The organism is Salmonella sp. NW1250 (assembly GCF_051812965.1).
GTDB lineage: Bacteria > Pseudomonadota > Gammaproteobacteria > Enterobacterales > Enterobacteriaceae > Salmonella > Salmonella enterica.
Genome location: NZ_JAMNDD010000012.1, coordinates 1 through 57671, shown reverse-complemented (window position 1 = coordinate 57671; position 57671 = coordinate 1). Strand labels below are relative to the sequence as shown.

The window sequence follows — 57671 nt, the reverse complement described above, 5'->3', positions numbered from 1 at the left end:
GTATCATTTCAGGCTCATCGGCCTGCGCATTGAACAGTGGAGCGAATGTTACGGCCAGGCATAAACTGATTGCCGACAGACAACGACCACACATCTTGTTAAGCAACATCCCTTGCCCCCTGTTTTCGTTATCATACTCCGCATGACTGTGCTGCCCGCAGCGCGGGTCAACCGCAACCAATGCTTTTGTTTAGTATGACGAGTCAGCCTGCTCACTCGTCAGGCTTAACTCCAGTATATAAAGTTCGTTACGTTTTTGCCTAACCTAATGTAAAGAAGTTTAAAGAAAATGCACTACCCGGAGAGATTTTTCAGATAAAGAAAAAGGCGGCTTTCGCCGCCCCAGGCTAATGATAAAACAGAACTTGTTGTACCGGATGGCGGCGTAACCGATTTATCCGGCCTTGCCTGATAAGCGAGGCGCCATCGGGCACTTCATCATTTCTGCCGTGTTTAACTCGCTTCTGAAGGCGTATCTTCCGTCTGCGTACCGGGAAGCGTTTCCGGAAGCTGCGGCGCAAAGCCACGCAGCCCAACAACATGAACATGCTCAGTATTCTGAAACACTTTACGCACCAGTTTATACGTCGTGCCCTTCTCCGGACTGATGTTTTCCGGCGCAGCGATGATGAGCTGCATCTGCAAACGTTCGCATAGTTCAAACAGCGTGGCGATAGAGCGCGCATCCAGACGCGCCGCTTCATCGAGGAACAGCAGGCGACATGGCGAAATATCTTTCCCGCGCAGTCTGCGCGCTTCGTCTTCCCAGCTTTGCACCACCATCACCAGAATTGACATCCCGGTCCCGATAGCTTCCCCCGTTGATAGCGCGCCGGATTCCGCACGCAGCCAGCCGTCGGACCCACGGTTAACTTCAACTTCCATTTCCAGATAGTTACGGTAGTCCAGCAGCTCCTCGCCGATGGTCTGCGGCGTGCGTTGCCCCATATCGATCTGCGGATTCAGACGCTGGTACAGTTTCGCCAGCGCTTCGGAGAAGGTCAGACGATTGCTGTTAAACAGATCCTGGTGCTGCTCCTGCTGTTCTGAAAGCACATCCAGCAAGGTGGCATGCGTTTCACGCACGTTGACGTTTAACCGCACGCTATTCACCTGGCCAAACGAGACGCTTTGCAACCCCTGGTTCAGCATACGGATACGGTTCTGCTCACGCTGGATAGTCTTGCGGATAATGTTTGCCACGCTGCGGGAACTGATCGCCAGCTTTTGCTCACGCGATGTCAGCTCTTCCGTCAGACGACTCAGCTCAATCTCCATTTGTTCAATGGCTTCAACCGGATCGTCGGTACGAATAATATCCTGACGAATACGTTCGCGCAGATGCTGGTAAACGGCCACAAAGAACTGGATTTTACGTTCCGGGCGTTTCGGATCTTCCGACAGGCGCAATACGTCGCGCAGATGTTCGTTATCCGCGACGGCCAGGCGCAGCGCGCCCAACGCCTTATCCGACATGGAGCGCAGTTCATCCGCCGACAGATAAGCCAGCTCACGACGGTGCAGACGGCGTTCCACGCCATTGTCTTTCACCATCCGCATGACTGCGCACCAGCCGGCTTTCGCGGTCACGACCTGCTCGCGCATTTCATGATAATCGCGCTCCAGCTTGCGCAGCTTACGGGTCAGGTTCTCCATCTCCGCTTCGCAGAAGGTGAGCGCTTTCTCAAGCTGATTGCGACGCGAACGGTTATTGCTCAACTGGGCGTGCAGTTCATCGCGACGCTGGCGGGCGCGTTCTTCCGCCCCGCTGTCGGCGCGAACGCCAATATCCTGTAATTCACGCTGCAAATCGTTAAGCAGCTCTTTTTTCGTGTCGTAAGAGCTTTTTAGCGAGGCCAGAACCTGGCTGTACTGACTTAACTGCGCGGCATGGCTGCGCAACGCTTCGCGGGCGCGGGTACGCTCGGCTTCCGCCTGCTCCAGCCGCTGGCGCAGCTTTTCATTGAGATCGCTGTTGCCGCTCAGCATTTCCGCCGAGTCGGAATAGCTGAAATGCGCCCGACGTTCGACGACTTCAGCCAGCGCAAAAGCCTGCTGGCGCGCGTCACGCTGCATTTGCTGCGACCAGGCATAGTCTTCTTTTAACTGCTCAAACTGTTCCGGATCGCTTTGCAGAACGGAAACCACCGGCTCCAGTTTGGCTAACTGGTTGCCATATTGCTGCACAAATCGCGCCGCTTCCTGCGCCTCATCCAACCGTTCCTGAATTTCATCGACCCGATCGGCCAGCGTTTCATCGGCCAATAAATTCAGCCGCGGCAGCAAACGGTTAAGCGCGGAAACGCCCTCTTTCGCCTGCTCAAACTGAAGGCGCTGCTGCTGGTTGTCGTTTTCATGCGTCGCCAGCGCGCGCTCCAGTTCGACGCGACGCCCGTTCAGTCGGCGAATTTCCGCTTCCGGATCGTCCTCAAAGGCAACGGAAAGGTGGCTGCCGATAAAACGGCTGAACGCCTGGTGCAAACGCTGGGTTTTCTGCACGTCAAACGAGAGCGTGGCAAAACGCTCGGAAAGCACTTCCCGTTCCGCATGGAGACTTTCAATACGGTTCTCGCGCGCCGCACGGCCAAAAATAGGCAGCGACGGGAAACGCGAATAACGCCACTGACGGTCGGCAATTTTCACGACCACCGCCTTTTCCAGCTCGTCAACGCTGAATACGCTGTCATCAAAAGACTGCGGATCGCCTTCGATCAGGTACAGATCTTCCGGGCAGTCGGTCAGACCTTCAAGCTGTTCGGCTATTTGCGATAAATCCGGTACGACGATCGCATGGCGCGACGGGCCATACAGTGCGGAGAAGTACGGCGCATCTTCAAGACTGACATCGTCGTAGATTTCCGACAGCAGTACCCCGCCAAAACGCTCCGCCAGCGCATTCAAACGCTGATCTTCCGCGCCGCCCGGCTGGCTTAAACGTTCGATCTCTTCATCAACCGCATTTTTACGCGCGCCCACTTCGTCGCGTTCGACAATGGCTTCGCGCTCACGCTCCAGTAGCTGTTGCAGGTATTCGGTCACTTCCTGGCTGGACGTAAACTCCTCGCCGCACTGTTCGCTAAGCTGGTTCAGACTGTTTTGCGCCGCCAGCCAGACGGGCGCACGCCGCATCAGATGTTGAATACGCGACTGAAGCTGCTCCTGCTCCTGACGCAAGGCCATACGCTGTTCGCTGGCTGACGACACGCTATCAGACAAGGACGCGATGCGGGCTTCCAGCTCCTGATGCAGCGCTTCCAGTTCGTCAATATCAAAATTTTTGCCCTGTCGCTTACAGAACTCAGCCAGCAGACGTTCCGCCTCTTGCTGCTCGCGCAGCCGCTGTTCCAGTTCGCTCAGGCGCATCCGCAGCGGCTGTACCTGTTCCGCCAGATGACGCTGGTTCACGCCGTCCCGTAACAGCTCGCGCGCCACGTCCCAGGCTTCGCTACGCGCCAGCGGGCCGTTGATCGCCGCCACCAGCTGGTAAGCCTGCTCAAACTGGCTGTGCGCGGTTTGCGCCACGCTCATTTTTTGTTCCAACGACAGCAGTTTTTCCGTAGCTTCCTGCTCTTTTGCCTGGAAAGTATCCAGCCATTCGGCGGCGCTTTCCGGCGTTAGATCCGGCAGATGACAAAGTTCTTTAGCGCGGGCAAGCGCTGATATCGCCTGGTTATACTGAATCGCGCGCGTTTGCTGTACATCCAGCGCCTGCTGGTAATCCGCAAGCTGGCTTTTGAGTTCATCGACTTCCAGCTCGGCGGCTTCGGCACGCGCTTCATTTTCGTCCTGCATTTCGGCGGCTTCCGCCACCACTTCATTTTGCTCTTCGAGTCGAATCTGCAGCTCTTCAAGATCCGCTTCGTAGCGTTCAATTTTTTCCTGCTGGCGCAGCGCGGTTTGCACCAGATTCAGGTGATCGCTCGCCGCCTGGTAATCCGCTTCAAGAGAACCTTCGGCGCCGTTATGTTCGCCCAACTCACGGGCCATATCGACGTGCTTGTACTGCTCTGCCGCCAACTGCTTGCGCGATGTGTACAGTTCGCGTCGAAACGCCAACGCCTGATCAAGGTGAACCCGACGCTCATTGGCGTGGCGCATATAATCCGCCGCCACATAATCGGTGGCTTCGCTGATCAAATGCTTAAACAGATCGCGATCGGATTGGGTAACACGAATCGCTTCCAGCGTGAGTCGGTTCTCGCGCAGCGCCGCTTCCATATCCTGGAATGCCTTGCGCACGCCGCTGTTTTCCGGCAATAAATAATCGCGCAGCGATCGGGTAATGGCGCTGGAGATCCCGCCGTACAGCGAGGCCTCTATCAAGCGATAGAATTTACTACGATCGGAAGCGGAGCGCAGACGACGGGCGATAATCCCTAAGTCAAACATCAGCGAATGATAATCGGTGATGGAGTTAAACTGCTTAAACTGCACGCCTTCCATCTCGTCAAGCTTGTCTTTCAGCTCAGCAAGCGACAGTACGCGCGCCTGACGTTCGTTTAATGTCTCCGTCACCAGTTGTGTCGGCTGTACCGACATCGGCAACCCCTGGATAGCGAACGGTTTGATGTCCACTTTGCGATCGCGCCCAGCGACCTGCTGCAGACGCACGCCGACCACCACCCGCTGATGGCGGGAATTAATGGTGTCGAGCATGGAGTAACAGACGCCCGCCTTCAGCTTACCGTGCAGACCTTTATCGCGCGAACCGCTGGTGGCGCCGGCTTCCGTGGTGTTACGAAAGTGCAGTAATGTGAGATCCGGGATCAGCGCCGTGACGAACGCCGCCATCGTCGTGGATTTCCCGGCGCCGTTGCCCCCGGATAACGTCGTGACCAGTTCATCCAGGTCAAAAGTGCGGGCAAAAAAACCGTTCCAGTTAATCAGCGTTAGCGAGCGAAATTTACCGCGTTCAATCATTATTCTTCCTCTCCACTGTCCGGCTGACTCTCTTCGGTCTCATCATTAAGTTGCAGATGGTTTTCAATGGGCATCGCTTCCCCGTCGCGGATGAGACGACGTTGCGCCTCGCGAGGATCGTCGCCGGCGCGGACATCCGCGCCAAAGCGGAAGACCGATTCGGTAATGCGGAATTTGCTGCTGTCGTGGCCCATAAACCATACCATGCCTAAACGACGCAGGCGGTTTAAAGAAGAACGCACCTTTTCCTGCAGTTTCTGACGATCAACGTCAGATCCCGTCGAGCGGTTATTCACCAGCTTTAGCAGTTTGGCTTCGTCCGCAAGGGTAAGCAGCTCGTCGTACAACTCCTGCTGAGTAAAGATCCCTTCGTTGGCCAGACGCTCCGGGCTAAGATAGAGGTAGCAGAGAATTTTACCGACCATCATATCCAGTTCGGATAACACCGAGCGCGGGATAAGCGTGGTAGAACGCGGACGCAGGTAGAAGAACCCCTCCGGCGCGCGAATCAGTTCCACGTTATAACGCGCGTAAAACTCTTCCAGGTATTCCTGAAAATCCATCAGAAAGGCATGATTATCCAGTTCGTCCAGCCCGATGTGGCGGCCCGAACGTAATGCGCTATCCAGCGCCGGAAATAACGGATTCGCCAGCGCCTGCGCCAGCTTAACCGGCATCACTTGTTCAATATTTGTCAATGACATGCGCCTGTACCTTGGCTCCGTAATCATTAATCGGCTGCCATTTGGCTGGCAGTCCGGTGAAATCTGCTTGCGCTACGCCAAGACGTACCGCTTGATCGATAACAATACGCGCCACGTCGAAATGACGCGCGCGCGGGTATTGCGCCAGATACTCGCGCACCACCAGCCCAAGATCCAGTGGCGTTTGTCTGGTTTTGTAGATAGCCAGCTGTTCTTCAATGATGGCCGCTAACTGCTCACGGATCTCGTTAAACTCTTCATATTCCAGATCCGGCGGCAACTCCCCGGTGACTTCATCGTCACGCAACGCCATCTCTTCATCGCGCATATCCAGCAGACGATCGGCATTCGCGTAGGTTAGCGCCCACGGATCGTCAAAATAAGTCTGTACGGACTGGCGCAATCGCTGGGCGAAGACACGGTTTTTATCCATATCGATCGCGGTACGGATAAATTTATGCACGTGACGATCGTAACCGATCCATAAATCAATAGACTGCTGACCCCAACTGATAATGCGGTCGAGTTTACTTTGTAAGTCAAACACCAGCCTGTCGACAAAATGCAGATCGTCGTGCGTCATCGTGGCATCCTGAATGCGCAGCAGGTTAGCCTGTAGCTTATCGCCCGCCGCCTCCAGCGTATCCTGCAACTCGCGCAGCGTACCGGACGTTTCGGAAAGCAGCAGTTCACAGCTGGAAATCGCCGCCCGCCAGTCTTTATTCAGCAGTTGTGCGATATCGTCTTTCACCTGCTGCTGCTGTTCATCCATGATGCGCTGGGTCAGATCGATACTGTCGAAAATCTCCGCCACCGAATATTTCAATGGCGCGTAAACATTGCGATGCCAGTGGAACTCATCGCCACCCTCCGCTGCCGCATCCGCCGCGCGCTTCAATTCGCCGGCCACAATCGACAACTGCATAGAAAGACGCAGCGTAGAGAATTCACGTTGACGAATGTAGTAATCGGTGATGCCAATCCCGAGCGGGGTTAATCGGTAAATCGCATTGCCTTCCGCCTGCTCGCTGGTAAAGCGGTTCAGCAGACGTTGACGCACCATATCGTTAATCGCGTTATTAGCGCGCACGCCGATGGTTTCGCTGGTTTGCTCAAACGCATCACTCACATGGCGGAATGCATCCACCAGCTCGCCTTCACTCATCTCGCCGTCAAGGCGTTCGCCGTTCAACGTGGCGACCGCCAGCAGAAAGGAAAGTCTGTCTACCGGCAGCGAGATGGAAAAGTCGTTTTTTCTGGCCCAGGCAACCAGTTCGGGGACTGTCTGGGAAAATTCACTCATAGGTTATCCTTGCATCTGCGGCTAGCGCCGGGCTTTTAATCGCGGTGACATGAATGTAGCGCCCAAGGCTAATATACGGCTCCTGGCGGCAATAACGCGTTTCCAGTTCGACCAGGGTCTCATAACAGTCACGCTGCTGGTGTTTTTCACGCAGATAATCATGAAACACACGCACGCCGGTTTTACCGGTAATCTGCCAGCCAATCGCCTCCAGCCACTGGTACACCTGCGCGGGGTCGCGCGGGTAGTCAGGCGACAGCGTGCGCTTCTTGCGTTTAGGCATCCCCGCCTGCACGTAGTCAAAATTACCCGCCACCATATTGTGCATCAGCAAACCGTTAGCGTTATAGAACATCAACGACAGCACGCCGCCAGGGCGCAATACTGACCAGAGCGTTTCTAATACGCCAACAGGATCGGCTACCCACTCCAGCACAGCATGAAACAATATCAGATCAACCGGGCTTTCCAAATGCGAAGCGACGTCCTGAGCCGGGCATTGTATAAAATGCATGTCTTTGCTCACACCTTTTGCCTCGGCCGCCTGCCGCGCGCGGGCGATCATTTCGCCAGACAGATCGCATAACGTCACCTGATGGCCGCGTTCCGCCATCTTAATCGCCGTTTGCCCTTCGCCGCCGCCGGCATCCAGTACCCGCAGTTTTCGCCCGCCAATCTCCTCCAGCACGCGATCCAGGTCTTGCCACAGAATGGCTTGCCGCAGTTGTCCTTTGGTCGTGCCGTAAATGTTACGGGAAAACTTTTCAGCAATGTCATCAAAATTGCGATCCTGCATCGGACTCTCCACAGGCTGGCTCAGGCGTTATCTGATAAAACCGCTATTTTGTCACAGCCGCGGCGAGAATGAACCTGTCTGGTGTAATATCAGCGTTAATCCTCCGCTATATGGTTAAAAAAGGAACCAAAAAGGATGCTTTTTACGCTAAAGAAAGTGATTGGCGGTATGTTATTGCCGCTTCCGCTGATGTTGCTGATGATTGGCGTCGGCCTGGCGCTGCTCTGGTTTAGCCGCTTTCAGAAGATCGGAAAAGTATTTATCAGCGTAGGTTGGCTGGCGCTATTGCTATTAAGCCTGCAACCCGTCTCTGACCATTTGCTGCGTCCGATAGAAAACCGCTACCCTACCTGGCAGGGTCCGCAAAAGGTGGAATATATTGTGGTTCTCGGCGGCGGCTATACCTGGAACCCGCAGTGGGCGCCGAGCTCTAATTTAATTAACAACAGCTTGCCGCGGCTGGCGGAAGGCATTCGGCTGTGGCGCGCGAATCCGAGAGCAAAGCTGATTTTTACCGGCGGCGTAGCAGAAACCAATACGGTAAGCACGGCGGAAGTCGGTGCGCGGGTGGCGCAGTCGCTGGGCGTACCGCGTAGCGATATTATTACGCTGGATAAGCCAAAAGATACGGAAGAAGAAGCCGCCGCCGTTAAGCAGGCCATCGGCGACGCCCCTTTCCTGTTGGTAACCTCCGCCTCGCATTTGCCGCGTGCGATGATTTTCTTTCAGCATGCCGGGCTGAATCCGCTTCCCGCGCCGGCGAATCAGTTGGCGATCGATTCGCCGCTCAATCCCTGGGAGCGGGCAATTCCGTCCCCGGTCTGGCTGATGCACAGCGATCGCGCTGGGTATGAAACCTTAGGACGACTTTGGCAATGGCTGAAAGGCATATCAGGCAAGCCAGGGGAGTAATGATTTCGCCGCCAGATCAAAATTGGTACGGTTAAAACGTCCGGTATTGACCAACTGCGCAACCTCGTCCCACAGCACATAGAGCCAACGCCGCCAGATGAAGGACTCCGCCACTGGCGCGCGTTGCAGATAATGCCAAAGCAATCCCTCCGCCAATGGATTATCCATCAGGCGAAACAGTTCGAACTCTCTCGGCGCCCACAGCATCAGCCCGGGGCCGACCATTGCCAGAAGCTGATCGCTACGGGCGTCTTTAAGCATACTGCGTAGGCAGAAGTTGCCATGCACCAGTACGCAGTTGTCGTTAAACCCTTCAAATAACGAAGGAAGACATTCTCTGGTACGAAACAGAATGCGTTTGTCCTGCATCGTCAGGCCGGTATTGCTGAACTGATTTAGCGTCGTCCACAGCACCTCCACCCGCTGACGATACCAGGAAGGCCAGATATTCTCCTGAGTATGGTCCACGGCGCCAACGCAACCGCGGCTATCCTGCCGATGCCAGGCTAACAATCCTTCGACAATCTGATCTTTTAGCTGTTCCCAGCGTTCCGGAGTGCGCGCCGGCGCCTCGACCGGCACACCGCGCAGTCGTTCCAGCAGTAGCACATCCGGACCAGGATGCTCTTCATGCGTCAATACGCCATAGATTACCGGCATCCTCACCGTACCGCTACGCGCCAGCATTGAGGTTTTCCATGCCAGTTGCTGCGCAACGCCGGGAGTGGTAAAACTTCGCGCCATCAGCGGCATCGGATTTCCCTGGCTGTCATATAATGACCACAATGCGGAATCCGCTTTCTCATTCACGCACTCTATACGGCTAAGTTTTTCACCCAACAAATGACTGAGTTCGGCCCGCAACTGTTCCATTCCAGATAACCCCCATTAGTGCTACTGCTTTAATAATGAGCGTCGTATGGACAGATGTCACCCGTATCAGATCAAGGGAAGAAAAGAAAAATGAGGAAAATCGTAACGGTACGAGAAAGCCGCCACTGATGAGCAGACGTGAGTATTCATCTTTACGCTATCATACCGCGCTGTTCATGACCGTCTAAGACGATCATGAACAGGATCATGTTAACGCATTTCAGCGCGCACGCGCTCCAGGTCGTCGGCGGTGTCTACGCCCGTACCGGGCACCGCTTTGGCGACGGCGACATGAATTTTTTCGCCGTACCACAGCACACGGAGTTGCTCCAGCATTTCAATATGTTCCAGCGGGCTGGGTTGCCAGCTCACGTAACGGCGGATAAAACCCGCGCGATAGCCATAAATGCCCAGGTGACGCAGGCAAGTATCCCCTACCGTTTCCAGACTTTTTGCAAAGCGGTCGCGATCCCAGGGAATCGTCGCCCGGGAAAAGTAAAGCGCATAGCCTTCAGCATCCAGCACGACTTTTACCGCATTCGGGTTAAACGCATCTTCGGCGCTGTGAATCGGCACCGCCAGCGTCGCCATGCCAACCTGGCGCTGCGCCAGATTTTCCGCGACCTGGCGAATAATAACCGCCGGGATCATCGGCTCATCGCCCTGAACGTTCACAATAACGGTATCGTCGCTGAATCCGCACTTCTCTACCACTTCCGCCAACCGTTCGGTGCCGGACTGGTGATCGGCGCGCGTCATGCACACTTCGCCGCCAGCCGCTTCTACCGCACGAGCCACGTCTTCATGATCGGTGGCGACAATAATGCGTTCCGCGCCAGATTCGCGCGCCCGCTCCAGGACATGAACAATCATGGGTTTACCATTAATATCCACTAATGGTTTGCCTGGCAGTCGGGTAGATGAAAAACGGGCCGGAATGATGACGACGAAACTCATGATTTACTCTCATCAGATGTCAGGGCGCGAGCTTCATTTTCCAGCAATACAGGAATGCCGTCGCGTAACGGGAAAGCGAGATTATCCAGTTTGCAAATTAATTCTTGCTGTTCCTGGTTATACCAGAGTTTGCCGTTACATACCGGGCAGGCGATGATTTCAAGCAGACGATGATCCATAGTTCCTCCAGATGGACCGGATTGTGAATCCTTCAATATTAACATAATCGGTTATGGTGCAGGGTCTATTTCCCAGCCATGACGCATGGCGCTAAACAGGCCTGGCGGACATTGTCCCAGCGTCACGCGCGATGCCCGTTGCCAGGCAGCAAACGCGCTAATCGCCTGCCAGATTCCTTTTTGCAGACTAACGCCAGGGCGAATATCGTCCTCCAGATACAGCGAGATAACCTCAAGCACCCCCGTTTTACGGTGCATTTTGGCATCCATTCGCCCGACTAAACGGCCCTGGTATAATAGCGGCAGCACAAAATAACCGTACTGGCGCTTCGCCGCAGGCGTATAACATTCCAGCCGATAGTTAAATCCGAAAAGCTGCGCTGCCCGCTTGCGATCCCATACCACAGGATCGAAAGGCGACAGTACTGCGCTATGGGTCGCCTTTAAGGCGTTATTCAGCGCCGGTTCCAGCTGCGAAAGAAGATCGGCATGAAGCCACATCCGCCCCAACGTTTCCACCTCGACCGGAATAATCTGCTGCTGTTCCGCCCGGCTCTCCCGCCATCCCTTCAGGTCAGGACGTTTCAGGCGGTAGTAATCCGCCAGCCACTGTTCACGGAAAATCCCCAGACTGCGCGCGCTATTATCCAGCATCAGGTTTTCCGCCTGCGACTGTGACAGTCCATCGCGTTCATCATCCCAGTGCGGCATCACACGGGGCGTTAAATCATATACACGTTGAAAATTACGCCGCTCAACAACCATGACTTTTCCGGCGGTAAATAAACCCTCAAGGTGGCGTTTATGTGGTTTCCATTCCCACCAGCCGCTGACGCCTTTCCGCGCATGTTCAAAATCGGCAGAACGCACCGGACCGTGCTCCTGAATATGCCGCACTAGCTGTTCTATTTCTTCCGCGTGCTCATGCATCCATGCCGCGCGATATTTCCAGCCCATCTTTTCCGGCGACAGCATACGATGGCGGATAAGTTTAAAGTCGCGGCGTGGCAAGAAACAGGCCTCATGCGCCCAATATTCCATTAACTCGCCGCGTCGCAGCGCCTCATCCAGCCAGGCCTGCGGGTACGAACCGAGACGGCTAAACAGCACCAGATAGGGGCTACGTGCGACAACATTGATGGTATCAATTTGCAGCAACGCCATGCGTGAGATGGCGGCAAGAACATCGCCAGGCATCGCGTTACGGCGCGGCTTTTTCAATAGCCCCTGCGCAGCAAGGTGAAGACAACGGGCCTGGGAAAGAGAAAGGTACGGCAATGACATTCATGACTCCATAAATTCATCACTGCCGCTGCATTGGGGTACGCTAGCGAACCAGCGAGGTGATATGTTGAAGCAACTTATCAGGCTGCTCACCGGACAAACGCGCATCAACCGGTAAGAACCACCAGTTATCTTCGGCAAAAGCACGGCATTTCACCGCGTCTTTTTCCGTCATTACCAGGGTCTGCCCTTCACCGACCAACGCCTGAACGTCAGCAGGGGCGAGCGTTTGATGATCGGCCAGCGGGACGCACTTTTGCGGATGCGCGCCACAGGCTTCCAGCGTGGCGAAAAAGCGCGGCGGATGACCGATGCCCGCCATCGCCACAATATTGCTCAGTTGCGCCACATCGCAACGCGCTCCCGTACGTAAGTTCACCGCCAGTCCAGGCGCTAGCTGCATGGGGATTTCGCCCGCCCGGGCGACGCCGCCATTGACGATAGCGGCGTCTACGGTTTTCAGGCGACTGGCGCGTTCGCGCATAGGACCGGCAGGAAGCCACCAGCCGTTGCCAAAGCGGCGCACCCCGTCAATCACCACAATTTCAATATCTCGCGCGAGTCGGTAATGCTGCAACCCATCGTCGGTGATAATAATCTGCACATTATGCGCCGCCAGAATCGCTTTCACCGCCGCGGCGCGTTCAGGCGCCACCGCGACAGGCGCGCCGGTCCGTTGATAAATCAATACCGGTTCATCTCCCGCTTCTGCGGTTGTCGTCTCCGGCGTCAGGAGCAGCGGATAAGCGGCAGCTTTCCCGCCGTAGCCGCGAGAAACGACCCCCACGCGCACGCCACGCTGTTGCAGCTTTTCCACCAGCCAAATGACTACGGGGGTTTTACCGTTACCGCCAGCCGTAAGATTCCCTACCACAACCACCGGTACCGGCGCTCGCCAGGCGCGTTTCAAACCAAGCTTATAGCTCAGACGAATCGCCCCGCTCACCAGGCCATACAGCCAGGAGAGCGGCAGCAGTAACCGCCATAGCGAGGATTCACCCGACCAGATACGCGCAATCATTGGCCAAATTGCATCTTATGTAGCTGGGCGTAAACGCCGTGTTGCGCCAGCAGCTCGCTATGAGTGCCGCGCTCAACGATAATGCCGTCTTCGACTACAACGATCTCATCCGCCTGTTCGATGGTGGAGAGACGGTGCGCAATCACCAGAGAGGTACGGTTTTTCTGCAGCTCATCCAACGCTGCCTGAATCGCACGTTCAGATTCGGTATCCAGCGCGGACGTAGCTTCATCAAGGATCAGAATCGGGCTGTCGCGCAGTAAGGCGCGGGCGATCGCGATACGCTGGCGCTGACCGCCGGAAAGCAGTACGCCGTTTTCGCCGATGATGGTATCCAGGCCATTATCCATCTTATTGATAAAGTCCATGGCATAGGCCATGCGCGCCGCCTCTTCAATCTGCTCGCGGCTGTATTCTTCCGTCCGGGCATAAGCAATGTTATTGGCGACCGTGTCGTTAAACAGATGCACGTTTTGCGAAACCAGCGCCACCTGATTACGTAGAGAGGCCAGAGTGTATTCGCGTAGATCGTGACCATCCATCAGGATGTGCCCTTCATCAATATCGTAGAAACGGGTGATCAGACTGGCGATAGTTGATTTACCCGATCCGGAACGCCCCACCAGCGCCACGGTTTTCCCGGCAGGAATTTTCAAATTGATGTTACGCAATGCCGGCACTTCACGGCCCGGGTAAGTAAACGTCACATTGCGGAATTCGAGATCGCCGGTCGCGCGGTCAATGACACGTTTACCTTCATCTTTCTCCTGTTCGCTGTCCAGAATCGCAAACAACGTCTGACAAGCCGCCATCCCACGCTGGAACTGCGCGTTAACGTTTGTCAGCGATTTTAATGGACGCATCAGCGCGATCATAGAGGAGAACACCACGGTGATGGTCCCAGCCGTCAGGCTATCCATTACGCTTGGGAAGCTCGCAGCATAGAGGACAAACGCCAGCGCCAGCGAGGCAATGAGCTGAATGATAGGATCGGAAATTGACGAGGCAGAGACCATTTTCATGCCTTGCAGTCGCATCTTATTGCTGACTTTATCAAAGCGTTTAGTTTCGACTTCCTGACCGCCAAAAATCAGTACCTCTTTGTGTCCTTTCAGCATTTGTTCAGCGCTGGTAGTCACTTGTCCCATCGTGTTCTGCATATTTTTACTGATGCTGCGGAACCGCTTTGAGACAACGCGAATCGCAATCGACACAATCGGCGCTAAAACAACCAGGATGATCGACAGCTGCCAGCTGTAATAGAACATCATGATAAACAATCCGATGATCGATGCCCCTTCACGCACCACGGTAATCAGCGCGCCAGATGAAGAAGAGGCAACCTGTTCTGAATCGTATGTAATACGCGACAGCAGCGTACCGGTAGACTGTTTATCAAAGAAAGCGACGGGCATTCCCATCATATGGCCAAACAGGCGACGGCGCATGGTCATTACCACCTTGCCTGACACCCATGAAATACAGTAGCTGGAGATATAGCTAGTGATGCCTCGTAATATCATCAGCCCAATAACCACCAGCGGCATCCACAGCAACACTGAGCGATCCGTTTTACCGAAACCATCATCCAGTAATGGCTTGAGGAGCGATAGCATGAAGGTATCGCTGGCTGCGTTGAGAATTAACGCTATGCCCGCCACGATCAGACCTGCTTTAAAAGGCGCTATGGTTGGCCACAGTCGGCGGAAGGTCTGCCACGTAGAGAGATCTTTATCGTTATGCATTCAAAAAACCAGCATTTGTTGAAATAGCCGCATATTCTACCCGTTATCCTCGGACACGCCAAACCACTGATGATACCAGCGAGGTAAAATTTGATCCCGTAAGCCTTGTATGCGCCAGCCCTGCCGAGAAAACAGCAGCGAAATTTGCCCCTGGTGGGGTGTATCAAACCACTGATACGCCTGCTGTCGGTAGCGCTGTTTTACCTTGCGGGACGGCAGCCGCCATGCGTTATAGCGCGATGCGGACGCCAGCGCCGCTTCACCATGTACGCGCTGAATAAATGGTAGCGACGACGACGTATTACTACCATGATGCGGCACCTGGATAAACGTCGCCGCAAGATGTCGCCAGTAACGACTTAGCATTTTTTGTTCAGCGCCCGCTTCAATATCGCCCGTGAGCAGGATGCTATGTACGCCGTCATCCACTTTGACCACACAGGAACGGTTATTTCCTCGATCAGCACTTTCGCGTAACGGCCAGTGCGCCTGAAACGTTAACCCCTGCCATTGCCACTGCTCGCCGCGAAAACAGGGCAAATGTCCCTGCCAGCCTAACGGGCTGCGAATCCACATTGACGGCCAGACCCGCTGTAGCGAACGCAGCCCGCCCCGATGATCCAGATGCTCATGACTCAAAATAACGCCCTCCGGCGTCAGATTATGCCAGCGCAACCAGGGAATAATAACCTGTTGCCCGCTGTCGCCCTCCGGCCATGCCCGACCGGTATCGTAGAGTATTACTTTATCGCCCCTGACGATCGCTATCGCCAGCCCCTGACCGACATCCAGCATATGCACCTGCCATCCGCTGGCGTTTATCGGCCGCCAGAGTGGCCAGCTCATCAACAATAACCCGCATAAACAGACCGCCGGCCAGGTACGCCAGACGTTTAATCGCCACGCGATAAGCATTAGCCAGGGTAAAAACGTCAGCCACTGCCAACGGTTATCAATATTCACCCAGCCCTGCGGTAAAGCATTCAACAGGTAAAATAGCGCGGCTAACGCGCGATCGGTCAGGTACCATACCCACTCTTCAAGAAAAAACGGCCCGGTTAAATGCAGAATCATTCCCGCCAGGATGAGTGGAACCGTCACAAATGTGACCCAGGGTACGGCAAAAAGATTCGCCAGCATTGCGGTAACGCTTATGCCATGAAAAAGCGCCACCTGGAGAGGCAAAAGCAGAAATGTAATGCCTGCCTGTAGGTGAAGCAGGTTAAGCAACCAGCGTACGCCCCGTGGAAAATTTCCGTTTGGCGCAGGAAACCACTGATACCAGAATAACAGGCCGGCAACCGCAAATGCTGACAGCCAAAGACTTTGTGATATAACCGCCACAGGATCGGCGAAAATAATCGCGGCCAGACAGCAGCACCAGACTTGCCAGCCGCTCCACTGTCGTCCGCTTAATTTTAATCCTCCCCAGACGCTCAGTGCCGCCACCGTGCGCAGCGCAGGCGGTTGTAAGCCGGTAAGCCAGGCATAACATATCGCGCAAAGAATGCCGCCCAGCAATGGCGTCTGCCAACGAATCCATCTGACCGGCAAAAAGAATTGTCCGCCACGGATTAATCCGGCAGCCAATAACGCGGCAAAAGCGATATGCAGGCCGGAAATCGCCATCAAATGGGCAGTCCCCGTATCGCGCATAACGGCCTTCACCTCCTGCGACACCGCTCCCCGCTCTCCCATTCCCAACGCCAGAATAACCTGCTGCCACGGATAAGGCGCAAGCGTAGCGCGAAGCGAAGCAAGATAGCGCCCACGCAAGCTACACTCAGGGTTAATCGCTTTAGCCTGTAGAAAACGCCCGGTCAACGGTTGGTGCTGCGCCAGCGCGTAACGTTGGCTATCAAAACCGCCTTCGTTAAGCTGTCCGTGTACCGCTCTGACCTTCAGCGTCATCGCCCACTGTTGCCCGGCACACACTTCCGTGGGTAAGTACTGGCCATGCAGGACAATCCCTACAGCAGGAAAGAGCGGCTTTCCGCGCAAATGGGTGATTCGCCCATAATGAGTGGTCATATGATCGGTGGCAGTAATGACGACTGTCGCCTCCTGCGTCGCGGCGGGCAGGACGTTTCCCGCCCAGATGGCCTGCCTGGCGGCAAATATCCCCCACATGAAAAAGAGCAAGGTTAATGCCGCGTAGCGCGCATAGTGATGGGGTATGAGGCAAAGCAAACATGCCAGACAAAACAGCACCGCGAGAATCCACGTGTCAGGTAATACTGGCAATATCATGAGCGGAAGTATGCCGCATACTACGCATACGCTGACCGTCGTTATCTTCATAGACACCTCCCTGTGCGGGAAAGTGTGCAGGTTCAGGACGCCATTGTCTGGAGGGGATTTTGTGCTATACGGCGCGGATTCCAGGTTTTTTACCTGATAAATGTAAGACGCAGCAAAAAATGCGAAACGTTTTCCAGTTTTCGGTCGAATAGCGTTTGCGCCTGACGGCGTATAAATGAAAAAAGCACCCTGACGGTGCTTTTTTCGGGTTCAAGTTTTGCGTTAAAACTTAACCGTAAATATTGGCGCGATCGCGCAGTTCTTTACCCGGTTTAAAGTGAGGAACGTATTTTCCTTCCAGTTCCACTTTATCGCCGGTCTTGGGGTTACGTCCGGTACGAGGCGCGCGGTAATGCAAAGAAAAACTGCCGAAACCGCGGATTTCAATACGCTCGCCCTGCGCAAGAGTCGAGGCCATATGCTCCAGCATCTCTTTTACCGCGTCTTCAACCGCCTTAGCGGGAATGTGAGATTGCTGGGTTGCAAGTCTTTCAATCAATTCTGACTTGGTCATGATTCCTCCGGTTCCTTAAAGGCAAATTGGCTGCAGCCGTGAGATTGATTAAGGGCGGCCGTAGCCGCCCTTAGTGCTTGATTACAGGCCGAAACCTGCAATCTGTCAAGTAATCTCGTTATACTTCGGACTAAAAGGCCCGAAGTTTCAGAGGATTACTCGCCTTTAGCTGCTTTGAATGCTTCAGCCATTGCGTTGTTAGAGAAGTTTGCATCTTCCTGTTTGTTAACAGTTGCGATGGCATCTTTCTCGTCAGCTTCGTCTTTCGCACGAACAGACAGGCTGATTGCGCGGTTTTTACGATCAACGCCGGTGAATTTAGCTTCAACGTCGTCGCCAACGCTCAGAACCAGAGTCGCATCTTCAACGCGGTCACGGGATGCTTCAGAAGCACGCAGGTAACCTTCAACGCCGTCAGCCAGTTCTACGGTTGCGCCTTTAGCGTCAACTGCAGTGACTTTACCGGTTACGATAGCGCCTTTCTTGTTCAGAGCAACCCAGTTGTTGAACGGATCTTCTGCGAGCTGTTTAACGCCCAGGGAGATACGTTCACGTTCTGCGTCAACCTGCAGAACAACTGCAGCGATTTCGTCGCCTTTTTTGTATTCACGAACTGCTTCTTCGCCTGCAACGTTCCAGGAGATGTCAGACAGGTGAACCAGGCCGTCGATGCCGCCGTCCAGGCCGATGAAGATACCGAAGTCAGTGATAGACTTGATTTTACCTTCAACGCGGTCGCCCTTGTTGTGGGTTTCTGCGAACTGCTGCCACGGGTTAGATTTGCACTGCTTCAACCCTAAGGAGATACGACGACGTTCTTCGTCGATATCCAGAACCATCACTTCCACTACGTCGCCAACGTTAACCACTTTGGACGGGTGGATGTTTTTGTTGGTCCAGTCCATTTCGGAAACGTGAACCAGGCCTTCAACGCCTTCTTCGATTTCAACGAAGCAGCCGTAGTCGGTCAGGTTGGTCACGCGACCGGTCAGCTTGGTACCTTCCGGATAACGTTTAGCGATAGCAACCCACGGATCTTCGCCCAGCTGTTTCAGGCCCAGGGATACACGGGTACGCTCGCGGTCGAATTTCAGCACTTTCACGTTGATTTCGTCGCCAACGTTCACGATTTCGCTCGGATGCTTAACGCGTTTCCAGGCCATATCAGTGATGTGCAGCAGGCCGTCAACGCCGCCCAGATCAACGAATGCACCGTAGTCAGTGAGGTTCTTAACGATACCTTTAACTTCCATGCCTTCCTGCAGGTTTTCCAGCAGCTGATCGCGTTCTGCGCTGTTTTCGGATTCGATAACGGCACGACGAGAAACCACAACGTTGTTACGTTTCTGGTCCAGCTTGATTACTTTGAATTCAAGCTCTTTGCCTTCCAGGTGCAGAGTGTCACGCACCGGACGAACGTCTACCAGAGAACCTGGCAGGAACGCGCGAATACCGTTCAGCTCAACAGTGAAGCCACCCTTAACTTTGCCGTTGATAACACCGGTAACAGTTTCAGCATCTTCGTAAGCTTTTTCCAGCGTGATCCATGCTTCGTGACGTTTAGCTTTCTCACGAGAGAGCAGAGTTTCACCGAAGCCGTCTTCTACTGCATCCAGAGCAACGTCAACTTCGTCACCAACCTGGATTTCCAGTTCGCCCTGGGCGTTTTTGAACTGCTCAGCCGGAATGGCAGACTCAGATTTCAGACCGGCGTCAACCAGTACTACGTCTTTGTCGATAGCAACAACAACACCACGAACGATGGAACCCGGGCGGGTTTCGATTTCTTTTAAGGATTCTTCAAAGAGTTGAGCAAAAGATTCAGTCATGTTTAATCTTCAGGTTTCATATTTAACGTCCACCTGGCTCCGTGCCGGATGGGGTTGTTTAACATACCCGCTGTCAATCCTTTGCAACGGGGGTACTACAAATTCGGTCGCATTTAAGCGAGAGCCAATTTTTGGCGCGCATATTGTAACGCTTTTTCAATCACTTGCTCAATGCTTAATCGGGTAGAATCCAAAACTAATGCATCAGCAGCAGGAACTAACGGCGCTACAGCGCGATTACGATCGCGATCGTCGCGTTCCTTGATCTCGGCCAAAAGGCGTTCAAAGTTAACACTAAAGCCATTCTCCTGCAACTGTAGCATACGTCGATGCGCACGTTCCTCCGAGGAAGCGTCAAGGAAAATTTTTACCGGCGCATCCGGGAAGACCACGGTCCCCATATCGCGTCCATCGGCGATTAAACCAGGCGCTTCGCGGAATGCGCGTTGGCGGCGAAGAAGCGCTTCGCGCACGCGTGGGAATGCCGCCACCTGGGATGCCGCGTTCGCGACTTCCTGCGTACGGATTTCGCCGCTAACGTCCTCGCCTTCCAGGATAACTTCCAGGTTGCCGTCCGTTGAGACGAAACGCACGTCCAGATGGGACGCCAGCGGCACCAGCGCATCTTCAGAGGCAAGATCGACATGGTGGTGCAATGCCGCCAGCGCCAGTACGCGGTATATCGCGCCGGAATCCAGCAGATGCCATTGCAATGCTTCCGCCATTGCTTTGCACAAGGTGCCTTTACCTGCACCGCTTGGGCCATCAATGGTTATTACCGGGGCAATTGCCGTCATCTTTATCTCCTTAAACAGGCGTACCGTTAACGTAAACGCCGCGCATTATACGCGCCAACGCTCGCGACCGTTAACGTTGCGTGCAAAAACCAGTTTTGTCTGTAATCAGATGCGGAATAATTGCGCAATTATAGCGGGCCGGCGAGAAACCAGCCCGAAAGATGACAATGATTTACTTTTTATCTTCGGCAATTCTGTCGCGCATATGCTGCGCGCGATCGGCTGAGGCCGGGTGGGAGTCCATCAATGATTTTGCATGACCTGCGTCCATTGTGGCGAATTTATCGAATGCCGTGACTAAGCCCTGGGTGTTAATCCCGCGTTTTTTCAGCAGATCGTAAGAGAAGTCATCCGCATCCGACTCCTGACTGCGAGAAAACGCCGAATTGATGACGCCTTCCGCCAGATCGCCCAATTGAGACTGGGAAAGCTGCGCTGCGACGCCGCTGGTGGCGGAAATCGCATCGCGAGCCGCCAGCGTGGCATAGGCGGTCTGCATTGCCTTGCGGGAGTGCCCTAAAGAGACATGGCCCAGTTCATGGCCCAGTACGCCTTCAATTTCATTATCGGTCATCAGATCCATCAGGCCGGAGTATACGCGAACGCAACCGTTCGCCATCGCCCATGCGTTGATATCGCTGGTCATATAGACTTTATAGCTAACCGGCGTACCGTCAATGTTGTTACCCAGCGCTTTGGCGATTTTGCTCAGACGTTTGGTGTATTTGCTTTTCGAACCTGCCAGTTGATTCTCGCTGTCCATTTGTTTACAGGCATTATTAGATAATGCCTTAACATCCGCATCGGACAGTGTGGCGGCTTTGTAGGCTGACATGCCTGAACTGGCGATTAAATTGCCATTCACGCCATTTTTACATCCTGCCAGTAGCGTGGCGGAAATCGCCACCGCCAGTAGTAATGATTTATTTTTCATACTAATCTTCCGTTGATAACTATTATAAAAAACACATAAATCAATGTGTTAAATCATCAACAAATTAGCATTAGTCATAATTATAAAAATAGTGCGAATACGGACTCGGCGCGCCAGCCCGTCGACTGGCGCAACAGACGACTTAGGCAGGCGTACTCATCCGCGCCAGTTGTTCGAAATAATCAGGGAACGTTTTTGCGGTACATTTAGGGTCCAGGATCGTAACTGGCGTATCGGACAGTGCGACCAGTGAGAAGCACATCGCCATACGGTGGTCGTTGTACGTGCCAATATCCGCGTGTTGGAGCTTCGCCGGCGGCGTGATACGAATATAGTCGTGCCCTTCTTCGACTTCAGCGCCCACTTTACGTAGCTCGGTCGCCATCGCGAACAGGCGATCGGTTTCTTTCACTCGCCAGTTATAAATATTGCGCAACGTCGTGGTTCCTTTCGCAAACAGCGCCGTGGTGGCAATCGTCATCGCCGCATCCGGAATATGGTTCATATCCATATCTATGGCGTGCAATTCACCGCGCGTGCAGGCAATAAAATCATCGCCCCAGGTAATGGTCGCGCCCATTTTCTCCAGCACATCGGCAAAACGAATATCGCCCTGCATACTTTTGCGGCCAATCCCGGTCACTTTTACCGTGCCGCCTTTTATCGCCCCAGCGGCGAGAAAATAGGACGCTGACGAGGCATCGCCCTCGACCAGATAGCGACCTGGAGAGTGATACTGTTGACCGCCCTTCACGACAAATTGTTGGTAGTGATGGTTCGTTATCTCCACGCCAAAGGTTTTCATTAAATTTAGCGTGATATCGATGTAAGGTTTTGATACCAGTTCGCCTTTAACGCGAATAGTTGTGTCTTCAGGCGCCAGCGGCGCCGTCATCAGCAGAGCAGTCAGGAACTGGCTGGAAACGCTACCATCAACCTCAATGTCGCCGCCGGTAAAACCGCCGCGCAGACGCAGGGGCGGATAGTTTTCCTGCTCCAGGTAATCAATATTCGCCCCGCCCTGACGCAGCGAATCGACCAGATGGCCTATCGGACGCTCTTTCATACGCGGTTCGCCGGTTAACACTATCTCATTTTGCCCCAGACATAGCGCTGCCGCTAACGGACGCATCGCGGTTCCGGCATTACCGAGAAACAGTTCCAGAGCGCCTGACGCGCGTAATGGGCCGCCATTACCCGTGATATCACAGCGGGTGCGATCGGCAGAAAGGGTGTAATTGATCCCCAACGCGCTCAGGGCATTGAGCATATGGCGGACGTCATCGCTATCCAGCAGATTCGTCAGAACGGTTTTACCACAAGCTAAAGCCGCCAGGAGCAAAGCACGGTTTGAAACACTTTTGGAGCCAGGTAAATTAATGGCGCCATCGACCCGCGCGATGGGTTGTAACGTCAGGGATTCCATGAAACTCAACTCTCAAAAAACAGAAATAAAACCCCCACAGACTGGCCGTGGGGATGAAAAAAGAAACGTATTAGCCGTGGCGACGCTCAAAATCGATCATGAAATCGGTTAGCGCTTTTACCCCTTCAATCGGCATGGCGTTATAGATAGAGGCACGCATCCCGCCAACAACACGGTGCCCTTTTAAGGCGTGCAGACCGGCGGCGAAAGACTCTTCCAGAAAGACCTTGTCCAGCGCATTGTCCGCTAGCTGGAACGGAACGTTCATCCGCGAACGGTTGGCCTGTGCGACATCGTTACGGTAGAAATCGCTGTTATCAATCACACCGTACAGCAACTCCGCTTTTTGCTGATTGATTTTGTGCATCGCCGCCACGCCGCCCTGCGCTTTCAACCATTTGAACACCAGACCGGAAAGATACCAGGCGAAAGTCGGCGGCGTATTAAACATCGAGTCGTTATCATTCAGGACGGTGTAGTCGAGGATGGACGGGCAGCGCTCATGCGCCTTGCCTAACAGATCCTCCCGGACGATAACCAGCGTCAGTCCTGCCGGACCGATATTCTTCTGCGCGCCAGCATAAATTACGCCATAGCGAGAGACATCCAGCGGCGCAGACAGGATGGTAGAAGAAAAGTCCGCCGTGACGACCACCTCCGGACCAAAATCAGGCGTTTCATCGATGGCGATGCCGTCAATGGTCTCATTCGGGCAATAGTGTAAATAAGCGGCGTTATCGGAAAGCTGCCACTCGCGCATCGGTTTTACGGCACGTTTGCCGTCAACGGTGATTTTGGCGTCGATAATCTGCGGCGCACAGTATTTTTTGGCTTCTTTGATGGCGCTCGCCGCCCAGTAACCAGCATCGACATAATCCGCCGTGGTTTTATCGCCCAGCAGATTGAGCGGCACGCCAGCAAACTGCCCGCGACCGCCGCCGTGACAAAATAAAACTTTATAGTTGGAGGGGATATTAAGGAGATCGCGAAAATCCTGCTCCGCCTCTTCAGCGACCTGGATAAACTCTTTGCCTCGATGGCTAATTTCCATTACCGACGTACCAAGACCGTGCCAGTCACGCAGTTCCTGTTGCGCCAGTTTAAGTACTTCCGCCGGTAGCATCGCCGGACCTGAACTAAAATTAAAGACCTGAGCCATTTCCCCTCACCACGCTGCATTGTTTCCTGCCTGACAGACATCAGGCAAACGTTATTCATGTGAATATCGGTTTTATCATTCAGTGGCACGCGCCGCAATGGGTAAAACAATGCGAGGAGAAAATGCGGCATGCGTCACACAACAGAATCTTCCAGATTAACCGTATAAATCCGATATTTTCGCTGTTAAACAACGCGTTTAGCCCGGCTTGCCTTCGTCCATTCTGGATTTGCGCAGCGCGGACATAATTGCTTTTCCCCGACGTTCATGCGTATCACTTCACTGCAACGTACGCAGGCATAGTCGCCAGCCTCCGGCGCCACGATAAAGCGTGGCGTACAGTGCTCAGGAAGAATGCTTAACCCCGGCTTAACGTCTTTATTTTCAAAGAAATAGACGCTGATTTGTCCGTTTGTCTCCAGGATGGCCAGTCTGACCTGCCCCAGTTGCTCAACGCCATTCAAGCGAAGCTCCATAAAAAACTCAAACTCCGTCATGTTCGAGCGCTGCAGTTTTTCCCACGCCAGTTCGCCGTCTTCAACAATGACTACCGACTTGCCTTCCAGCAGATCTTCCAACTTTTCACTATGCGCCATCAGCCACATGACCAGGCGATAGAGCAGCGCCAGGGTGATGAATACCACCAGAACAGGGAGCATCGGAACGTCATCATAAAACGCGACGTCGCCTGCCGCCGACCCCAATGTCAAAATGATCAGCACTTCAAAAAGCGACATTTGTCGTACGCCGCGTCGTCCTGTCACCTTTAAGAAAAGAAACACCAGAACAAAGGTGTAAAAGCTACGCAGCGCCACTTCCCCCAAAAACGCTACCGGCACGTTATCCAGCGCCATTCGTTGCAAATCAAATGCTTTCATTTTTTATGCTCTTCCTGTGAATTCCAGTGTAAAAGCATAGCCAATACTTTTATTTCCGCCGATGTCCCGGCGAGATAGCGCCCGTCACATAAAACCCGTATCATTGCGCGCTTTCCGTACGACAAAAGTGATTTTCATGACGCAAACATTTATTCCCGGCAAAGACGCCGCGCTGGAAGACTCCATCGCCCGCTTCCAGCAAAAGTTACTCGACCTCGGCTTTCACATCGAAGAGGCCTCCTGGCTGAACCCGGTGCCAAACGTCTGGTCAGTGCATATTCGCGATAAAGAGTGCGCGTTATGCTTTACCAACGGAAAAGGCGCGACCAAAAAAGCGGCGCTAGCCTCGGCGCTGGGCGAATACTTCGAGCGTCTGTCAACCAACTACTTCTTTGCTGATTTCTGGCTTGGCGAAACGGTCGCCAACGGGCCATTCGTGCATTATCCGAATGAAAAGTGGTTCCCGCTGACTGAAAATGACGACGTACCGGAAGGCTTGCTTGATGCCCGTCTGCGCGCGTTTTACGATCCGGAAAATGAACTCACCGGAAGCCAGTTAATTGATCTTCAGTCCGGCAATGAAGCACGCGGCGTCTGCGGCCTGCCATTTACCCGTCAGTCCGATAACCAGACCGTGTATATTCCGATGAATATCATCGGCAACCTGTACGTCTCTAACGGAATGTCCGCCGGCAATACGCGTAATGAAGCCCGCGTTCAGGGACTGTCGGAAGTCTTCGAGCGTTATGTGAAAAATCGCATCATTGCAGAAAGTATCAGTCTGCCGGAGATTCCCGCAGAGGTGATGGCGCGTTATCCGGCGGTAATGGAGTCAATCGCCACGCTGGAAGCCGAGGGTTTCCCGATTTTCGCCTATGACGGCTCGCTGGGCGGTAAGTATCCGGTTATCTGCGTCGTGCTGTTCAACCCGGCTAACGGTACCTGCTTTGCTTCTTTTGGCGCCCATCCTGACTTTGGCGTTGCGCTGGAACGTACAGTGACCGAGCTACTCCAGGGACGCGGTCTGAAAGATCTTGATGTCTTCACCCCGCCAACGTTCGATGATGAAGAAGTCGCGGAGCACACTAATCTGGAGACCCACTTCATCGACTCCAGCGGCCTGATTTCCTGGGATCTGTTCAAACAGGACGCCGATTACCCGTTCACGGACTGGAGTTTTTCCGGCACTACCGAAGAAGAATTCGCCACGCTGATGGCCATCTTTGCTACTGAAGATAAAGAAGTTTACATTGCCGATTACGAGCATCTCGGCGTATACGCCTGTCGTATTATCGTACCGGGAATGTCTGATATTTATCCTGCCGAAGATCTGTGGCTGGCCAACAACAATATGGGTAGCCATCTTCGTGAGACTCTGCTTTCGCTGCCCGGTAGCGCCTGGAATAAAGAAGACTATCTCAATCTGATTGAACAATTGGATGAAGAAGGTTTTGACGATTTCACCCGCGTGCGTGAACTGTTGGGTCTGGCGACCGGAGCGGACAATGGTTGGTATACACTGCGTGTTGGCGAATTAAAAGCAATGCTAGCGTTAGCGGGCGGCGATTTGGAGCAGGCGCTAATCTGGACAGAATGGACGATGGAGTTCAATTCGTCGGTCTTTAGTCCGGCACGCGCAAACTATTACCGTTGCCTGCAAACGCTGCTGCTCCTGTCGCAAGAAGATGCGCGTCAGCCACTGCAATATCTCAATGCTTTTATAAAAATGTATGGCGCAGAGGCTGTAGAAGCCGCCAGCGCCGCGCTTAGCGGTGAAGCGGCTTTTTATGGACTACCGGCTGTCGACCACGATCTACAAGCGTTCCCGGCGCATCAGTCCTTGTTAAAAGCGTATGATAAATTACAGCGCGCGAAAGCGGCATACTGGTCAAAATAAGGCCATATGAGTGACTTAGGGTAGGTTTACCCTCTCGGCTGCGTTATATTACGGGGCGCCTTTGCGGCCCCGTTTTATTTATTTTCGCTAAACGGCGAAAAATGTAATAACAAGGTTAAATATTGGTTGTTGATATTAAATTAATTGACATAGTGATGTTACTTTATTTGTTGATTACTCCATATTAATTAACCGTGCAGCAGGAGGAGTCAGGAAAAAATTCAACTCTATTTATAATTTTTAAAATTTATTTTTATTAGGATAATCAAAAAGTTACACCGTAATTGCATAAAAGCCATGCGACTTACGGGCCTATAAGCCAGGCGAGATATGATCTATATCAAATTCTCATCTATAATGCTTTGTTAGTATCTCGTCGCCGACTTAATAAAGAGAGAGTTAGTGTGAAAGCTGACAACCCTTTTGACCTTTTACTCCCTGCAGCAATGGCCAAAGTGGCTGAAGAAGCAGGCGTCTATAAAGCAACGAAACATCCGCTTAAGACTTTCTATCTGGCGATTACCGCCGGCGTATTCATTTCAATTGCCTTTGTTTTTTATATTACTGCGACAACCGGTACTGGCGCGATGCCTTATGGCATGGCGAAACTTATCGGGGGTATCTGTTTCTCTTTGGGACTGATTCTCTGTGTTATTTGCGGCGCTGATCTCTTCACCTCTACTGTTCTGATCGTTGTAGCTAAAGCTAGCGGTCGCATCACTTGGGGGCAACTGGCTAAAAACTGGTTAAACGTCTATTTTGGTAACCTGATTGGCGCTCTGCTTTTCGTGTTACTGATGTGGCTTTCCGGCGAGTATATGACTGCCAACGGTCAATGGGGACTTAACGTCCTGCAAACCGCCGACCACAAAATGCACCACACTTTTATTGAAGCTGTCTGCCTCGGTATTCTGGCGAACCTGATGGTTTGTCTGGCCGTGTGGATGAGCTACTCAGGTCGTAGCCTGATGGACAAAGCGTTCATCATGGTACTGCCCGTCGCCATGTTTGTCGCCAGCGGTTTTGAGCACAGTATCGCAAACATGTTTATGATTCCTATGGGTATTGTAATACGCGATTTTGCTACACCGGAGTTTTGGACCGCGGTTGGTTCGTCTCCGGAAAGTTTTTCTCACCTGACCGTGATGAGCTTCATCACTGATAACCTGATTCCGGTCACGATCGGTAATATTATCGGCGGCGGTTTGTTGGTCGGGTTGACATACTGGGTCATTTACCTGCGTGGTAACGAGCATCATTAATCTGTTGATGCCCATTACACGCAGTAAATAAAAAATCCACTTAAGAAGGTAGGTGTTACATGTCCGAGCTTAATGAAAAGTTAGCCACAGCCTGGGAAGGTTTTACCAAAGGTGACTGGCAGAATGAAGTAAACGTCCGTGACTTCATTCAGAAAAACTACACTCCGTATGAGGGTGACGAGTCCTTCCTGGCTGGCGCTACTGACGCGACCACCAAGCTGTGGGACAGCGTAATGGAAGGCGTTAAACAGGAAAACCGCACTCACGCGCCTGTTGACTTTGACACCTCCGTTGCTTCCACCATCACTTCTCACGACGCTGGCTACATCAACAAAGCGCTTGAGAAAATTGTTGGTCTGCAGACTGAAGCTCCGCTGAAGCGTGCGATTATCCCGTTCGGCGGTATCAAAATGGTTGAAGGTTCCTGCAAAGCGTACAATCGCGAGCTGGACCCAATGATCAAAAAAATCTTCACCGAATACCGTAAGACCCACAACCAGGGCGTATTCGACGTTTATACTCCGGACATCCTGCGTTGCCGTAAATCCGGCGTTCTGACCGGTCTGCCGGATGCGTATGGCCGTGGCCGTATCATCGGTGACTACCGTCGCGTAGCGCTGTACGGTATCGACTACCTGATGAAAGACAAATTCGCACAGTTTACGTCTCTGCAATCCGATCTGGAAAACGGCGTAAATCTGGAAGCGACTATCCGTCTGCGTGAAGAAATCGCTGAACAGCACCGCGCTCTGGGTCAGATCAAAGAAATGGCGGCTAAATACGGCTGCGATATCTCTGGTCCGGCGACTAACGCTCAGGAAGCAATCCAGTGGACTTACTTCGGTTACCTGGCTGCGGTTAAATCTCAGAACGGCGCAGCAATGTCCTTCGGTCGTGTATCCACCTTCCTGGATGCGTACATCGAACGTGACCTGAAAGCAGGCAAAATCACCGAGCAAGACGCACAGGAAATGATTGACCACCTGGTCATGAAACTGCGTATGGTTCGCTTCCTGCGTACTCCTGAATATGATGAACTGTTCTCCGGCGACCCGATTTGGGCAACCGAATCTATCGGTGGTATGGGCGTTGATGGCCGTACTTTGGTCACCAAAAACAGCTTCCGCTTCCTGAACACCCTGTACACCATGGGGCCGTCTCCGGAGCCGAACATCACCGTTCTGTGGTCTGAAAAACTGCCGCTGAACTTCAAGAAATTCGCCGCTAAAGTCTCCATCGACACCTCTTCTCTGCAGTACGAGAACGATGACCTGATGCGTCCGGACTTCAACAACGATGACTACGCTATCGCATGCTGCGTAAGCCCGATGATCGTGGGTAAACAAATGCAGTTCTTCGGTGCGCGTGCAAACCTGGCGAAAACCATGCTGTACGCAATCAACGGCGGCGTTGATGAAAAACTGAAAATGCAGGTTGGTCCGAAATCCGAACCGATCAAAGGCGATGTTCTGAACTTCGACGAAGTGATGGATCGCATGGATCACTTCATGGACTGGCTGGCTAAACAGTATGTCACCGCGCTGAACGTTATCCACTACATGCACGACAAGTACAGCTACGAAGCCTCTCTGATGGCGTTGCACGACCGTGACGTTATCCGCACCATGGCGTGTGGTATCGCAGGTCTGTCCGTTGCGGCTGACTCCCTGTCTGCCATCAAATATGCGAAAGTTAAACCGATTCGTGACGAAGATGGGCTGGCTATCGACTTCGAAATCGAAGGCGAATACCCGCAGTTTGGTAACAACGACGCTCGTGTAGATGACATGGCGGTTGACCTGGTAGAACGTTTCATGAAGAAAATTCAGAAACTGACCACCTACCGTGGCGCTATCCCGACGCAGTCTGTTCTGACCATCACTTCTAACGTTGTGTATGGTAAGAAAACCGGTAACACCCCGGATGGTCGTCGCGCTGGCGCGCCGTTCGGACCAGGTGCTAACCCGATGCACGGTCGTGACCAGAAAGGCGCTGTCGCTTCTCTGACCTCCGTTGCTAAACTGCCGTTTGCTTACGCGAAAGATGGTATTTCTTATACCTTCTCTATCGTTCCGAACGCACTGGGTAAAGACGACGAAGTTCGTAAGACTAACCTGGCAGGTCTGATGGATGGTTACTTCCACCACGAAGCGTCCATAGAAGGCGGTCAGCACCTGAACGTCAACGTCATGAACCGTGAAATGCTGCTGGACGCGATGGAACATCCGGAAAAATATCCGCAGCTGACCATCCGTGTATCTGGTTACGCAGTACGTTTTAACTCCCTGACGAAAGAACAGCAGCAGGACGTTATTACTCGTACCTTCACGCAGACCATGTAATGGGTTTGACTGAAATTACGCCATAAAAAGCGTACAAAAAAAGGCTCCATGTCAGTGGGGCCTTTTTAATTTTTATAAAAGCATATTTCGACAACCAGAATTTTTACTTATAAATAAAGTGTTATTATGTGATCTATATATTCTTCTCAGAATAGCATCAATTTCTCTTTTATTATTTTGATACTCCTCATAATCCTTATTTAATGCATCAGAAAACAGCATGGTGTTAGCTTCTGTAAAATCACATGACAATGACGGTATATATCCATGTAGCAGATAGATAAGTGTTGGATGAACCATATCAAACAGGACTTCTCCCTCTAATTCCCAGTAACCTATTTTACAAAATTGGGTAGAAATCTCAAAAGACCCCATTTGAAGACAACGTAGTTTATTCTTCTCATCCTCAGTAAGCGTACCATTCCATTCAACACATGCCATTTTTCGATTTTCTCCAGATCGCATAAGCTTATAAACTTCATCCCTAATTTCATCATCCTCATTAACTTTCTGCCTAAGGTCAAAAGCAAAGTTTTCTAATAATTCTGGATAGCAAGCAATTTTTTCTCCATACTTAATACATGCTTTAAAAAACAACTCTTCCTCATCTTCTTCCATCACTTTAAAAATACAGTTTTCTGAAACGTTGAGGATACGATGCAAATTACATTTATCAATAACCCTGCCATCAATCTCAAATAAAACTTGTGTCTGACTCACATCAAAACGCATAACAAAGCGGTCTTGTTGAGATGGATTAGCATATTGTTTTAATTGTGCAAAGGCATATATCTTCTCCATGCCGATTGTATCAACATTAAGTTCAGCTTGATTTTCACGTTCACATCCATGGATGAGTGTATATAATACCTCCAGCACCTCTCTTTTTTTGTGTGTTCTGAAGTAGTCCTTAAATCTATCCCATAACCCCATGTATAGCGCTTCTTCTTTATTAGGACTCATCAAACGGGCTAGCCGTGAAGCATTAACTTCATAGTTATGACGATTACCAAAACTTAACGTAACTGGCATAATAACTCCCTTGATTATTTACCGCGAAAGCAAAATCCAATCCGTTGCTCTCATTTTTTTGATTAAAACCACACTCTATTTAAGAGATTGAATCAGCCTGGGTTTAGAAATGACATCAGATTTACACCTGATTGCGCGTTGAATGCGACGCCAGGCGCTGTACAGCGCATAACGTTCTTTGGACACATCTGAATTATGTTGAGAATTATTTTCGTTCTGACCACAACAAAACGGCGCCAACCATTCGAAAAAAGAGGCGGATCATAAACAGCAAAACCAGGACGCTATGGATGATACACTTACAGTATGTATTGCGGTTGAGGCGTTAAACAGAGGTACCGGACTGATGAATGAGCCACAATTTCTGGCGGTGCGAGTTATGCAGCATAGATTTGCCGTATATTTTATACTGAATAGAGGTAAAATAGCTCCATTGCAGCACATTCTGGAACAGCCACACATTCTGTAGTCCAAAATTTACGCTCGCAGTACCGCTTTTTTACAGGATGCAACCCCCTTACCAGGGTGCTCAACATGCCCGGAATGTGTCCATAAACCCCATGTTATTTAGAGCTAGCCGAAGCGATATGAGTAACTTAACCGATTGTATTACAAATGAAAGTGTTGCAGTAACTGCTGATAAAAAGCCGGTTATTGGTCGCATTCACTCCTTTGAGTCCTGTGGCACCGTTGATGGCCCAGGCATCCGCTTTATTACCTTTTTTCAGGGCTGCCTGATGCGCTGCCTGTATTGCCATAACCGCGACACATGGGATACGCATGGCGGTAAAGAAATCACCGTTGAAGACTTAATGAAAGAGGTGGTGACCTATCGGCATTTTATGAATGCTTCTGGCGGCGGCGTGACGGCATCCGGCGGCGAGGCCATTTTGCAGGCAGAATTTGTACGCGACTGGTTTCGCGCCTGTAAAAAAGAAGGTATCCACACCTGTCTCGACACCAACGGCTTTGTGCGCCGTTATGACCCGGTAATTGATGAACTGCTGGACGTTACCGATCTGGTGATGCTCGATCTCAAGCAGATGAATGATGAGATCCACCAGAATCTGGTCGGTGTCTCTAATCACCGGACGCTGGAATTCGCGCAGTATTTATCAAAGAAAAATGTGAAGGTCTGGATCCGTTACGTTGTCGTTCCCGGCTGGTCTGACGACGATGATTCCGCGCATCGCCTGGGCGAGTTTACCCGCGATATGGGTAATGTCGAAAAAATCGAACTGCTGCCCTATCATGAGCTGGGCAAACATAAATGGGTGGCAATGGGCGAAGAATATAAACTGGATGGCGTGAAGCCGCCCAAAAAAGAGACTATGGAGCGTGTAAAGGGTATTCTTGAGCAGTATGGTCATAAAGTAATGTATTAATCGCCTGCTATCTTACCCGCTTTTAAACGGCTGCCCATGAGGGTAGCCGTTTTGCTGTCTGGATAACGCTCTTACCGCTAAAATACCCGACCCCGCCGTCAGACAGGCCTGGTTAACAATATTGCGCTTACCAGGTATCAAATACAGAGTCGCTTATCTGCTGCTGGGTTGAAGGTCTGACAACTATTGCTGACCCGGCACCTGTTAATACCGTGGTCTCCGCCTGGAACCCAGGCACCTGTAACCTTAAAAGGCGCTCGCCTGGCAGGAGCGCCGTGGAAAAGAACGTCGTTATGTGTTTCTACGCGCCAGCAGTGGGAAAATTAATCCCAACCCGACCAGGACAAAAGGCGTCACGATGTTCAACGTCAGCTGGAATGTCCACTCCGGCGTGAACGCCTCCATTTTGGGGAAAATACCGGTAAGGCAGGCAAACGCGGTGAAGGCAAAACACCATATTCCCACAGTTAACGCCAACGCCCGGTTGCGAATAAACACATATTCAGGTTTATACTTTTGCGCCAGTCGAATGACGGCAATAAAGGCGACAAATACCCACAGATAGCGCAGCGGCATAACAACTGAGTTGAGATTAAGCAGCCATTTGTACAGGTTGTTCATATCGCCGATGCCAAGCGTTGGCAACATAATCAAGATAGCGACCAACACTAATGTCAGCAAATAACCGTTAACTGGCGTACCTGAAGCGTTAGTACGACATAAGCGCTGCGGGATATATTTACTGTCTGCATCACCCAGTAAGACTTTCAGTGGCGCATCAATAGAAAACACCAGCGCGGCGATTTGCCCCAGAGTATTGGCAATGGCATAAATCACCATTAATGAATTACCCATATGGTAATACTCACCCAATTTCTGGAATGCATAATATTGCCCATTGGTCATTAAATCGTCAGGTATATGCCGGGAATCAAACATCATTCCCATCGCCAACGAACCGAGGATAGCGCAGACCGCAACCATGACGGCTAAAAAGAGCATCCCCTTCGGAAATTCTTTTCCTGGATTCCGCGTCTGGTTAACGTAAGGCGAGATCTTCTCTGCCCCACCAACCGCAAAGACCAACATAGAGATGGTGGTGATATAGGTAAAATCGATATGAGGAATAAATGACTGCCAGGTGATGTTAGTGGTCGCAATTTCAACGTTTGTAATTGCTGGCGCGGTCACTGCCATCACAACATATAAAATTGACATGATAAACATGGCAATCCCGGCCACAGACCCAACAACCTTTAGCGATTTCATCCCCCTGGAAGCAACCCACATAAAGAAAACAAACAATGCCAGCGTCAGCCCCTGCAAGGCAACGACGGTATATTCTTTTATCAACGAGCCGTCGCCTTTTAAAGCCCATCCCAATGCAATGAGTATCGCCTGCGGCTTTTGCGCCAGGTAGGGAATATGCACGACCCAATAGGTCCATGCCGCAAGGTAAGCCAACCCCGGCCCCATCGTATGCTTAATCCAGGTACTGACGCCCCCTTTTCCCTCTTTGAAGGTTGAGCCCAGTTGCCCCACGATTAAGGCATAAGGAATAAAATAGAGCGCAAAAATAAACACCCAGGAGAAGACAACCACTAACCCCTGGTTAGCATAGTTATTGACAACATTGCCGAATCCCCAAACGGTAATAAACGACATCAGGGCGATGTTGTACCATCGCAACTGTTTTTCCTGCACATTCGGCATAACGCGATCCTTCGTGAACACAATGCTATTACTATAAATGAAGCGGGGGATTATGCGCGGTAAAGACGAAGAGAGAAAATAGAGGAGCGCAAAATTATAACCTTCGGCACATTTTATTTTTCAGTAAAGCAAGAAAATTATGCAGGTCAATTATTTTACGTAAAACATAAACAAAGAGTATGCAAGACTCACGTCCTGCATACGATTCAGAGAACAGTCAGATGTGGGCGACAGGATTAGGCGTCTGGCCGGCGTTACGTAACAGCATCAGCAGATAAATAAACGATACGCTGGCGATCATAATAAACAGCAGATTATCTGAATAATTCTGCATTAACATCGCAGCAAAAGACGGCCCCAACAGGCTCCCTACCGTATAACTTAACAACAGCGCCTGGTTCATTACCACAAGCTGGTGATGTTCGACTTTTTCACAGGCCCAGGCCATTGCGACGGGATAAAGCGTAAAACCCGCCGCCCCCAGAATAAACAGAGCTGGCGCCATCGCCGCCTGGGTTAACATGGCAATACTACCGAGTATGACAACGAATACCTGTACGCGTAATACCAGCAAGCGACCAAATTTGTCCGCCAGACGTCCCATTGGCCATTGCCCCAAAATGCCGGCGCTCACCAGCACCGCCATCCAGAAACCGATGCTGGTGTTAGCCATCCCCTGATGCTTCAGATATAACGGCATCAGGCCATATAGTGAACCAAGAACAATGCCGGAAATAATGCAACCATTCACGCCAAGACGCGCCTGGCGTAGCTTCAGCATGGCGCTAATAGAAGAGGAATGACGTGCCTGCGTTTGCTGATTTACAATCCGGGTAAAGAGTAGCGGCAGAATTCCCGCCAGAATCATTCCGGTCACCCAGGGAAGGACGTGCAGCAATTCACCAGATACTTTACTGACCAATAATTGTCCAAGGAAGGTCCCCATGTAATAGACCATCATATAGGCAGCCAGCAGGCGCCCGCGATTATGCGAGGTTCCGCTGCACATCAACGCGCTCTCGACAACCACCCAAATCATGGCGCAGCCGATACCGGCAATAAAACGCCAGCTCATCCAGCTCCAGAACCCCACCATCACCCCCAATCCGACACAACCCGTGGCGAAGATCAGCGAGGCAAGATAATAGCTACGGTTAAACCCAATGCGTTTAATTAAATACCCGGTAAATAACGTCCCGACCAGATTGCCGGTAAAATAAGACGAGCTGACCATCCCCACCTGCCAGGTAGGAAGGTTTGCCTGAGCAAGCCACAGCGGCACAAGCGTATTCAGTACCGCAATGGCCAGGGTCAACAAAAGTAGCCCGCACAGCAAAAGCATGACGGGACGGGTATAGGTGGACATGAATAAAAACCGTGAGGAAGTTCAAATTTCATGCGCATCATGCCATCGCCAAAAACATTGTCAATCGGCTCCGCATGGGCGATCCGCAAGTTTTGAGACTATCGATTTGATTTACTTATTCTGCGCGTGAATATATTGAAAGGCTAAAAATTCATCCCCTTGTTTTTATTGATCTAACCCGCAAAATCGGCGTTTTGTTCAGTCGAAAAATTTCATGGTTCCTTTAGCTTCGTTTTCTTCTCTATGGATTTATATGCGCCTTCTCCACCCCGGTTATATTCCTTAGATTGATGGTGGCTAAAGGCGCATTCGGCCTGCACGTTCTGCAGGCCGAATGCGCGTCAACGCGTTAGCTAGCTACCGCCATGCCCACGGTCATATGCAGCCCATAGAATACGCCGCGGCCAATCAATTCCCCCGCCAGCATCAGAATGAAGGCGACAGAGAGCAACGGTACCGCAGGTTGATACCCTTTTAACTGTGGCACAATCCAGCAGCACAACGCCGCCGCAAGCAGCACCATACGCCAGGCCATCAGGGAACCATAATCCGGCACCAGAGCAGACGCCTGCTGAATGGAACTGTGAATCGTCGCCAGTTCCGCGCCCTGCATGGCCACCATAATGGCAATAACCACCAGCGCCAGCACCGACACCGCAGGCAACAGACGCATCGCCCAACCGTTCACGCCCGCGATGCGCAGCAGCAGATAACCCAGTAGCGGGCCACCCATAAAGAGCGTCAGGAAGAAGCCCAGCGGCGTCCAGACGCTATACCAGGTCGGTACTGTATCGATGCTGTTATAGACGCGTACCATCATCCAGACGAAGACGACGCCCAGTACCATCGTGATAATCAGCCAGAGTGTGCGCAGTGCCGGCGGCAGCTTTTTCAGTACCGCCAGCAGCCAGCCAATCCCGCCGACCGCAAAAAACACCGAGCCGCTGGCAATTTCATTGCTCAGTGCGGAAGCACCCACGCGGTTAAGCGAGTTAAACGCGCGCATCGGCGAGCCCAGATGCAGCATCGAGGCGATAAAGCCAATCCCCATCAGCACCCACAGACCAAACATACAGGCGATCACCCGCTGCTGCGTTTCCGCGCGCAGGTCGCCCTTCATCAGCGCCAGAGCCAGAACAATAAAACCACCGGCCACGCACTGACCAAAGACCGTGAAGATCATCAACGGCCATTCATGCCATCCACTTCCCATCTTATACCTCCTTCGGATTGGCCAGATAACCGGTAGTGTCCCCGGTCGGGCGGCTGTTGGCGTTGGGTTTAATCACAATATTCGGCTTCGTGAAATGCGCGCGCGGCAGCGGCGCGACGGCAGCCAGCTCTCCGTGTTTTTTACGCAGTTCGTCTATCGGGCCAAAATCCAGCGCCCGCAGCGGGCAGGATTCCACGCAAATCGGTTTCTTGCCTTCCGCCACCCGGTCATAACAGCCGTCGCACTTGGTCATATGACCTTTGGCCGCGTTGTACTGCGGCGCGCCGTACGGGCAGGCCATGTGGCAGTAGCGGCAGCCGATACAGACCTCTTCGTTCACCACCACAAAACCGTCATCGCGCTTGTGCATCGCGCCGCTCGGACAGACTTTGGTACAGGCCGGGTCTTCGCAGTGGTTACAGGAGATGGAGAGATAGTAGGCAAAGACGTTCTGGTGCCAGACGCCGTTATCTTCCTGCCAGTCGCCACCCGCATACTCATAAATGCGGCGGAAGCTGACATCCGGGGTCAAATCTTTGTAGTCCTTGCAGGCCAGTTCGCAGGTTTTGCAACCGGTGCAACGGCTGGAATCAATAAAAAATCCATACTGGGTTGTCATCGGTTACTCCTTACGCCTTTTCAACCTGAACGAGGTTCGTATGTGACGGGTTCCCCTTCGCCAGCGGAGAAGGACGTTGGGTCGTCAGTACGTTAATACATCCGCCCTGATCCACGCGTTTTGCATCCGGGTCATACCATGCGCCTTCTCCCAGGGCGACCACACCCGGCATCATGCGCGGCGTCACTTTAGCCTCGATATGTACTTCGCCGCGATCGTTAAAGATGCGGACTTTATCGCCATTGTTGATACCGCGTTTCTGCGCATCCATTGGGTTAATCCACATTTCCTGACGACAGGCGGCTTTCAGTACGTCTACGTTGCCATAAGTGGAATGTACACGCGCTTTATAGTGGAAACCCGTCAACTGCAGCGGGAATTTATCCGTTAGCGGATCGTTATAGTTTTCAAAACCTGGCGTGTAGATCGGTAATGGATCGATCACGTCGCCTTCCGGCAGCTCCCAGGTGGCGGCGATATCCGCCAACGCCTGTGAATAGATTTCAATCTTGCCCGATGGCGTTGTAAGTGGATTCGCTTGCGGATCTTCGCGGAAGTCTTTATAGGCGACATGGTGGCCTTCGGGGTCACGCTGTTTGAAGATGCCTTGCTTACGGAACTCCTCAAAGGTGGGCAGATTCGGAATGGATTTACGCGACTGTTCGTACAGATGACGCATCCACTCTTCTTGCGTCCGTCCTTCGGTAAACTGTTGTTCCACGCCAAGACGTTTCGCCAGTTCGCTGGTCATCTCATAAATCGTCTTACACTCGAAGCGCGGTTTAATCGCCTGGTCAGTGAAGATAACGTAAGACATGTTCCCACAGGAAGCATCCAGCGCAAAGTCCATCTGCTCAGAAGCAGTGCAATCAGGCAACAGAATATCGGCGTATTTTGCCGACGAGGTCATATGACAGTCGATAACGACGATCATTTCGCATTTCTTGTCATCCTGCAGGATTTCGTGGGTGCGGTTAATCTCAGAGTGCTGGTTAATCAAACAGTTGCCAGCATAGTTCCAGATCATTTTGATCGGCACGTCCAGCTTATCTTTCCCCCGCACGCCATCACGCAACGCCGTCATTTCCGGGCCGCGTTCAATGGCATCGGTCCACATAAACATGGAGATGCTGGTTTCAACCGGATTTTCCAACGTGGGCATACGTTCAAATGGCAGGGCATAAGACCCTTCGCGCGCGCCGCTGTTACCGCCGTTAATCCCAACATTACCCGTCAGGATCGCCAGCATCGAGATGGCGCGCGTGGCGATTTCTCCATTAGCATGACGCTGTGGCCCCCACCCCTGGCAAATATAGGCGGGTTTAGCGCTGCCGATTTCTCGCGCCAGCTTAATAATGCGATCCGCCGGAATACCGGTAATTTGCGCCGCCCACTCCGGCGTCTTCGCAATACCGTCTTTACCCTGGCCCAGAATATAGGCTTTGTAGTGACCGTTTTTCGGCGCGCTGGCAGGCAAGGTTTTTTCGTCATAACCGACGCAATATTTATCCAGGAACGGCTGATCGACCATGTTCTCGGTGATTAAGACATATGCCAGACCATTGACCAGCGCCGCATCGGTACCTGGACGAATCGGAATCCACTCATCTTCGCGACCGGCGCCGGTGTCGGTGTAACGAGGATCGATAATGATCATCCGCGCGTTTGATTTCTGCCGCGCCTGTTCAAGGTAATAGGTTACACCGCCCCCGCTCATGCGGGTTTCGCCAGGGTTATTACCAAACAACACCACCAGCTTACTGTTTTCAATGTCGGATGGACTATTGCCATCCGCCCAGCCGCCATAGGTGTAGTTCAGACCCGCTGCGATTTGCGCGGAAGAGTAATCACCGTAGTGATTAAGATAACCGCCGCAGCAGTTCATCAGACGGGCGACCAGCGTTTTTCCTGGCGGCCATGAACGTGTCAAAGTGCCGCCCAGCGTTCCCGTGCCATAGTTCAGATAAATGGACTCGTTGCCATACTCTTTGATAAGACGCTGCATATTGGTAGCAATGATATCGTAGGCTTCGTCCCAGCTAATACGCTCAAATTTACCTTCGCCGCGCGCGCCGACGCGCTTCATCGGATACTTGAGCCGATCCGGGTTATAGACGCGACGACGCATAGAACGACCGCGCAGGCAGGCGCGAACCTGGTGCAGGCCATCGTAATCATCGTTTCCGGTATTATCCGTTTCAACATATTTGATTTCGCCATCCACAACATGCATACGTAGCGGACAACGGCTGCCACAGTTTACCGTACAGGCGCTCCAGACGACTTTCTCGCCGGTTTTCGCCGGGCTTATTGCCTCTGCGGCGTTAGCGATGCGGGTAAATGGCAGGGTAAATGCGCTACTGGCCATCGCCAGGCCGCCTATCGCGGTGGTTTTGACTAAACCACGACGGCTCACCTCGGCTGCCAGCACGGCATCAGGGATCTTAGTTTTCATAAGGGCTCACTCTGCTGCTCACAATAAAAAAAACAATAAAACGATGTATAGAATTTTATATAGCGATAACATCGCTATAAAGTCTGATATATATCGAAAAAGTAGAAAAATAGTGTTAAAAACTGACCTTCATTCGAAATCAGTATTACCCCTAATAGGGTAGGGATTATTGTCCGGTATCAAACTGGCATAAAAAAAGCGCCCGAAGGCGCTTTTTAGAAGAGGAGAAAGCGAGGATTAGCCGATATATTCCAGTCCGTTCATGTACGGACGTAATACTTCCGGCACTTCAATGCGGCCATCAGCCTGCTGATAGTTTTCCATCACGGCCACCAGGGTACGACCTACCGCCAGACCAGAACCATTCAGGGTATGGACCAGACGGGTCTTTTTGTCGGACTTGCTGCGACAGCGTGCCTGCATACGACGCGCCTGGAAGTCCCAGACGTTAGAGCAGGAAGAGATCTCGCGGTAGGTATTCTGCGCCGGAACCCAGACTTCGAGGTCATAGGTTTTGCAGGCGCCGAAGCCCATATCGCCAGTGCACAGAATGATTTTACGGTACGGCAGTCCCAGTAGCTGGAGCACTTTTTCCGCGTGGCCGGTCATCTCTTCCAACGCAGCCATAGAATCTTCCGGGCGAACGATCTGCACCATTTCCACTTTGTCAAACTGATGCATACGAATCAGGCCACGGGTATCACGACCATAAGAACCTGCTTCAGAACGGAAACAAGGCGTATGCGCCGTCATTTTAATCGGCAGCTGATCTTCGTCGATGATTTCATCGCGTACCAGATTGGTCAGCGGAACCTCCGCCGTCGGGATCAAAGCATAGTTGCTGCTGTCTGCTTCTTCTTCCAGCGGACGGGTATGGAACAAGTCGCCTGCGAATTTCGGCAGTTGACCGGTGCCATACAGCGTGTCGTGGTTAACCAGATACGGCACGTAGTTTTCGCTATAGCCGTGCTGTTCCGTATGCAGATCCAACATGAACTGCGACAATGCGCGATGCATACGCGCAATCTGTCCTTTCATCACCACAAAACGGGAGCCGGTCAGCTTAACCGCGGCGGCAAAGTCGAGGCCGGAGTGCATTTCCCCTAAGGTGACGTGATCGCGGATTTCAAAATCAAACTCACGCGGGGTACCCCAGCGGCTGACTTCAACGTTGTCGTTTTCATCTTTACCTACCGGCACTTCATCCGCAGGCAGGTTTGGGATGGTCAGCGCGATATCGCGGATCTCCGCCAGCAAGGTATCCAGCTCGGCTTTCGCCGCATCCAGCTCTTCGCCCAGTTTATTCACTTCCAGGCGTAAAGGCTCAATATCTTCCCCGCGCGCTTTCGCCTGGCCGATGGATTTCGATCGAGAATTACGCTCCGCCTGCAGGTTTTCCGTGTTGACCTGCAAAACTTTACGACGCTCTTCAAGAGCGCGCAGCTTATCTACATCCAGCTTAAAGCCCCGGCGTGCCAGTTTTTCAGCGACTGCGTCTGGCTCATTACGCAGCAGATTGGGATCGAGCATGCTTATCCTGTGCTTATCGAATAATAAAAGGAAACGCGATCAATTGATGATCGCCTCTGATTGTATTGATGAACGTAAACCGCGTTTACGTAATAGCGACGTTTTCGCCTTACCTGACCGACGACAGCAACAACGCATCCATTGCGCTATACCCGCGGACCTCATAAGCAACGTGCTATCAGGCATAACGAGATTCATCATCAACGCCATGATACCTGGAGCATCATATTTAGAGATAACCTTACCGCAACGTTTACACTAGCGGTAGCGTTTTGTGGGGCTATTTTGATCCTGTTCAGCCAGCCAGGCGAGCTTTTCGCCAATCTTGCCTTCCAGACCACGATTTGTCGGATGATAATAGCGCGTTTGCGCGATTTCCGGCGGGAAGTACACTTCACCCGCAGCATAGGCATTGGGCTCATCGTGGGCATAGCGGTATTCCTGGCCATAGCCCATCTCTTTCATCAGTTTGGTTGGCGCATTACGCAGATGGACAGGAACGTCATAATCAGGACGTTCGCGCGCGTCGGCCAGCGCAGCCTTAAAGGCGGTATAGACGGCGTTGCTCTTCGGCGCGCAGGCGAGATAAACGATAGCCTGCGCGATCGCCCTTTCGCCTTCAGCCGGGCCGACGCGGGTGAAACAATCCCACGCGGCAATGGCGACCTGCATCGCGCGCGGATCGGCATTACCCACATCTTCCGAGGCAATCGCCAGGCAGCGACGCGCCACGTACAGCGGATCGCCTCCCGCGGTAATGATACGGGCATACCAATAGAGGGCGGCATCCGGCGCGCTGCCGCGCACTGATTTATGTAAGGCGGAAATAAGATCGTAGAAGCGATCGCCTTTGTTATCAAAACGCGCGCTGCGCTCGCCGGCGATCTCGGTCAACAAGGCGGGCAATAAAACGCGTTTGCCGCTGTCATCCGCCTCCGCCATATCAGCCATCATTTCCAGCGTATTTAAGGCGCGCCGCGCGTCGCCATTGACCAGCTCAGCAATCGCTCGCCGTGTCTCATCCGGTAACACAATATCCTGATCGCCGTAACCACGCGTTTTGTCCTGCATCGCCTGGTCCAGTACTTGCTCAATATCGTCAGTGGTCAACGATTTCAGCAGATAGACCCGCGCTCGCGACAAGAGCGCCGAGTTCAGCTCAAAAGAGGGATTTTCCGTGGTCGCGCCGATAAAGGTGATAGTGCCATCTTCGATATGCGGTAAAAAGGCGTCCTGCTGGCTTTTGTTAAAGCGATGCACTTCATCGACAAATAGGATGGTACGGCGACCGGCATTACGATTCTGGCGGGCGCGCTCGATAGCTTCACGAATCTCTTTTACCCCAGAAGTGACGGCGGAAATACGCTCGACATCGGCGCTGGCGTAGCGGGCGATCACTTCAGCGAGCGTGGTTTTCCCCGTCCCTGGCGGCCCCCATAAAATCATGGAGTGCAGATGCCCGGCCTCAATAGCGCGAGGCAACGGCTTACCTGCGGCCAGCAAATGCTGCTGGCCGATATACTGTGCTAAATTTTCCGGCCGCATTCGCGCGGCCAGCGGTTGAAACGTATTATCAGAAAAATCGAGCGACAGATTGCTCACTCATCGCCTCTACTTACGTTGGTCATCTATCGTTACCCCTTGCGGCGGAGTAAACGTAAATTTTGACGGATCAACAGCGCCGTTTTGCTGGGATTTTAGCTGATAGGCGCTACGCTGATCGTCTTGTTCTACGGCGCTAAACTGGTGGATAGTCCCGTCGCGTCCCACATTGATGGTGAACTGTTTCAGATTGCCGTTGCTGGCTTTCGGCGTCAGCACAAAATTATCGCCATCCTGCTTAATATTATACTGCTGCCAGTCGCTGGCCTGGTTGCGGGCAATCAGCATAAACGGTGTATTTCCGGTGGCATCTTTCAACCACGTGGCGGTAGCCTGTTCTACAAACGGGTTATAGAACCATAACGTTTTGCCGTCAGAAACCAGAATACTCTCGTCAGGTTGCGTCATATGCCAGTTGAATAGATTTGGCCGCTTAACCCATAAATCACCCTGTCCCTCCTGCACCGCGGCACCGCTGCCATCGGTGACTTTTTGAGTAAAGGTGGCATGAAAGCTGCTCACTTTATCCAGACGGCTTTTCAGAGAGCTGGCGGCGTCAGCCCATACGCTGCTGGCTACAACGCTTGAAAGTAATGCACAGGCGATTGCCATTTTTTTCATCATTATTCCTCAGGTTTCGACACTCCCGACCAGGAGCTCCTTTTGCTTTCTATTCCAGGCCAAAAATCAGCATGAGGAAAGAAGAAAATACTGAATTTTGTTGCCGGATGGCAGCCTGCACAGCGCCATCCGGCTTACAGGTTTACTCAAAAGGCGGCGGAGCCAGCACTTCACGATTACCGTTATGCCCCTGAGCGCTGACAATACCCTGCGCTTCCATCTGTTCGATAATACGCGCCGCACGGTTATAGCCGATGCGGAACTGACGCTGAACGCCGGAAATGGACGCTTTACGCTTCTGGGTGACGAAATTAACGGCCTGATCGAATAGCGCATCTAATTCTTCGCCGCCGTCAAAACCGCCACCGCCACCTTCGCTTTCGCTGTCGGAGGTAATGCCATCCACATATTGCGGACGACCGCGCGCTTTCCAGTCCTGCACCACCGCATGGACTTCCTGGTCACGCACAAACGCCCCATGGACACGTACCGGCATAGTTGAGTTTGGTCCGGAATAGAGCATGTCCCCCATTCCCAATAGCGACTCAGCGCCACCCTGATCAAGAATGGTGCGGGAGTCGATCTTACTGGATACGGTAAAAGCGATACGGGTTGGTATGTTGGCTTTAATTAAACCAGTAATCACATCGACCGACGGACGCTGCGTCGCCAGTACCAGGTGAATCCCCGCGGCGCGCGCTTTCTGCGCCAGACGCGCGATCAACTCTTCAACTTTTTTACCGACGGTCATCATCAGGTCGGCAAATTCATCAACCAGTACCACGATATACGGGAGTTTTTCCAGAACCGGATGCTGAACATCCATACTGTCGCCCGGCTTCCAGTACGGGTCCGGAATCGGGCGTCCCATGCGGGCCGCTTCGGCGATTTTCTCGTTATACCCAGCCAGATTACGCACGCCGAGCGCGGACATCAGCTTATAGCGACGCTCCATCTCATTGACGCTCCAGCGTAACGCGTTAGCCGCGTCTTTCATGTCGGTAACAACTTCCGTCAGCAGATGCGGTATACCTTCATAGACAGAGAGTTCTAACATTTTCGGGTCGATCATGATAAAGCGAACGTCTTCCGGCTGCGCTTTATACAGCATACTGAGGATCATGGCGTTAACCCCGACCGACTTACCGGAACCGGTCGTACCGGCCACCAGCAGGTGAGGCATTTTCGCCAGATCCGCCACTACCGGATCGCCCGCGATATCCTTACCTAACACCACGGTAAGCGGCGACGGATTCTCGCGGAATTTGGCGTTATCCAACACTTCGCGCAGATAAACGGTTTGCCGTTTCTTGTTCGGCAATTCCAACCCTACGTAAGGTTTGCCTGGAATGACTTCCACAACGCGTACGGCTACCGTTGACAATGAGCGCGCCAGATCCCGGGAAAGGTTGGAGATACGCGCTGCTTTAACGCCCGGGGCCAGATTCAGTTCAAAGCGAGTAATGACCGGGCCTGGCGAATAGTTCACCACATCAGCTTTAATGCGGAAATCCGCCAGGCGCGCTTCAACCAGACGCGCCATTTGTTCCAGCGCAAAGGTATCTACCGGTTCAACTTCGCTCGGCGGCGGCGTCAGAAGATCTAACGAAGGCAGCGGCGTCGTCGGACGCTGTAATGGACGACTATCGCCGTTACGCATCAACAGCGGGTGGATCAGGCTGTCTTGCGGCGCTGTCGGCTGTTGCGGCTGCTGATACTGCGGCTGCGGCGCTACCGGCTGCTGCGGCTGCTGATACTGCGGTTGCGGCGCTACCGGCTGTTGCGGCTGCTGATATTGCGGCTGCGGCGCTACCGGCTGCTGCGACTGCTGATACTGCGGCTGCGGCGCTACCGGCTGTTGCGGCTGCTGATACTGCGGCTGCGGTGCTACCGGCTGCTGCGGCTGCTGATACTGCGGCTGCGGTGCTACCGGCTGCTGCGACTGCTGGTACTGTGGCTGAGGCTGCGGCGCTACCGGTTGCTGAACAGGCGTTGACTCGGGCATGACACCCGGCGTGAACAGCGGTTCGTGCGGACCTTCATCAACCAATACTTTCATTGGCGAGAAATCCAGATCGTCCAGTGAGAACGGCTGCGCGCCAGCGGGTTGCTCGCCGGAATAGCGCTGCTGTTGCGAAGCGGCAAACTGGCGGGCTAATTCAGCTTCCGCAGCGGTATCGTCATCTTCTGCCTGTTGAGTATCATGCTGATACGTCTCACCATAACGATGCTGCTGCGACTGCGCAAACTGACGGGCTAACTCGTCCTGATGCATTGCATCTATTTCTTCATCGGTTAGCTGCGCGCCCGTCTCGTACTGATTGCGCTCCGCCTCGCGGGCTTTTTCTTCTGCAATCCTCTGTGACGGCAGCTTAATACCGTACGATGCCAGTTCCCGTCGGGTCGGCACGCGAACGCGGTTCGGACGCGGCAGTTGCGGACCAATCCCCTCTTTCACCTGCGGACGCGGCGCGCCGCCGGTAGCCAGACTAAATGCAGGCGCAGCGGCCGCGGCGCCTGCTGCCAGGGCGCCACTCTTAATACCTGCGTCAAGCGACGCGGCGGCGGCTACCGCTTCCACTGGCGGTATGGACGGCGCGACAGATACCGTAGGTTTGACCGGCACGTTCTCTTTTACCGGCTCCGGAATCGGTTGATACCATGCCGCCAGTTGTTCGCGCTCACGGGCGCGTTTCTCTTCCACCTCTTCAAAATAGTAAAGCGGAGGACGGGCGGGTCTGGTCTCTTCTGTGTCAGGTTCAGGCTCGGTGGCAACCGGCTGTTCGATAACCGGCGGCGGCATGTGAGAAGGTTCAGCCGCTATCGGCTCCGGCTGATAAACCGGCTCCGGCTGATGGGTCGGCTCCGGCTGCCAGTGTTGTTCGGCATCCGGCGCCTGCCATTGCGGCTGTGTTTCCTGTGGCGCAAGAGAGTCATATTCTGCTGCGGTCGCTGGCGTCGCGGCGTATTGCGGCGCGGAAGCGACAGGCACAGGTTGCTGCCACGGCGCACTTTGCGCCTCTTGCGGTTGAGCATATTGCGGATGCGGCTGATACCCCTCCGGCGCAGGCGCGATAACCGGTTCGCCGGTTTGCGGCCCCGGTACGGGCTGCCACTCCACGGTCGGTTGCGCGACAACCGGCTCAGCCCCAGGCATGGGCGGCGTTTGCATTATGGGATCGGCGGACGCTGCCCACGTCTGGGTGACGGCAGTTGCAGCCGCAGCGGCGGCGACCGGTTCAGTGACAGAATGGCCGTTTAACAGCGGATCATATTCATCATATTCCGGCTGCGTCGCACGGTTGCCCGAAAACAGAACGTCGTCGGGATCGGCAGCGACGCCGCGCGCGCTATACTGAATGTCCTCGTCATCATCCATCCGTTTGCCGGAAAAGAGCGCGGCATCGGTCTGACGGCCCCGTGGATTGCTGAATTTTTCAGCCAGTCGCTTACGACGCGCCAACGCGCCGCGCAAAATACGCGCCCGGCGAGATTCACGCTGCACGCCGTCGGTTTCTTCATCGTATTCGTCATCATACTCTTCGTCGTCAACCCACGTATCATCACGCCGGGTACGGTTGCTGGCGAAGGTCAGTATATTAAGCAGCCAGCCGCCTAATTTTTCGGCGATACTAACCCAGGACCAACCGGTAAAGAGCGTCAGCCCGGCAGCCCAAATACAGAGAAGCATTATCGTTCCGCCGCTACTATGCAACAACGGCTGCAGCGTGGTGCTTAACAGGCTGCCAATTACGCCGCCGGAGGCGAAATACCAGATATCGTCGGCATTAATGGCCGCCAGACCGCAGGAAGTGAGAATCAGCGCCAGCACGCCGATAAGGCGTAGCGACACAGCAAAATAGTCGATGTAATCATCCGTAGACTGATGACGCCACGCAAACCAACACCCGCCGACAATAATGACAGGGATGGTGTAGGCCATTACGCCAAAAATAAAGAACAGTGTATCGGCCAGCCACGCGCCCGGCGCGCCGCCTAAATTATGGATGGGTTCATGCCAGGCGGTTTGCGACCAACTGGGGTCCGAAGGGTTAAAGCTCAACAAGGCCGCCATCAACCAGACGGCAAAAAGGGCAATAAGTATCAACAACGCTTCCAGAAGTCGGCGCCCGCTGCTTAACTTCGTCAATGTGACGTCTTTGTCTTCAGTATATTCCTGGCTCAAAAAAGGCTCTCCAGGTTCCAGGCTTTTCCCGCCCGATGCTAAAACGGACAACAGCACCGGGTTGCCCCGGCACTGTTGCTGTATGGATTAACAGGAGTGTAATCAAACTACAGCGATTTTGCACCTGTTCCGTGTTAGCGTGTCTTAATAACCAGACGATTACTCTGTTTTACCTCTTCCATCACTACGTAAGTTCGGGTGTCGTTCACACCTGGCAAGCGCAGCAACGTCTCTCCCAATAGTTTTCGATACGCTGACATATCCGGTACACGGGTTTTCAACAGGTAGTCGAAATCGCCGGAAACCAAATGACACTCCTGAATCTCTTCAAGCTTTTGCACGGCGGCATTAAACTGTTCAAACACATCCGGCGCGCCGCGATTTAAGGTAATCTCAACGAATACCAGAAGTGACGCATCCAGATAATGCGGGTTCAACAGCGCCGTATAGCCCTGGATAAACCCCTGTCGCTCCAGCCGACGCACACGCTCAAGGCAAGGTGTCGGCGAAAGTCCTACTCGTTTAGAAAGCTCGACGTTGGAAATACGCCCATCCTTTTGCAGTTCATTAAGAATGTTACGATCGATACGGTCGAGATCTTTGCCAGGGCGCTTCTTGCTATCTACCATTATTATTGTCTCTCTGTATTCCTTCCCTACTCCTGCCTGACTCTACTCACATCACTGTTCAGAGTCGCTGCCCATCACAATAGACCGAAACCCAGAGGGATTAACGGCGCGCAATGCCTGGTCTATGGTGAGAAGACCGTTGCCTCGCGGCAGCTATCGACATCACGAATGGCGTCTGTCCACGCCATGCGTAGATTTCACTAGCCCGGTAAACATGGTATTTACATGCATGATTATGCAGCACATACATAACACAGTTTTTTCTTCCTCGAATGTTTTCGCAAAACAGCAGGTGATTGTCAAAGCAAAACATCGATTTTTAGTACAACATGCCAGTTATTCATTAGAGAGGGCGGTAAACTGTCATTTCGTCACCTTATAAGTTACCGATTTTAATTAAAGTTTGTGATGATAACGTCGCTGTCGCGGTCGTTCATCGGTTCATGCTATTACACATATTGTTAACAAAATCGTTATGCTCTTTTTTTACGTCTGTAAATTCCCTACAATTCTGCTCATTGTCTGCCAACAACTATGGGGATCTCATGGGCACGACCAAACACAGTAAGCTGCTTATTCTGGGCTCAGGACCGGCGGGATATACCGCGGCGGTGTATGCCGCGCGCGCAAATTTACAGCCGGTACTTATTACCGGTATGGAAAAAGGCGGTCAACTGACTACCACGACGGAAGTGGAAAACTGGCCCGGCGATCCAAACGATTTGACCGGCCCGCTGCTAATGGAACGCATGCATGAACATGCGGCAAAATTTGAAACCGAGATAATTTTTGATCACATCAACAACGTGGATCTGCAAAATCGTCCGTTCCGTCTGACAGGTGACAGCGCAGAGTACACTTGTGATGCGTTGATCATTGCGACCGGCGCTTCCGCGCGCTATCTGGGGCTGCCATCGGAAGAAGCCTTTAAAGGGCGCGGCGTTTCCGCCTGCGCAACCTGCGACGGTTTCTTCTACCGCAATCAGAAAGTGGCGGTGATCGGCGGCGGCAACACCGCGGTTGAAGAAGCGCTTTATCTGTCCAACATCGCTTCGGAAGTGCACCTTATCCATCGCCGTGACGGTTTCCGCGCTGAAAAAATCCTCATTAAGCGCCTGATGGATAAAGTCGAAAATGGCAATATCATTCTGCACACCAACCGGACGCTGGAAGAAGTGACCGGCGATCAGATGGGCGTCACCGGTCTGCGTCTTCGCGACACGCAGCAGAGCGATAATATCGAGACGCTGGACATCGCCGGACTTTTCGTAGCCATCGGTCATAGCCCAAACACGGCGCTCTTCGAAGGCCAGCTTGAGCTGGAAAATGGTTATATCAAAGTTCAGTCCGGCACCCATGGCAACGCCACACAAACCAGCATCCCTGGCGTATTCGCGGCGGGTGACGTTATGGATCATATTTACCGTCAGGCGATCACCTCTGCAGGTACGGGCTGTATGGCGGCGCTGGATGCTGAACGCTATCTCGATGGTCTGGCCGACGCGAGCAAATAGTTTTTACAAATCAGTAACAAAAGTAAAAAAGGCGACTATAAGTCGCCTTTATTTTTGCGTCGTTGTAACATTGCCCTGCCTGAAATTCCAATAACTCACCTGCTAAGCGTGCAATGAATAAAACCCGTCAAAAAGAGCTGACCCGCTGGTTAAAACAGCAAAGCGTAATCTCCCAACGGTGGTTGAATATTTCCCGCCTGTTGGGATTCATGAGTGGCGTATTAATTGTCGCTCAGGCCTGGATCATGGCGCGTATCCTGCAACATATGATCATGGAGAACATTCCACGGGAAGCGCTGTTGCTCCCTTTTATCCTGCTGATACTGGTCTTTGTCCTCCGCGCCTGGGTGGTGTGGTTGCGCGAGCGCGTCGGTTTTCATGCCGGACAGCATATTCGCTTTGAGATCCGCCGTCAGGTGTTGGATCGTCTGCAGCAAGCCGGCCCAGCCTGGATTCAGGGCAAGCCCGCCGGTAGCTGGGCGACGCTGGTGTTGGAGCAGATTGACGATATGCATGACTATTATGCGCGCTATCTGCCGCAAATGGCGCTTGCCGTTTGCGTACCGCTCTTAATCGTGGCGGCGATTTTCCCGTCAAATTGGGCGGCGGCGCTGATTCTGCTGGGCACCGCCCCGCTCATTCCCCTATTTATGGCGATGGTAGGAATGGGCGCGGCTGACGCCAACCGCCGCAATTTCCTGGCGCTTGCCCGGCTAAGCGGCCATTTTCTTGACCGTCTGCGCGGGATGGAAACGCTGCGAATTTTCGGTCGTGGAGAAGCGGAAACCGAGAGCATTCGCGCAGCATCGCAGGATTTTCGTCAGCGCACGATGGAAGTACTGCGCCTCGCCTTTTTATCTTCCGGCGTGCTGGAATTTTTCACCTCGCTTTCTATTGCGCTGGTCGCCGTTTATTTTGGCTTCTCTTACCTGGGCGAGCTGAACTTTGGTCATTACGGTACCGGCGTGACGCTCGCCGCCGGGTTCCTCGCCTTGATCCTCGCGCCGGAGTTTTTCCAGCCATTACGCGACCTCGGCACGTTTTATCATGCTAAGGCGCAGGCGGTTGGCGCGGCGGATAGTCTGAAGACGTTTCTGGAAACGCCCCTCGCCCACCCGGCGCGCGGCGAAGTTGAGCTGGCAGAAAACGAACCTGTAACCATTGACGCAGTCAATCTTATTATCACCTCGCCAGAAGGCAAAACGCTTGCCGGGCCGCTGAATTTCTCATTAGCGGCAGGAGAACGCGCCGTCCTGGTAGGACGCAGCGGTTCCGGTAAAAGCTCTCTGTTGAATGTATTATCCGGTTTTCTCTCCTATCAGGGATCTTTGCGTATTAACGGTGTCGAGCTTCGCGATCTCTCGCCGGAATCCTGGCGCCAGCATCTCTCCTGGGTCGGACAAAACCCGCAATTACCTGCGGCGACGCTACGCGAAAATGTATTACTGGCGCGCCCGGACGCCAGCGAGCAGGAACTTTATGCCGCGCTTGACGCCGCATGGGTAAGCGAGTTTTTACCGCTGCTGCCGCAGGGAGTAGACACCCCGCTCGGCAATCATGCCAGCAGACTTTCCGTCGGCCAGGCACAGCGTGTAGCGGTCGCCCGTGCGCTACTTAATCCCTGTCAACTGCTACTGCTGGATGAACCAGCGGCAAGCCTGGACGCTCACAGTGAGCAACGCGTCATGCAGGCGTTAAAAGCGGCGTCAAAACGCCAGACCACATTAATGGTGACGCATCAGTTGGAAGATCTCGCCGACTGGGACGCTATCTGGGTTATGCAAGATGGCGCGATTGTCGAACAAGGCAGTTATGCCGAACTCAGCGCCGCCAACGGCGCTTTTGCGACGTTATTGGCTCACCGTCAGGAGGATATTTAAATGCGCGCGCTACTCCCTTATCTGACGCTTTATAAACGCCATAAATGGATGCTAACGCTGGGAATTGCGCTGGCAATCCTGACCCTGCTTGCCAGTATCGGGCTGCTGACGCTTTCCGGCTGGTTCCTGTCCGCGTCCGCTATCGCAGGCTTCGCGGGAATTTACAGTTTTAACTATATGCTCCCGGCAGCCGGCGTGCGCGGTGCGGCCATCACCCGTACCGCTGGTCGTTATTTTGAACGTCTGGTAAGTCATGACGCCACGTTCCGCGTGCTGCAACATCTGCGTATTTATACCTTCAGCAAACTTTTACCGCTCTCCCCCGCGGGTCTGGCGCGTTATCAGCAAGGTGAACTGCTGAACCGCATCGTTGCCGACGTCGACACGCTGGACCATCTCTATTTGCGCGTCATCTCCCCGCTGGTCGGCGCTTTTGTAGTGATTATGATTGTCACCCTGGGGCTTAGCGTTCTCGACGTGACGCTGGCGATCACGCTGGGCGGCATTATGCTGTTGACGCTGTTTATTATGCCGCCGGTGTTTTATCGCGCCGGCAAAAATACCGGCCAAAATCTGACGCATCTACGCGGTCAGTATCGCCAACAGCTCACGTCATGGTTACAGGGCCAGGCGGAACTCACCATTTTTGGCGCCAGCAAACGCTATCGGGCGCAAATGGAAGCCACCGAATTACAATGGCATGAGGCCCAACGCCGACAGTCTGAACTGACCGCCTTATCGCAGGCGTTAATGCTGCTGATTGGCGCGCTGGCGGTGATGTTAATGTTGTGGATGGCCTCCGGCGGCGTTGGCGGCAATACGCAGCCCGGCGCGCTCATCGCGCTGTTTGTCTTCTGCGCGCTGGCGGCTTTCGAGGCGCTTGCGCCCGTTACCGGCGCATTCCAGCATCTGGGGCAGGTTATCGCCTCTGCGCTTCGTATCACTGAATTAACGGAGCAAAAACCGGAGGTGACCTTTCCACAGGCAGAAACTCCCGCGCCGGAAAAGGTCACACTCACCCTGCGGGACGTTTCGTTTCGTTATCCCGACCAGCCGATTAATGCGCTCAATGCCCTCTCATTACAGGCTAATCCTGGCGAGCATGTCGCTATTCTGGGGCGTACCGGCTGCGGAAAATCAACGCTGTTGCAGCTACTCACCCGCGCCTGGGACCCGCAACAAGGCGAAATTCTGCTCAACGATCTTCCGCTATCCTCGTTGAGCGAATCCGCCTTACGCCGGACTATCAGCGTGGTGCCGCAGCGTGTCCACCTGTTCAGCGCCACACTGCGTGATAATTTATTACTGGCGGCGCCCAATGCCAGCGACGAAGCCCTTTCCGACATGCTGCGTCGCGTCGGCCTCGAAAATCTGCTCGAAGATAGTGGGCTTAATAGCTGGCTCGGCGAAGGCGGTCGCCTGCTATCCGGCGGCGAACTTCGTCGTCTGGCCATCGCCCGCGCGCTGTTGCATGATGCTCCGTTAATGCTGTTGGATGAGCCCACTGAGGGGCTGGATGCGACCACCGAGAGCGAAATGCTGGAATTACTTGCCGATGTGATGCGCGAGAAAACCGTCCTGATGGTGACTCACCGTTTGCGCGGCCTGGCCCGTTTTGATCAAATCATCGTAATGGACGACGGGCGCATCATTGAGCGAGGCACTCATGCAGAATTGTTAGCCGGACAAGGGCGCTATTATCAGTTTAAACAACGTCTGTAAGCTATTATTGAACGATCCGACTTGCGTACTGGAGTTTCGCCGTCATGCGTCTGGTTCAGCTTTCCCGACATTCTATCGCCTTCCCTTCGCCGGAAGGCGCTTTACGCGAGCCTAACGGTTTACTGGCGCTGGGTGGCGATCTCAGCCCTGCCCGGTTGTTAATGGCCTACCAGCACGGGATTTTCCCGTGGTTTTCGCCGGGCGACCCGATTCTGTGGTGGTCGCCCGATCCGCGCGCCGTGCTGTGGCCTGAAAAGTTTCACCTCAGTCGCAGCATGAAGCGCTTTCACAACGCATCCCCTTACCGCGTGACGCTCAATTACGCTTTCGATCGGGTCATTGATGGATGCGCCAATCACCGTGACGAAGGCACCTGGATAACGCGTGGTATTGAGGAAGCCTATCGCCGATTACATGAATTGGGCCACGCGCACTCCATTGAAGTGTGGCGCGATCAGGAACTGGTCGGCGGGATGTATGGCGTCTCGCAGGGGGCGCTGTTTTGCGGCGAATCGATGTTTAGCCGCCAGGAGAATGCCTCTAAAACCGCACTGCTGGTTTTTTGCGCTGAATTTACCCGTCACGGCGGTAAACTTATTGATTGTCAGGTACTTAATAGTCATACCGCCTCGCTCGGTGCCATTGAAATTCCACGTCGTGACTACCTCGATCACCTCGCGGCCTTACGCCAACAGCCGCTGGCCTCCCGTTTTTGGGTGCCGCGGACATTATTTTTGCCCCGGAAGTGAATGTTTTCGGCACATTTTTTATTGGGGTGTTATAATTGCTGCCGCAGAATTGGTTTAGCTCATTATCCCGCAGCCCGTTGTCAGGTAACGCCCATCGTTTATTTCACCGTTCCCTTATATGTTGCGCTTATGTCGATACATCAGGCGGTAGTATCAGGGAAAAGGTGTATAACGCGGCGTTGTCGTGTGTCGCGGAATCATGTGCTAAACCTGGTTTGCTGTGTTTTAAACGCACAAATCTTTACTTATCAAAAGAAGTTCGGCATTATCTTGCCGGTTCAAATTATGGTAGTGATACCCCAGAGGATTAGATGGCCAAAGAAGACAATATTGAAATGCAAGGTACCGTTCTCGAAACGTTACCTAATACCATGTTCCGCGTAGAGTTAGAAAACGGTCACGTGGTTACTGCACACATCTCCGGTAAAATGCGTAAGAACTACATCCGCATCCTGACGGGCGACAAAGTGACCGTTGAGCTGACCCCGTACGACCTGAGCAAAGGCCGCATTGTCTTCCGTAGTCGCTAATTGTCTCCTCACGCCCTGAAGGGCGGCTGGATAAAAGGTCGGTTTAACCGGCCTTTTTTGCGTCCATTAAGTCGATGAATGACGAGCCGGTTACTCTTCCACCATCCGCGCATACTCTTCCGTCAAAAAATCGACCAACGCACGTACGGAAGGTAATAATCCTCGCCGGGATGGGAACACAGCATGAATAACCTCCCGCCGGGGCTCCCACTCTTCCAGCACCGCAACCAGTTCACCGGCGGCCAGTTGTTCTTTCACCATTAAGACAGGTAACTGCACAAGCCCCACGCCCGCCATCGCCGCCTCGCGTAGCGCCAACATGTCGGTGGTAATCATACGCGGGGTAAAATGGACTTCCGCACGCGCGCCCTGCGGGCCATAAAGTTCCCAGCGGTGGATATGCTTGCCGGATGCAAGACTTAGCCCTGGCCAATGGCTCAACTCCGCCGGCGCGGAAGGGATTCCCATCCGTGCGATAAGATCCGGGCTGGCAAACAGGCGATGCCCTCTGTCAGCCAGGACGCGCATCACCAGGTCGCTATCCTCAAACGGGCGCGGCCTGACGCGAATCGCCACATCCACCCCCTCCCCTACGACGTCCACCCGACGATTGGTTGCTTCAAGCTGTAGCGAAACATCAGGATAACGCGCCATAAATTTCGCCAGCATTGGGCCGATGTGTACATGCAGCAGCGTCACCGGGCAGGTCAGCTTCACGATACCGCGAGGTTCTACCTGCAATGCGGCAATGGCATCCTGCGCCGCCTGAGCTTCCACCAGCATCGCTTTACAGTGCTCATAGAATGTTTGTCCCACTTCGGTAACGTTAAACTGCCGGGTGGTTCGCTGAATCAATCGCACGCCCAGCCGTTCCTCCAGTTGCGCAATACGCCGGCTCAGTTTTGATTTTGGTTCATCAAGCGCACGCCCCGCCGCGGCAAACCCACCCTCTTCGACCACATGCACAAACCACGCAAAATCATTGAGATCCGTTTTTATCATTACATTGTCCTATTAATGGAACGGTATGAGCCATTTTAGCCACTACCGAACCTTTTGTCATGAATATAAGCTTATTCACATCAAGACAACGCCACTGAGGAGAACACCATGAAACAGATTACAGGCGTCTATACCGCACCTCGCCCGCACTGGGTTGGCGATGGATTTCCGGTTCGTTCACTCTTTTCTTATCAGTCACACGCGCAGCAGTTGAGTCCATTCCTGCTGCTGGATTATGCCGGGCCGCACACATTTACGCCGGGTAATGAAAAACGCGGCGTTGGAGAGCATCCACACCGCGGTTTCGAGACCGTGACGATTGTTTATAGTGGCGAAGTCGAGCATCGGGACTCTACCGGTCGCGGCGGCGTTATCGGCCCGGGCGACGTTCAGTGGATGACCGCAGGCGCAGGCATTTTGCATGAAGAATTCCATTCCGACGCGTTTACCCGTCGGGGCGGCGAACTGGAAATGGTGCAGTTGTGGGTTAACCTTCCAATGAAGGACAAAATGACCACCCCGGGTTATCAAAGCATTACCCACGATGTTATCCCGACCGTTACGTTGCCGGATGACGCCGGAGTCGTGCGGGTCATCGCAGGGCGTTATGAAGAGACAAAAGGCCCGGCGCACACTTTCTCGCCGCTCAATGTCTGGGATATGCGCCTGCAACGCAATCGCCAGCTTACATTGGCACAGCCGGAAGGATGGAGCACCGCGCTAGTGGTACTGAAAGGCAATATCACGGTGAACGGCACGACGCCGGTCAACGAAGCGCAACTGGTGGTGTTGAGCCAGCAAGGGAAAACGCTGCACCTTGAGGCCAGCAGCGACGCCAGCGTATTGCTGTTATCAGGCGAGCCGCTGAATGAACCGATTGTGGGTTACGGCCCATTTGTTATGAACACGAAACAAGAGATCGCAGAAGCAGTCCGCGATTTCAACTCCGGCCGTTTTGGCCAAATCTGAAAACATGAAGGAGAACACGATGTCAAGTCCTGCTAATTTTAATGGTTTGCGCCCGGTAATTGATGTTAACGATTCCGTGATGCTTTTAATCGATCATCAAAGCGGTCTTTTCCAGACCGTAGGCGATATGCCAATGCCGGAATTACGCGCTCGCGCCGCGGCGTTGGCGAAGATGGCGACGTTAGCGAAAATGCCGGTCATTACCACGGCTTCCGTACCGCAAGGTCCGAACGGCCCGCTGATCCCGGAGATCCACGCTAATGCGCCACATGCGCAGTACATTGCGCGCAAAGGTGAAATTAACGCCTGGGATAACGAAGATTTCGTTAAGGCGGTAAAAGCGACGGGTCGTAAGACGCTGATCATTGCCGGGACGATTACCAGCGTGTGCATGGCATTCCCGGCCATTAGCGCGGTAGCGGAAGGTTATAAGGTATTTGCCGTGATCGACGCATCCGGCACCTACAGTAAGATGGCGCAGGAGATCACTCTGGCGCGTATCGTACAGGCTGGCGTCGTACCGATGGATACTGCCGCAGTCGCCTCTGAGCTGCAAGGCACCTGGAACCGTGAAGACGCCGCCGCGTGGGCCGACGTTTATACTCAGGTATTCCCGGCCTATCAACTGCTGATCGAAAGCTACAGCAAAGCGCAGGATGTGGTGAAAAACAACGAAATGTTGGATTCACAGCGCTAATTTGCCTCCCCGCGCCAGTTTGGGCGGGGATTATGTCTATTGCATGAGCAAACGACAGTGAATATGTAAATTCTGCTTGACCGTTTTAGCGCAACTCCCTATAGTAGCGCCCCGTTGCCCCCCAAGTGGTCAGGCAGCAATACAATATGGTGAGGTGTCCGAGTGGCTGAAGGAGCACGCCTGGAAAGTGTGTATACGGCAACGTATCGGGGGTTCGAATCCCC

Annotated in this window: 43 protein-coding genes and 1 pseudogene (1 of these 44 running past the window's edge); 13 read left to right on the top strand and 31 right to left on the bottom strand. The window is 53.1% G+C overall.

The annotated features are described in order from the left end of the window. From ldtD to cmoM, 5 genes are all read right to left on the bottom strand, one after another. A protein-coding gene (gene ldtD, locus NBA72_RS18990) for a L,D-transpeptidase (RefSeq protein WP_042949468.1) crosses the window boundary here: on the bottom strand, positions 1-109 show its start. 1739 nt of this gene lie to the left of the window's left edge; 109 of the gene's 1848 nt are visible here — the first part of the coding sequence; the start codon lies at positions 107-109; its stop codon lies beyond the left edge, outside the window. A 344-nt stretch (positions 110-453) separates the two neighbouring features. Continuing rightward, positions 454-4920 (bottom strand): chromosome partition protein MukB, encoded by a 4467-nt coding sequence (gene mukB, locus NBA72_RS18985; protein WP_000572743.1) that lies wholly within the window; start codon positions 4918-4920, stop codon positions 454-456. After that, on the bottom strand, positions 4920-5624 hold the full coding sequence (gene mukE, locus NBA72_RS18980; RefSeq protein ID WP_000060025.1) for a chromosome partition protein MukE: 705 nt from the start codon (positions 5622-5624) through the stop codon (positions 4920-4922). The genes mukB and mukE overlap by 1 nt, the downstream gene beginning before the upstream one ends. Next, positions 5605-6927: a chromosome partition protein MukF gene (gene mukF / locus NBA72_RS18975; RefSeq protein WP_001288828.1), complete on the bottom strand. Its 1323-nt coding sequence runs from the start codon at positions 6925-6927 to the stop codon at positions 5605-5607. Before mukF ends, mukE begins: the two co-directional genes overlap by 20 nt. After that, entirely contained in the window at positions 6920-7723 is an 804-nt protein-coding gene (cmoM, locus tag NBA72_RS18970; protein WP_001154028.1) for a tRNA uridine 5-oxyacetic acid(34) methyltransferase CmoM, read from the bottom strand. The genes mukF and cmoM overlap by 8 nt, the downstream gene beginning before the upstream one ends. A gap of 135 nt (positions 7724-7858) precedes the next feature. On the opposite strand from cmoM, the gene elyC reads away from it, so the two are divergent. Next, the gene (gene elyC, locus NBA72_RS18965) at positions 7859-8635 is read left to right on the top strand and encodes an envelope biogenesis factor ElyC (RefSeq protein WP_439005019.1); all 777 of its coding nucleotides are present in this window, start codon (positions 7859-7861) and stop codon (positions 8633-8635) included. Here elyC and NBA72_RS18960 read toward each other — a convergent pair. From NBA72_RS18960 to NBA72_RS18895, 14 genes are all read right to left on the bottom strand, one after another. Then, positions 8615-9508 (bottom strand): YcbJ family phosphotransferase, encoded by an 894-nt coding sequence (locus NBA72_RS18960; RefSeq protein WP_000436893.1) that lies wholly within the window; start codon positions 9506-9508, stop codon positions 8615-8617. The genes elyC and NBA72_RS18960 overlap by 21 nt on opposite strands. A 210-nt stretch (positions 9509-9718) precedes the next feature. After that, positions 9719-10465 carry a 3-deoxy-manno-octulosonate cytidylyltransferase gene (kdsB, locus tag NBA72_RS18955; RefSeq protein WP_023263125.1) on the bottom strand — a complete coding sequence of 249 codons (747 nt, stop codon included), beginning with the start codon at positions 10463-10465 and terminating at the stop codon, positions 9719-9721. Then, the gene (gene ycaR, locus NBA72_RS18950; RefSeq protein WP_000350061.1) at positions 10462-10644 is read right to left on the bottom strand and encodes a protein YcaR; all 183 of its coding nucleotides are present in this window, start codon (positions 10642-10644) and stop codon (positions 10462-10464) included. The genes kdsB and ycaR overlap by 4 nt, the downstream gene beginning before the upstream one ends. Before the next feature lie 51 nt (positions 10645-10695). Then, entirely contained in the window at positions 10696-11928 is a 1233-nt protein-coding gene (locus NBA72_RS18945; protein ID WP_042949457.1) for a winged helix-turn-helix domain-containing protein, read from the bottom strand. Positions 11929-11971: 43 nt separating this feature from the next. Further along, a complete protein-coding gene (gene lpxK, locus NBA72_RS18940) occupies positions 11972-12949 on the bottom strand; it encodes a tetraacyldisaccharide 4'-kinase (RefSeq protein WP_023243866.1) in 978 nt (325 codons plus the stop codon). Beyond that, positions 12946-14694, bottom strand: a complete 1749-nt coding sequence (gene msbA, locus NBA72_RS18935; protein WP_000551246.1) for a lipid A ABC transporter ATP-binding protein/permease MsbA — start codon at positions 14692-14694, stop codon at positions 12946-12948. Before msbA ends, lpxK begins: the two co-directional genes overlap by 4 nt. Positions 14695-14730: 36 nt before the next feature. Continuing rightward, positions 14731-16995 (bottom strand): ComEC family protein, encoded by a 2265-nt coding sequence (locus NBA72_RS18930; protein WP_439005020.1) that lies wholly within the window; start codon positions 16993-16995, stop codon positions 14731-14733. Positions 16996-17224: 229 nt separating this feature from the next. Beyond that, a complete protein-coding gene (gene ihfB, locus NBA72_RS18925; RefSeq protein ID WP_000167332.1) occupies positions 17225-17509 on the bottom strand; it encodes an integration host factor subunit beta in 285 nt (94 codons plus the stop codon). Positions 17510-17664: 155 nt separating this feature from the next. Continuing rightward, entirely contained in the window at positions 17665-19338 is a 1674-nt protein-coding gene (gene rpsA, locus NBA72_RS18920) for a 30S ribosomal protein S1 (protein ID WP_000140324.1), read from the bottom strand. 113 nt (positions 19339-19451) lie between these two features. After that, positions 19452-20135: a (d)CMP kinase gene (gene cmk / locus NBA72_RS18915; protein ID WP_000125007.1), complete on the bottom strand. Its 684-nt coding sequence runs from the start codon at positions 20133-20135 to the stop codon at positions 19452-19454. A 172-nt stretch (positions 20136-20307) separates the two neighbouring features. After that, positions 20308-21069, bottom strand: coding sequence for a M48 family metallopeptidase (locus NBA72_RS18910; protein ID WP_000792301.1), 762 nt, complete (start codon positions 21067-21069; stop codon positions 20308-20310). A gap of 142 nt (positions 21070-21211) precedes the next feature. Then, positions 21212-22495 carry a 3-phosphoshikimate 1-carboxyvinyltransferase gene (gene aroA, locus NBA72_RS18905; protein ID WP_023207375.1) on the bottom strand — a complete coding sequence of 428 codons (1284 nt, stop codon included), beginning with the start codon at positions 22493-22495 and terminating at the stop codon, positions 21212-21214. A 70-nt stretch (positions 22496-22565) separates the two neighbouring features. Further along, positions 22566-23654: a 3-phosphoserine/phosphohydroxythreonine transaminase gene (serC, locus tag NBA72_RS18900; protein WP_042949449.1), complete on the bottom strand. Its 1089-nt coding sequence runs from the start codon at positions 23652-23654 to the stop codon at positions 22566-22568. A gap of 185 nt (positions 23655-23839) precedes the next feature. Beyond that, the gene (locus NBA72_RS18895; protein ID WP_000642868.1) at positions 23840-24532 is read right to left on the bottom strand and encodes a DUF421 domain-containing protein; all 693 of its coding nucleotides are present in this window, start codon (positions 24530-24532) and stop codon (positions 23840-23842) included. Positions 24533-24668: 136 nt separating this feature from the next. Between NBA72_RS18895 and ycaO the strand changes: the two genes are divergently transcribed. The 3 genes from ycaO (at position 24669) to pflB (ending at position 30033) form a co-directional block, all read left to right on the top strand. Next, on the top strand, positions 24669-26429 hold the full coding sequence (gene ycaO / locus NBA72_RS18890; RefSeq protein WP_042949447.1) for a 30S ribosomal protein S12 methylthiotransferase accessory factor YcaO: 1761 nt from the start codon (positions 24669-24671) through the stop codon (positions 26427-26429). 404 nt (positions 26430-26833) lie between these two features. Continuing rightward, positions 26834-27691 carry a formate transporter FocA gene (gene focA, locus NBA72_RS18885; RefSeq protein WP_000642539.1) on the top strand — a complete coding sequence of 286 codons (858 nt, stop codon included), beginning with the start codon at positions 26834-26836 and terminating at the stop codon, positions 27689-27691. A gap of 59 nt (positions 27692-27750) precedes the next feature. Next, positions 27751-30033 (top strand): formate C-acetyltransferase, encoded by a 2283-nt coding sequence (gene pflB, locus NBA72_RS18880; RefSeq protein ID WP_001292799.1) that lies wholly within the window; start codon positions 27751-27753, stop codon positions 30031-30033. Between the two features lie 72 nt (positions 30034-30105). Here the strand turns inward: pflB and sopD2 are convergent, their stop codons facing one another. Continuing rightward, a complete protein-coding gene (gene sopD2 / locus NBA72_RS18875; protein ID WP_042949444.1) occupies positions 30106-31065 on the bottom strand; it encodes a type III secretion system effector SopD2 in 960 nt (319 codons plus the stop codon). 131 nt (positions 31066-31196) lie between these two features. Between sopD2 and NBA72_RS18870 the strand changes: the two are divergent. Together NBA72_RS18870 and pflA are read left to right on the top strand one after the other, a co-directional pair. After that, positions 31197-31534: pseudogene (locus tag NBA72_RS18870) on the top strand (cytoplasmic protein). 118 nt (positions 31535-31652) lie between these two features. Next, positions 31653-32450, top strand: coding sequence for a pyruvate formate lyase 1-activating protein (pflA, locus tag NBA72_RS18865; RefSeq protein ID WP_000067928.1), 798 nt, complete (start codon positions 31653-31655; stop codon positions 32448-32450). A 291-nt stretch (positions 32451-32741) separates the two neighbouring features. Here the strand turns inward: pflA and NBA72_RS18860 are convergent, their stop codons facing one another. From NBA72_RS18860 to lrp, 10 genes are all read right to left on the bottom strand, one after another. Then, positions 32742-34163 carry an APC family permease gene (locus NBA72_RS18860; RefSeq protein WP_001134264.1) on the bottom strand — a complete coding sequence of 474 codons (1422 nt, stop codon included), beginning with the start codon at positions 34161-34163 and terminating at the stop codon, positions 32742-32744. A gap of 217 nt (positions 34164-34380) precedes the next feature. Then, complete coding sequence (locus NBA72_RS18855; RefSeq protein ID WP_042949441.1) at positions 34381-35529, bottom strand: MFS transporter; 1149 nt, start codon at positions 35527-35529, stop codon at positions 34381-34383. Between the two features lie 349 nt (positions 35530-35878). After that, positions 35879-36742 (bottom strand): dimethyl sulfoxide reductase anchor subunit family protein, encoded by an 864-nt coding sequence (locus NBA72_RS18850; RefSeq protein ID WP_000534681.1) that lies wholly within the window; start codon positions 36740-36742, stop codon positions 35879-35881. 1 nt (position 36743) lies between these two features. Beyond that, complete coding sequence (gene dmsB / locus NBA72_RS18845; protein WP_000213069.1) at positions 36744-37361, bottom strand: dimethylsulfoxide reductase iron-sulfur subunit DmsB; 618 nt, start codon at positions 37359-37361, stop codon at positions 36744-36746. 10 nt (positions 37362-37371) lie between these two features. Next, positions 37372-39816 (bottom strand): dimethylsulfoxide reductase subunit A, encoded by a 2445-nt coding sequence (dmsA, locus tag NBA72_RS18840; RefSeq protein WP_000850250.1) that lies wholly within the window; start codon positions 39814-39816, stop codon positions 37372-37374. 237 nt (positions 39817-40053) lie between these two features. Then, a complete protein-coding gene (gene serS, locus NBA72_RS18835) occupies positions 40054-41346 on the bottom strand; it encodes a serine--tRNA ligase (RefSeq protein ID WP_000886697.1) in 1293 nt (430 codons plus the stop codon). A gap of 258 nt (positions 41347-41604) precedes the next feature. After that, on the bottom strand, positions 41605-42948 hold the full coding sequence (gene rarA, locus NBA72_RS18830) for a replication-associated recombination protein RarA (RefSeq protein WP_000067785.1): 1344 nt from the start codon (positions 42946-42948) through the stop codon (positions 41605-41607). Positions 42949-42957: 9 nt separating this feature from the next. Further along, positions 42958-43569, bottom strand: coding sequence for an outer membrane lipoprotein chaperone LolA (gene lolA / locus NBA72_RS18825; protein WP_001519746.1), 612 nt, complete (start codon positions 43567-43569; stop codon positions 42958-42960). A gap of 142 nt (positions 43570-43711) precedes the next feature. Continuing rightward, positions 43712-47755: a DNA translocase FtsK gene (ftsK, locus tag NBA72_RS18820; RefSeq protein WP_439005021.1), complete on the bottom strand. Its 4044-nt coding sequence runs from the start codon at positions 47753-47755 to the stop codon at positions 43712-43714. Positions 47756-47889: 134 nt separating this feature from the next. Further along, positions 47890-48384: a leucine-responsive transcriptional regulator Lrp gene (lrp, locus tag NBA72_RS18815; RefSeq protein ID WP_000228469.1), complete on the bottom strand. Its 495-nt coding sequence runs from the start codon at positions 48382-48384 to the stop codon at positions 47890-47892. Between the two features lie 545 nt (positions 48385-48929). Here lrp and trxB point away from each other — a divergent pair. The 5 genes from trxB to infA all read left to right on the top strand — a co-directional run bounded on the left by trxB (position 48930) and on the right by infA (position 54779). Next, positions 48930-49898, top strand: a complete 969-nt coding sequence (gene trxB / locus NBA72_RS18810) for a thioredoxin-disulfide reductase (protein ID WP_000537407.1) — start codon at positions 48930-48932, stop codon at positions 49896-49898. Between the two features lie 113 nt (positions 49899-50011). Further along, a complete protein-coding gene (gene cydD, locus NBA72_RS18805; RefSeq protein ID WP_001044541.1) occupies positions 50012-51778 on the top strand; it encodes a heme ABC transporter permease/ATP-binding protein CydD in 1767 nt (588 codons plus the stop codon). After that, on the top strand, positions 51779-53500 hold the full coding sequence (cydC, locus tag NBA72_RS18800; protein WP_001202257.1) for a heme ABC transporter ATP-binding protein/permease CydC: 1722 nt from the start codon (positions 51779-51781) through the stop codon (positions 53498-53500). A 44-nt stretch (positions 53501-53544) separates the two neighbouring features. Then, positions 53545-54249, top strand: coding sequence for a leucyl/phenylalanyl-tRNA--protein transferase (gene aat / locus NBA72_RS18795; RefSeq protein ID WP_001241644.1), 705 nt, complete (start codon positions 53545-53547; stop codon positions 54247-54249). A 311-nt stretch (positions 54250-54560) separates the two neighbouring features. After that, positions 54561-54779 (top strand): translation initiation factor IF-1, encoded by a 219-nt coding sequence (gene infA / locus NBA72_RS18790; protein ID WP_001040187.1) that lies wholly within the window; start codon positions 54561-54563, stop codon positions 54777-54779. 90 nt (positions 54780-54869) lie between these two features. Here infA and NBA72_RS18785 read toward each other — a convergent pair whose 3' ends face one another. Then, on the bottom strand, positions 54870-55781 hold the full coding sequence (locus NBA72_RS18785) for a LysR family transcriptional regulator (protein WP_000597928.1): 912 nt from the start codon (positions 55779-55781) through the stop codon (positions 54870-54872). Positions 55782-55889: 108 nt separating this feature from the next. On the opposite strand from NBA72_RS18785, the gene NBA72_RS18780 reads away from it, so the two are divergent. Both NBA72_RS18780 and NBA72_RS18775 read left to right on the top strand, forming a co-directional pair. Beyond that, entirely contained in the window at positions 55890-56750 is an 861-nt protein-coding gene (locus NBA72_RS18780; protein ID WP_000809969.1) for a pirin family protein, read from the top strand. Between the two features lie 19 nt (positions 56751-56769). Next, the gene (locus NBA72_RS18775; RefSeq protein WP_000097893.1) at positions 56770-57447 is read left to right on the top strand and encodes a hydrolase; all 678 of its coding nucleotides are present in this window, start codon (positions 56770-56772) and stop codon (positions 57445-57447) included. The last annotated feature ends 224 nt before the right edge of the window (positions 57448-57671 follow it).

Coding starts and splice junctions, on each gene's coding strand:
- mukB (WP_000572743.1), bottom strand. CDS start 4,920: ATGATTGAACGCGGTAAATTTCGCTCGCTAACGCTGATTAACTGGAAC.
- mukE (WP_000060025.1), bottom strand. CDS start 5,624: ATGTCATTGACAAATATTGAACAAGTGATGCCGGTTAAGCTGGCGCAG.
- mukF (WP_001288828.1), bottom strand. CDS start 6,927: ATGAGTGAATTTTCCCAGACAGTCCCCGAACTGGTTGCCTGGGCCAGA.
- cmoM (WP_001154028.1), bottom strand. CDS start 7,723: ATGCAGGATCGCAATTTTGATGACATTGCTGAAAAGTTTTCCCGTAAC.
- elyC (WP_439005019.1), top strand. CDS start 7,859: ATGCTTTTTACGCTAAAGAAAGTGATTGGCGGTATGTTATTGCCGCTT.
- NBA72_RS18960 (WP_000436893.1), bottom strand. CDS start 9,508: ATGGAACAGTTGCGGGCCGAACTCAGTCATTTGTTGGGTGAAAAACTT.
- kdsB (WP_023263125.1), bottom strand. CDS start 10,465: ATGAGTTTCGTCGTCATCATTCCGGCCCGTTTTTCATCTACCCGACTG.
- ycaR (WP_000350061.1), bottom strand. CDS start 10,644: ATGGATCATCGTCTGCTTGAAATCATCGCCTGCCCGGTATGTAACGGC.
- NBA72_RS18945 (WP_042949457.1), bottom strand. CDS start 11,928: ATGTCATTGCCGTACCTTTCTCTTTCCCAGGCCCGTTGTCTTCACCTT.
- lpxK (WP_023243866.1), bottom strand. CDS start 12,949: ATGATTGCGCGTATCTGGTCGGGTGAATCCTCGCTATGGCGGTTACTG.
- msbA (WP_000551246.1), bottom strand. CDS start 14,694: ATGCATAACGATAAAGATCTCTCTACGTGGCAGACCTTCCGCCGACTG.
- NBA72_RS18930 (WP_439005020.1), bottom strand. CDS start 16,995: ATGAAGATAACGACGGTCAGCGTATGCGTAGTATGCGGCATACTTCCG.
- ihfB (WP_000167332.1), bottom strand. CDS start 17,509: ATGACCAAGTCAGAATTGATTGAAAGACTTGCAACCCAGCAATCTCAC.
- rpsA (WP_000140324.1), bottom strand. CDS start 19,338: ATGACTGAATCTTTTGCTCAACTCTTTGAAGAATCCTTAAAAGAAATC.
- cmk (WP_000125007.1), bottom strand. CDS start 20,135: ATGACGGCAATTGCCCCGGTAATAACCATTGATGGCCCAAGCGGTGCA.
- NBA72_RS18910 (WP_000792301.1), bottom strand. CDS start 21,069: ATGAAAAATAAATCATTACTACTGGCGGTGGCGATTTCCGCCACGCTA.
- aroA (WP_023207375.1), bottom strand. CDS start 22,495: ATGGAATCCCTGACGTTACAACCCATCGCGCGGGTCGATGGCGCCATT.
- serC (WP_042949449.1), bottom strand. CDS start 23,654: ATGGCTCAGGTCTTTAATTTTAGTTCAGGTCCGGCGATGCTACCGGCG.
- NBA72_RS18895 (WP_000642868.1), bottom strand. CDS start 24,532: ATGAAAGCATTTGATTTGCAACGAATGGCGCTGGATAACGTGCCGGTA.
- ycaO (WP_042949447.1), top strand. CDS start 24,669: ATGACGCAAACATTTATTCCCGGCAAAGACGCCGCGCTGGAAGACTCC.
- pflB (WP_001292799.1), top strand. CDS start 27,751: ATGTCCGAGCTTAATGAAAAGTTAGCCACAGCCTGGGAAGGTTTTACC.
- sopD2 (WP_042949444.1), bottom strand. CDS start 31,065: ATGCCAGTTACGTTAAGTTTTGGTAATCGTCATAACTATGAAGTTAAT.
- pflA (WP_000067928.1), top strand. CDS start 31,653: ATGAGTAACTTAACCGATTGTATTACAAATGAAAGTGTTGCAGTAACT.
- NBA72_RS18860 (WP_001134264.1), bottom strand. CDS start 34,163: ATGCCGAATGTGCAGGAAAAACAGTTGCGATGGTACAACATCGCCCTG.
- NBA72_RS18855 (WP_042949441.1), bottom strand. CDS start 35,529: ATGTCCACCTATACCCGTCCCGTCATGCTTTTGCTGTGCGGGCTACTT.
- NBA72_RS18850 (WP_000534681.1), bottom strand. CDS start 36,742: ATGGGAAGTGGATGGCATGAATGGCCGTTGATGATCTTCACGGTCTTT.
- dmsB (WP_000213069.1), bottom strand. CDS start 37,361: ATGACAACCCAGTATGGATTTTTTATTGATTCCAGCCGTTGCACCGGT.
- dmsA (WP_000850250.1), bottom strand. CDS start 39,816: ATGAAAACTAAGATCCCTGATGCCGTGCTGGCAGCCGAGGTGAGCCGT.
- serS (WP_000886697.1), bottom strand. CDS start 41,346: ATGCTCGATCCCAATCTGCTGCGTAATGAGCCAGACGCAGTCGCTGAA.
- lolA (WP_001519746.1), bottom strand. CDS start 43,569: ATGAAAAAAATGGCAATCGCCTGTGCATTACTTTCAAGCGTTGTAGCC.
- lrp (WP_000228469.1), bottom strand. CDS start 48,384: ATGGTAGATAGCAAGAAGCGCCCTGGCAAAGATCTCGACCGTATCGAT.
- trxB (WP_000537407.1), top strand. CDS start 48,930: ATGGGCACGACCAAACACAGTAAGCTGCTTATTCTGGGCTCAGGACCG.
- cydD (WP_001044541.1), top strand. CDS start 50,012: ATGAATAAAACCCGTCAAAAAGAGCTGACCCGCTGGTTAAAACAGCAA.
- cydC (WP_001202257.1), top strand. CDS start 51,779: ATGCGCGCGCTACTCCCTTATCTGACGCTTTATAAACGCCATAAATGG.
- aat (WP_001241644.1), top strand. CDS start 53,545: ATGCGTCTGGTTCAGCTTTCCCGACATTCTATCGCCTTCCCTTCGCCG.
- infA (WP_001040187.1), top strand. CDS start 54,561: ATGGCCAAAGAAGACAATATTGAAATGCAAGGTACCGTTCTCGAAACG.
- NBA72_RS18785 (WP_000597928.1), bottom strand. CDS start 55,781: ATGATAAAAACGGATCTCAATGATTTTGCGTGGTTTGTGCATGTGGTC.
- NBA72_RS18780 (WP_000809969.1), top strand. CDS start 55,890: ATGAAACAGATTACAGGCGTCTATACCGCACCTCGCCCGCACTGGGTT.
- NBA72_RS18775 (WP_000097893.1), top strand. CDS start 56,770: ATGTCAAGTCCTGCTAATTTTAATGGTTTGCGCCCGGTAATTGATGTT.